This window comes from Mesorhizobium sp. B2-4-12 (assembly GCF_006441575.1).
GTDB lineage: Bacteria > Pseudomonadota > Alphaproteobacteria > Rhizobiales > Rhizobiaceae > Mesorhizobium.
Genome location: NZ_VFVC01000031.1, coordinates 1 through 54,466, shown reverse-complemented (window position 1 = coordinate 54,466; position 54,466 = coordinate 1). Strand labels below are relative to the sequence as shown.

At 62.7% G+C, this 54,466-nt stretch carries 59 protein-coding genes and 4 pseudogenes (1 of these 63 cut by a window edge); 28 read left to right on the top strand and 35 right to left on the bottom strand.

All coding sequences use genetic code 11. From position 1 onward, the window contains the following. The 4 genes from FJ934_RS18585 to FJ934_RS18570 form a co-directional block, all read right to left on the bottom strand. Positions 1 to 566, bottom strand: the 5' portion of a protein-coding gene (locus tag FJ934_RS18585) for a histidine phosphatase family protein (protein WP_140611100.1). 22 nt of this gene lie to the left of the window's left edge; the window shows 566 of its 588 coding nt (coding positions 1–566); it begins with the start codon at positions 564 to 566; its stop codon lies beyond the left edge, outside the window. A 51-nt stretch (positions 567 to 617) separates the two neighbouring features. Further along, positions 618 to 1,436: an enoyl-ACP reductase FabI gene (fabI, locus tag FJ934_RS18580; RefSeq protein WP_140611098.1), complete on the bottom strand. Its 819-nt coding sequence runs from the start codon at positions 1,434 to 1,436 to the stop codon at positions 618 to 620. 106 nt (positions 1,437 to 1,542) lie between these two features. Then, positions 1,543 to 2,475 (bottom strand): DnaJ C-terminal domain-containing protein, encoded by a 933-nt coding sequence (locus tag FJ934_RS18575; protein ID WP_140611096.1) that lies wholly within the window; start codon positions 2,473 to 2,475, stop codon positions 1,543 to 1,545. 100 nt (positions 2,476 to 2,575) lie between these two features. Beyond that, the gene (locus tag FJ934_RS18570; RefSeq protein WP_140611094.1) at positions 2,576 to 3,037 is read right to left on the bottom strand and encodes an RT0821/Lpp0805 family surface protein; all 462 of its coding nucleotides are present in this window, start codon (positions 3,035 to 3,037) and stop codon (positions 2,576 to 2,578) included. 40 nt (positions 3,038 to 3,077) lie between these two features. On the opposite strand from FJ934_RS18570, the gene pdxH reads away from it, so the two are divergent. Further along, on the top strand, positions 3,078 to 3,695 hold the full coding sequence (pdxH, locus tag FJ934_RS18565) for a pyridoxamine 5'-phosphate oxidase (RefSeq protein WP_140611092.1): 618 nt from the start codon (positions 3,078 to 3,080) through the stop codon (positions 3,693 to 3,695). 9 nt (positions 3,696 to 3,704) lie between these two features. Here pdxH and FJ934_RS18560 read toward each other — a convergent pair whose 3' ends face one another. Together FJ934_RS18560 and FJ934_RS18555 are read right to left on the bottom strand one after the other, a co-directional pair. After that, positions 3,705 to 4,457, bottom strand: coding sequence for a crotonase/enoyl-CoA hydratase family protein (locus FJ934_RS18560; RefSeq protein WP_140611090.1), 753 nt, complete (start codon positions 4,455 to 4,457; stop codon positions 3,705 to 3,707). A 27-nt stretch (positions 4,458 to 4,484) separates the two neighbouring features. Next, positions 4,485 to 6,254, bottom strand: coding sequence for an acyl-CoA dehydrogenase (locus tag FJ934_RS18555; protein ID WP_140611088.1), 1,770 nt, complete (start codon positions 6,252 to 6,254; stop codon positions 4,485 to 4,487). A 201-nt stretch (positions 6,255 to 6,455) separates the two neighbouring features. Between FJ934_RS18555 and FJ934_RS28465 the strand changes: the two are divergent. Next, positions 6,456 to 6,688: pseudogene (locus FJ934_RS28465) on the top strand (hypothetical protein). A 66-nt stretch (positions 6,689 to 6,754) separates the two neighbouring features. On the opposite strand, the gene FJ934_RS18545 reads toward FJ934_RS28465, so the two are convergent. Next, positions 6,755 to 7,855, bottom strand: coding sequence for an autotransporter domain-containing protein (locus FJ934_RS18545; protein ID WP_246671558.1), 1,101 nt, complete (start codon positions 7,853 to 7,855; stop codon positions 6,755 to 6,757). Between the two features lie 426 nt (positions 7,856 to 8,281). On the opposite strand from FJ934_RS18545, the gene FJ934_RS18540 reads away from it, so the two are divergent. Further along, a complete protein-coding gene (locus tag FJ934_RS18540) occupies positions 8,282 to 9,724 on the top strand; it encodes a caspase family protein (RefSeq protein ID WP_140611084.1) in 1,443 nt (480 codons plus the stop codon). Positions 9,725 to 9,934: 210 nt separating this feature from the next. Further along, positions 9,935 to 11,068, top strand: coding sequence for a glycoside hydrolase family 25 protein (locus FJ934_RS18535; protein WP_181165672.1), 1,134 nt, complete (start codon positions 9,935 to 9,937; stop codon positions 11,066 to 11,068). A 15-nt stretch (positions 11,069 to 11,083) separates the two neighbouring features. On the opposite strand, the gene purD is transcribed toward FJ934_RS18535, so the two are convergent. Together purD and FJ934_RS18525 are read right to left on the bottom strand one after the other, a co-directional pair. Beyond that, positions 11,084 to 12,361 (bottom strand): phosphoribosylamine--glycine ligase, encoded by a 1,278-nt coding sequence (purD, locus tag FJ934_RS18530; RefSeq protein WP_140611080.1) that lies wholly within the window; start codon positions 12,359 to 12,361, stop codon positions 11,084 to 11,086. A 156-nt stretch (positions 12,362 to 12,517) separates the two neighbouring features. Continuing rightward, positions 12,518 to 12,685, bottom strand: a pseudogene (locus FJ934_RS18525) (phytanoyl-CoA dioxygenase); the annotation flags it as partial. Between the two features lie 37 nt (positions 12,686 to 12,722). On the opposite strand from FJ934_RS18525, the gene ubiA reads away from it, so the two are divergent. Continuing rightward, positions 12,723 to 13,706, top strand: coding sequence for a 4-hydroxybenzoate octaprenyltransferase (gene ubiA, locus FJ934_RS18520; RefSeq protein ID WP_181165675.1), 984 nt, complete (start codon positions 12,723 to 12,725; stop codon positions 13,704 to 13,706). A gap of 242 nt (positions 13,707 to 13,948) precedes the next feature. On the opposite strand, the gene FJ934_RS18515 is transcribed toward ubiA, so the two are convergent. From FJ934_RS18515 to FJ934_RS18505, 3 genes are all read right to left on the bottom strand, one after another. After that, the gene (locus tag FJ934_RS18515) at positions 13,949 to 14,515 is read right to left on the bottom strand and encodes a DUF6101 family protein (protein ID WP_140611076.1); all 567 of its coding nucleotides are present in this window, start codon (positions 14,513 to 14,515) and stop codon (positions 13,949 to 13,951) included. A gap of 184 nt (positions 14,516 to 14,699) precedes the next feature. Continuing rightward, positions 14,700 to 16,130, bottom strand: a complete 1,431-nt coding sequence (locus FJ934_RS18510; RefSeq protein WP_140611074.1) for an FAD-binding oxidoreductase — start codon at positions 16,128 to 16,130, stop codon at positions 14,700 to 14,702. A 9-nt stretch (positions 16,131 to 16,139) separates the two neighbouring features. Then, on the bottom strand, positions 16,140 to 17,114 hold the full coding sequence (locus tag FJ934_RS18505; RefSeq protein WP_181165671.1) for an L-threonylcarbamoyladenylate synthase: 975 nt from the start codon (positions 17,112 to 17,114) through the stop codon (positions 16,140 to 16,142). Between the two features lie 186 nt (positions 17,115 to 17,300). Here FJ934_RS18505 and FJ934_RS18500 point away from each other — a divergent pair, with 186 nt between their 5' ends. Together FJ934_RS18500 and FJ934_RS18495 are read left to right on the top strand one after the other, a co-directional pair. After that, on the top strand, positions 17,301 to 17,735 hold the full coding sequence (locus tag FJ934_RS18500; RefSeq protein WP_246671560.1) for a hypothetical protein: 435 nt from the start codon (positions 17,301 to 17,303) through the stop codon (positions 17,733 to 17,735). A 126-nt stretch (positions 17,736 to 17,861) separates the two neighbouring features. Further along, positions 17,862 to 18,251: a hypothetical protein gene (locus FJ934_RS18495; RefSeq protein WP_140611068.1), complete on the top strand. Its 390-nt coding sequence runs from the start codon at positions 17,862 to 17,864 to the stop codon at positions 18,249 to 18,251. Between the two features lie 75 nt (positions 18,252 to 18,326). Here the strand turns inward: FJ934_RS18495 and FJ934_RS18490 are convergent, their stop codons facing one another. The 3 genes from FJ934_RS18490 to FJ934_RS18480 form a co-directional block, all read right to left on the bottom strand. Then, positions 18,327 to 18,650, bottom strand: a complete 324-nt coding sequence (locus tag FJ934_RS18490; protein ID WP_140611066.1) for an ATPase — start codon at positions 18,648 to 18,650, stop codon at positions 18,327 to 18,329. A gap of 107 nt (positions 18,651 to 18,757) precedes the next feature. Next, a complete protein-coding gene (gene glyS / locus FJ934_RS18485) occupies positions 18,758 to 21,067 on the bottom strand; it encodes a glycine--tRNA ligase subunit beta (RefSeq protein WP_140611064.1) in 2,310 nt (769 codons plus the stop codon). Between the two features lie 196 nt (positions 21,068 to 21,263). Next, positions 21,264 to 21,602: a DUF559 domain-containing protein gene (locus FJ934_RS18480; RefSeq protein WP_140611062.1), complete on the bottom strand. Its 339-nt coding sequence runs from the start codon at positions 21,600 to 21,602 to the stop codon at positions 21,264 to 21,266. A gap of 276 nt (positions 21,603 to 21,878) precedes the next feature. Between FJ934_RS18480 and FJ934_RS18475 the strand changes: the two genes are divergently transcribed. After that, positions 21,879 to 22,058 (top strand): hypothetical protein, encoded by a 180-nt coding sequence (locus FJ934_RS18475; protein ID WP_140611060.1) that lies wholly within the window; start codon positions 21,879 to 21,881, stop codon positions 22,056 to 22,058. On the opposite strand, the gene FJ934_RS18470 is transcribed toward FJ934_RS18475, so the two are convergent. Continuing rightward, positions 22,055 to 23,035 (bottom strand): glycine--tRNA ligase subunit alpha, encoded by a 981-nt coding sequence (locus FJ934_RS18470; protein ID WP_181165674.1) that lies wholly within the window; start codon positions 23,033 to 23,035, stop codon positions 22,055 to 22,057. The two genes, FJ934_RS18475 and FJ934_RS18470, sit on opposite strands and share 4 nt — an antisense overlap. A 257-nt stretch (positions 23,036 to 23,292) precedes the next feature. Here FJ934_RS18470 and FJ934_RS18465 point away from each other — a divergent pair, with 257 nt between their 5' ends. Further along, a complete protein-coding gene (locus FJ934_RS18465) occupies positions 23,293 to 23,754 on the top strand; it encodes a GNAT family N-acetyltransferase (RefSeq protein WP_140611058.1) in 462 nt (153 codons plus the stop codon). Between the two features lie 76 nt (positions 23,755 to 23,830). Here FJ934_RS18465 and FJ934_RS18460 read toward each other — a convergent pair whose 3' ends face one another. The 5 genes from FJ934_RS18460 to FJ934_RS18440 form a co-directional block, all read right to left on the bottom strand. Next, a complete protein-coding gene (locus FJ934_RS18460) occupies positions 23,831 to 25,606 on the bottom strand; it encodes a tetratricopeptide repeat protein (protein WP_140611130.1) in 1,776 nt (591 codons plus the stop codon). Between the two features lie 143 nt (positions 25,607 to 25,749). Then, the gene (locus FJ934_RS18455; protein ID WP_140611056.1) at positions 25,750 to 26,199 is read right to left on the bottom strand and encodes a DUF1284 domain-containing protein; all 450 of its coding nucleotides are present in this window, start codon (positions 26,197 to 26,199) and stop codon (positions 25,750 to 25,752) included. A 9-nt stretch (positions 26,200 to 26,208) separates the two neighbouring features. Continuing rightward, positions 26,209 to 26,802: a biotin transporter BioY gene (locus tag FJ934_RS18450; protein ID WP_140611054.1), complete on the bottom strand. Its 594-nt coding sequence runs from the start codon at positions 26,800 to 26,802 to the stop codon at positions 26,209 to 26,211. A 190-nt stretch (positions 26,803 to 26,992) separates the two neighbouring features. Beyond that, positions 26,993 to 27,661 (bottom strand): GntR family transcriptional regulator, encoded by a 669-nt coding sequence (locus tag FJ934_RS18445; RefSeq protein ID WP_140611052.1) that lies wholly within the window; start codon positions 27,659 to 27,661, stop codon positions 26,993 to 26,995. 102 nt (positions 27,662 to 27,763) lie between these two features. Next, entirely contained in the window at positions 27,764 to 28,780 is a 1,017-nt protein-coding gene (locus tag FJ934_RS18440; protein WP_140611050.1) for a polyprenyl synthetase family protein, read from the bottom strand. Positions 28,781 to 29,071: 291 nt separating this feature from the next. Between FJ934_RS18440 and FJ934_RS18435 the strand changes: the two genes are divergently transcribed. The 6 genes from FJ934_RS18435 (at position 29,072) to moaB (ending at position 32,838) form a co-directional block, all read left to right on the top strand. Continuing rightward, entirely contained in the window at positions 29,072 to 29,296 is a 225-nt protein-coding gene (locus tag FJ934_RS18435) for a DUF2007 domain-containing protein (RefSeq protein ID WP_140611048.1), read from the top strand. Continuing rightward, on the top strand, positions 29,297 to 30,100 hold the full coding sequence (locus tag FJ934_RS18430) for a methyltransferase (protein WP_140611046.1): 804 nt from the start codon (positions 29,297 to 29,299) through the stop codon (positions 30,098 to 30,100). Between the two features lie 78 nt (positions 30,101 to 30,178). Beyond that, entirely contained in the window at positions 30,179 to 31,042 is an 864-nt protein-coding gene (locus FJ934_RS18425; protein ID WP_140611044.1) for a S49 family peptidase, read from the top strand. Between the two features lie 140 nt (positions 31,043 to 31,182). Then, a complete protein-coding gene (locus tag FJ934_RS18420; RefSeq protein WP_013896713.1) occupies positions 31,183 to 31,368 on the top strand; it encodes a membrane protein in 186 nt (61 codons plus the stop codon). A gap of 26 nt (positions 31,369 to 31,394) precedes the next feature. Further along, positions 31,395 to 32,282, top strand: coding sequence for a 4-(cytidine 5'-diphospho)-2-C-methyl-D-erythritol kinase (locus FJ934_RS18415; protein WP_140611042.1), 888 nt, complete (start codon positions 31,395 to 31,397; stop codon positions 32,280 to 32,282). 1 nt (position 32,283) lies between these two features. Beyond that, on the top strand, positions 32,284 to 32,838 hold the full coding sequence (gene moaB, locus FJ934_RS18410; RefSeq protein ID WP_140611040.1) for a molybdenum cofactor biosynthesis protein B: 555 nt from the start codon (positions 32,284 to 32,286) through the stop codon (positions 32,836 to 32,838). A gap of 112 nt (positions 32,839 to 32,950) precedes the next feature. On the opposite strand, the gene FJ934_RS18405 is transcribed toward moaB, so the two are convergent. Then, entirely contained in the window at positions 32,951 to 33,478 is a 528-nt protein-coding gene (locus FJ934_RS18405) for a glycosyltransferase (RefSeq protein ID WP_140611128.1), read from the bottom strand. A gap of 147 nt (positions 33,479 to 33,625) precedes the next feature. Here FJ934_RS18405 and FJ934_RS18400 point away from each other — a divergent pair, with 147 nt between their 5' ends. Together FJ934_RS18400 and FJ934_RS18395 are read left to right on the top strand one after the other, a co-directional pair. Then, complete coding sequence (locus tag FJ934_RS18400) at positions 33,626 to 34,780, top strand: PA0069 family radical SAM protein (protein WP_140611126.1); 1,155 nt, start codon at positions 33,626 to 33,628, stop codon at positions 34,778 to 34,780. Positions 34,781 to 34,934: 154 nt separating this feature from the next. Further along, positions 34,935 to 35,630, top strand: a complete 696-nt coding sequence (locus FJ934_RS18395) for a ribonuclease HII (RefSeq protein WP_140611038.1) — start codon at positions 34,935 to 34,937, stop codon at positions 35,628 to 35,630. A gap of 214 nt (positions 35,631 to 35,844) precedes the next feature. Here FJ934_RS18395 and FJ934_RS18390 read toward each other — a convergent pair whose 3' ends face one another. Both FJ934_RS18390 and FJ934_RS18385 read right to left on the bottom strand, forming a co-directional pair. Then, complete coding sequence (locus FJ934_RS18390; RefSeq protein ID WP_140611036.1) at positions 35,845 to 36,231, bottom strand: hypothetical protein; 387 nt, start codon at positions 36,229 to 36,231, stop codon at positions 35,845 to 35,847. 78 nt (positions 36,232 to 36,309) lie between these two features. After that, entirely contained in the window at positions 36,310 to 36,861 is a 552-nt protein-coding gene (locus tag FJ934_RS18385; RefSeq protein ID WP_140611034.1) for a carboxymuconolactone decarboxylase family protein, read from the bottom strand. On the opposite strand from FJ934_RS18385, the gene FJ934_RS18380 reads away from it, so the two are divergent. Then, on the top strand, positions 36,860 to 37,759 hold the full coding sequence (locus FJ934_RS18380) for an AraC family transcriptional regulator (protein ID WP_246671557.1): 900 nt from the start codon (positions 36,860 to 36,862) through the stop codon (positions 37,757 to 37,759). The two genes, FJ934_RS18385 and FJ934_RS18380, sit on opposite strands and share 2 nt — an antisense overlap. A 144-nt stretch (positions 37,760 to 37,903) precedes the next feature. On the opposite strand, the gene FJ934_RS18375 is transcribed toward FJ934_RS18380, so the two are convergent. From FJ934_RS18375 to FJ934_RS18350, 6 genes are all read right to left on the bottom strand, one after another. Further along, positions 37,904 to 38,395 carry a F0F1 ATP synthase subunit B gene (locus FJ934_RS18375; RefSeq protein WP_140611032.1) on the bottom strand — a complete coding sequence of 164 codons (492 nt, stop codon included), beginning with the start codon at positions 38,393 to 38,395 and terminating at the stop codon, positions 37,904 to 37,906. Positions 38,396 to 38,405: 10 nt separating this feature from the next. Next, on the bottom strand, positions 38,406 to 38,987 hold the full coding sequence (locus FJ934_RS18370; protein WP_140611030.1) for a F0F1 ATP synthase subunit B: 582 nt from the start codon (positions 38,985 to 38,987) through the stop codon (positions 38,406 to 38,408). A gap of 59 nt (positions 38,988 to 39,046) precedes the next feature. Further along, positions 39,047 to 39,271, bottom strand: a complete 225-nt coding sequence (locus FJ934_RS18365; RefSeq protein WP_140611028.1) for a F0F1 ATP synthase subunit C — start codon at positions 39,269 to 39,271, stop codon at positions 39,047 to 39,049. 67 nt (positions 39,272 to 39,338) lie between these two features. Beyond that, a complete protein-coding gene (locus FJ934_RS18360) occupies positions 39,339 to 40,097 on the bottom strand; it encodes a F0F1 ATP synthase subunit A (protein WP_140611026.1) in 759 nt (252 codons plus the stop codon). Between the two features lie 54 nt (positions 40,098 to 40,151). Then, positions 40,152 to 40,559: an AtpZ/AtpI family protein gene (locus tag FJ934_RS18355; RefSeq protein WP_140611024.1), complete on the bottom strand. Its 408-nt coding sequence runs from the start codon at positions 40,557 to 40,559 to the stop codon at positions 40,152 to 40,154. A 256-nt stretch (positions 40,560 to 40,815) separates the two neighbouring features. Beyond that, positions 40,816 to 41,997, bottom strand: a complete 1,182-nt coding sequence (locus FJ934_RS18350; RefSeq protein WP_140611022.1) for a cell wall hydrolase — start codon at positions 41,995 to 41,997, stop codon at positions 40,816 to 40,818. Positions 41,998 to 42,255: 258 nt separating this feature from the next. On the opposite strand from FJ934_RS18350, the gene FJ934_RS18345 reads away from it, so the two are divergent. Continuing rightward, positions 42,256 to 43,251: an acyltransferase gene (locus tag FJ934_RS18345; RefSeq protein WP_181165670.1), complete on the top strand. Its 996-nt coding sequence runs from the start codon at positions 42,256 to 42,258 to the stop codon at positions 43,249 to 43,251. 200 nt (positions 43,252 to 43,451) lie between these two features. Further along, positions 43,452 to 44,085: pseudogene (locus FJ934_RS18340) on the top strand (LysR substrate-binding domain-containing protein); the annotation flags it as partial. Positions 44,086 to 44,098: 13 nt separating this feature from the next. Here FJ934_RS18340 and der read toward each other — a convergent pair. Beyond that, the gene (gene der / locus FJ934_RS18335) at positions 44,099 to 45,535 is read right to left on the bottom strand and encodes a ribosome biogenesis GTPase Der (RefSeq protein ID WP_140611018.1); all 1,437 of its coding nucleotides are present in this window, start codon (positions 45,533 to 45,535) and stop codon (positions 44,099 to 44,101) included. Between the two features lie 6 nt (positions 45,536 to 45,541). Beyond that, on the bottom strand, positions 45,542 to 46,207 hold the full coding sequence (locus FJ934_RS18330; protein ID WP_140611016.1) for a tetratricopeptide repeat protein: 666 nt from the start codon (positions 46,205 to 46,207) through the stop codon (positions 45,542 to 45,544). Positions 46,208 to 46,421: 214 nt separating this feature from the next. Here FJ934_RS18330 and FJ934_RS18325 point away from each other — a divergent pair, with 214 nt between their 5' ends. Then, entirely contained in the window at positions 46,422 to 47,420 is a 999-nt protein-coding gene (locus tag FJ934_RS18325) for a polysaccharide deacetylase (RefSeq protein WP_140611014.1), read from the top strand. 34 nt (positions 47,421 to 47,454) lie between these two features. Here the strand turns inward: FJ934_RS18325 and sbmA are convergent, their stop codons facing one another. After that, positions 47,455 to 48,714 (bottom strand): peptide antibiotic transporter SbmA, encoded by a 1,260-nt coding sequence (gene sbmA, locus FJ934_RS18320; RefSeq protein WP_140611012.1) that lies wholly within the window; start codon positions 48,712 to 48,714, stop codon positions 47,455 to 47,457. A 223-nt stretch (positions 48,715 to 48,937) separates the two neighbouring features. Here sbmA and FJ934_RS18315 point away from each other — a divergent pair, with 223 nt between their 5' ends. The 4 genes and pseudogenes from FJ934_RS18315 (at position 48,938) to FJ934_RS18300 (ending at position 50,175) form a co-directional block, all read left to right on the top strand. Then, positions 48,938 to 49,123 carry a hypothetical protein gene (locus FJ934_RS18315; protein ID WP_140611010.1) on the top strand — a complete coding sequence of 62 codons (186 nt, stop codon included), beginning with the start codon at positions 48,938 to 48,940 and terminating at the stop codon, positions 49,121 to 49,123. Between the two features lie 3 nt (positions 49,124 to 49,126). Next, a complete protein-coding gene (locus FJ934_RS18310) occupies positions 49,127 to 49,357 on the top strand; it encodes an RNA-binding protein (protein WP_140611008.1) in 231 nt (76 codons plus the stop codon). Positions 49,358 to 49,420: 63 nt separating this feature from the next. Then, positions 49,421 to 49,807, top strand: a pseudogene (locus tag FJ934_RS18305) (IS1 family transposase); the annotation flags it as partial. After that, the gene (locus FJ934_RS18300; protein ID WP_140611004.1) at positions 49,804 to 50,175 is read left to right on the top strand and encodes an Imm8 family immunity protein; all 372 of its coding nucleotides are present in this window, start codon (positions 49,804 to 49,806) and stop codon (positions 50,173 to 50,175) included. The pseudogene FJ934_RS18305 and the gene FJ934_RS18300, both read left to right, overlap by 4 nt. Here FJ934_RS18300 and FJ934_RS18295 read toward each other — a convergent pair. After that, complete coding sequence (locus FJ934_RS18295) at positions 50,167 to 51,339, bottom strand: YbfB/YjiJ family MFS transporter (RefSeq protein ID WP_140611002.1); 1,173 nt, start codon at positions 51,337 to 51,339, stop codon at positions 50,167 to 50,169. The genes FJ934_RS18300 and FJ934_RS18295 overlap by 9 nt on opposite strands. A 118-nt stretch (positions 51,340 to 51,457) precedes the next feature. After that, on the bottom strand, positions 51,458 to 51,682 hold the full coding sequence (locus tag FJ934_RS18290) for a hypothetical protein (protein ID WP_140611000.1): 225 nt from the start codon (positions 51,680 to 51,682) through the stop codon (positions 51,458 to 51,460). Positions 51,683 to 51,778: 96 nt separating this feature from the next. On the opposite strand from FJ934_RS18290, the gene FJ934_RS18285 reads away from it, so the two are divergent. The 3 genes from FJ934_RS18285 to FJ934_RS18275 are packed head-to-tail and all read left to right on the top strand — an operon-like array spanning position 51,779 to position 54,396. Further along, the gene (locus FJ934_RS18285) at positions 51,779 to 52,771 is read left to right on the top strand and encodes a LysR substrate-binding domain-containing protein (protein ID WP_140610998.1); all 993 of its coding nucleotides are present in this window, start codon (positions 51,779 to 51,781) and stop codon (positions 52,769 to 52,771) included. Then, on the top strand, positions 52,768 to 54,024 hold the full coding sequence (locus tag FJ934_RS18280; protein WP_140610996.1) for an aminopeptidase: 1,257 nt from the start codon (positions 52,768 to 52,770) through the stop codon (positions 54,022 to 54,024). Before FJ934_RS18285 ends, FJ934_RS18280 begins: the two co-directional genes overlap by 4 nt. Positions 54,025 to 54,042: 18 nt before the next feature. Further along, positions 54,043 to 54,396, top strand: coding sequence for a DUF488 domain-containing protein (locus tag FJ934_RS18275; RefSeq protein WP_140610994.1), 354 nt, complete (start codon positions 54,043 to 54,045; stop codon positions 54,394 to 54,396). Positions 54,397 to 54,466: the final 70 nt, after the last annotated feature.

Genomic DNA, 54,466 nt, shown 5'->3' with positions numbered 1-54,466 from the left:
CCCTGCAGCCGGAGCACGCGATCGTGCGGTATCTCCAGGTTCGCGGCCTCGTCCTCGGGCATCTCAAGCACGAAGCGAAACAAGGTCCGCATGACGCCGCCATGCGTCACGCAGATCGTGTTGTGGTCGAGCGCGTCGAATCGGGGCTTCACCCGTTCAAGCAGCATCTGGTAGCTCTCGGCACCTTCGCCGGGCGGCTGGAAGTTCCATTTATCCAAAGCGCGAGTCTTCTTCGCACGGGGATAGCGTGTCTCGAGCTCGGCAAAGGTGAACCCCTGCCAATCGCCGAAATTGACTTCAACGAGATCGGGATCGGTTCGATAGGCGAGCGGATCGAGCTTCATCGCGACGCGGATGCGCTCCATCGTTTCGCGCGTCCGCCTCATCGGGCTGGCGATGAAATCGAAATCCTCCGGCTTGTGGACGAGGCCGGCCAACCGATTCCCGTTTCCGGTGGCCTGTTGGCGGCCGAGCTCATTGAGATCGGTGTCGGCCTGACCCTGAAGCCGGGCCTCGGCATTCCACGCGGTCTGGCCGTGGCGCACGATGTAAACCAGCGGGTACATCAGGTCTTCCGGAGGTGAGGCCTGGGCCTAGGCGGAGGATTGGCGGGAAAGCTATTCCTTGACCGTCGAAATATCAGGCGCGTCGACCGCCTTCATGCCGACCACGTGATAGCCGGAATCGACGTGATGCACTTCGCCGGTCACGCCACGCGACAGGTCGGACAGGAAATAGACGCCGGAATCGCCGACCTCTTCCTGCGTGACCGTCTGCTTCAGTGGTGAATTGTATTCGTTCCACTTCAGGATGTAGCGGAAGTCGCCGATGCCGGATGCGGCCAGCGTCTTGATCGGGCCGGCCGAGATTGCGTTGACGCGGATCTTCTTGGCGCCGAGATCGACGGCAAGGTAACGCACGCTGGCCTCGAGCGCGGCCTTGGCAACACCCATGACATTGTAGTGCGGCATCACCTTCTCGGCGCCATAATAGGTGAGCGTCAGCAGTGAACCGCCCTCGGTCATCAGCGCCTCGGCGCGCTTGGCGATGGTGGTGAAGGAAAACACCGAAATGTCCATGGTGCGCAGGAAGTTGTCGCGCGTCGTCTCGACATAGCGGCCGGTCAGTTCGTCCTTGTCGGAAAATGCGATCGCATGGACGAGGAAGTCGAGCTTGCCCCAATGCTTGGCGACATTGGCGAAGACCTCGTCGAGGCTCGCCGGATCGGTGACATCGCAATGGCCGGCGACATAGGCGCCCAGTTCCGCCGCCAACGGTTCGACACGCTTTTTGAACGCCTCGCCCTGATAGGTCAGCGCGATCTCGGCGCCATGGTCGGCGCATGCCTTGGCGATGCCGAAAGCGATCGACCTGTTGTTCGCGACGCCCAGAATCAGGCCGCGCTTGCCGGCCATCAGGCCCTGTCCACCCGCCATGTGCGTGCTCTCCGCAAGAGTATCTGCTTTGTGGAGAGCCCTATCGCACAGGCACAGGGCCCCTTCAAGCGCTCAAACAGGACAGTTCGGGGGACAAAAGTCGCGATCAGCCTTTTTGGCCACGCAGCATCGCTTCGAGAGCGCTGTCACCACCCTCCGGCAGCATGATGCGCACATGGGCGTAGAGATCGCCGTGACCGCCGGCTTTTTCCGGCAGGCCCCTGCCCTTGAGGCGCAGCACCTTGTCCGAACTCGACCAGGCGGGAACGTTGACCGCGAGCCTGCCTGTTGGCGTCTCGACCGGCACCTTGGCGCCCAGCACCGCATCCGCCAGCGACACCGGCAGATCGGCATGCAGGTCGCGGCCCTCGATACGGTAACGCGGATGCCGGCGGATATGGATCTTGACCAGCGCGTCGCCGGGCTGGCCCGGCCCCTGCTCGCCTTGCCCCTTCAACCGAATGGTCTGGCCATCCTCGACGAAGACCGGCAGTTTGACCGCCACCTTGCGGCCATCCGGGAACATCGCCGTCACCTTTTCGGCGTTCGCCGCTTCCTCGATGGTGATGTCGAGCGTGACGTTCAGATCGGCAGCGGTGGCCGGCTGGCGGCGGTCGCCCATGCCGGCGCCGCGCGCGCCCGAAAAGGCGTCGCCGAAAATCTGGCTGAAGATGTCGCTGTTGCCGTCGAACGGATCACCGCCTGGCCGCCCGGAGCGGAACTCGAATCGCGAACCGCCGGGCCCCTGCTGCTGGCGACGGAACCCGGCAAAGGGGTCGCCGCCACCTGCGGCGCCTTCAAAGCCCTGGAAGCGCGGCTTGCCGTCGGCATCGATCTCGCCGCGATCGAAAGCGGCGCGTGTCTTCTCGTCGCCGACGATCTCATAGGCCTGATTGGCCGCGGCAAAACGGTCCTTTGCCTTGGGATCATTCGGATTCTGGTCCGGATGATGTTTCTTGGCGAGTTTCCGGTACGCCGATTTTATGTCCTTGGCCGATGCGTTCTTTGCAACGCCCAGCACCTCATACGGGTCGCGCATGCTTTCTGCCCTGGGGAAGGAGTGAGTCCATACTTGCCCCCTATATGCGCTTGCATAGGAAGAAATTCCAGTAGCGGACTGTCACACCAAAGGCGGAAAATCAGAGCGCCTTGAAGCCCTGCATGCGCCAGCCGCCGGCGCCGGCGAGGCAGAGTTCGCCCTCGAACATGGCAACGCCATCAAAGCTTTCGCGCGAAGCCTTGAAGCGACGGCAGGTCTGGCCCCTGTCCTTCAATTCCGCCAGCTCAATGATGGAGCCGCGCGACCCGGTGCCGGCATTCGCCCATGGCACGGCCTGGCCGCCGAGCTGTACGATGTCGGCGGAAGACACCGCATTGCCGATCGTCGTCTGGTCGGAGTCGCGATCCGAATCGGCCGGCTTGGCCAAAGTCGATGTGCCGCTGGTCAGGATCGAGCGGTCGACCTCGGCTTTCTCCAGGCTGAAGCCACCCGCGCCACAGCCGGCAAGCGGCAGGGCGATTGAGACGATCGCGGCTTTCGCGCTGGCCGAAGCGATAACGCCCCATTGCCTGCTGTCAAAAGCTTGCGCGATACGCGACAATCGGCAACCTCCCCGGCTTAGTGACAATTTGAGAAAAACTATGAGTGACACAGAGTTAACAACCAGTGACTTTACCGATGCGGCCGAGCCGTTTCGCCTCTTTGCCGCATGGCTGGAGGACGCCACGAAAAGCGAAGTCAACGATGCCAACGGCGTAGCGCTGGCAACCGTCGATACCGAGGGCATGCCGGATGTGCGGATGGTGCTGCTCAAGGGGTTCGATGAAAGCGGCTTTGTGTTCTACACGAATTTCGAAAGCGCCAAGGGCCAGGAAATTCTGGGCAGCATGAAGGCGGCGATGTGTTTCCATTGGAAATCGCTGCGCCGCCAGGTGCGCGTGCGCGGTCCGGTGGAGATCGTCACCGATGCCGAGGCCGACGCCTATTACGCGACGCGGCCGCGCGGCAGCCGCATCGGCGCCTGGGCCTCGAAACAGTCGCGGCCGCTGGAAAGCCGCTTCGCCTTGGAGAAAGCCGTCGCCGAATACACGGCCCGTTACGCCATCGGCGAGATCCCCCGCCCGAAGCACTGGTCGGGCTTCCGCATCGTGCCGAAGACCATCGAGTTCTGGCAGGACAAGCCGTTCAGGCTGCATGACCGGATGGTCTTTTCGCGCAACGCCAAGGGTGGTTGGGATAAGACGCGGCTTTATCCCTGAAAAGGGCTCTCAACCCTTCTTTCTGGTCATGAACGCGGTGAGCGCCTCGCGCGCCTCATCGGACTTCAGCCGCTCGCGAAAATGCGCGCTTTCCACGCCGATGCGGGCGACGAGGTCGTCGCGCGAGCCGCGCATCAGGTCACGCGCGATCTTCAGCGCCTGCGGCGGCTTGGCGGCGATCTGGCGAGCGGCAGCCAGGGCCGAGGCCTCCAGGGCGCTCTCCTCGACCACATCGTAGATCAACCCGGCAGCCTTCGCCCGCTCGGCCGAAAAACCCTCGCCGAGGCCGAGCAGGGCGAAAGCGCCTTGCTGCCCCAGGATGCGCGGCGCCAACAGGCTGGACCCAGCCTCGGGCACTAGGCCGAGATCGACGAAGGGCGTCCTGAACAGGGTGCGCGACGTGGCGAAGGTCAGGTCGCAATGCAGGTTGATCGTGGTGCCGATGCCAACCGCGATGCCGTCGACACCGGAAACGATGGGCTTCTCGACCCTGGCCAGCGCCATCAGGAAATCCCAGACTTCCGTGCCGCCGTCGCCGCCTGTGGCGACAATCATGAAATCGGCAAGGTCGTTGCCGGAAGAGAAAGCGCCGGGCACACCGAGAAAGACATGGACGCGGATCGCCGGATCGACGTCGCCTTCGGCAAGAGCCGCCGACATTTTCGCATACATGGCGCGCGTCAGCGCGTTCTTCTTGTCCGGGCGGTTCATGCGGATGATCTGGACGGCGCCCTGGCGCTCAACGAGGATATGGTCTGTCACGATGGTCCCTTCGAGCGTTGGAATGTTTCAGGTCGATATCAGCGACTTGCCGGCAGCGGCCAGGCTTTCGGCACCATTGATGACGCGCTCCTTCAAGGCGCGCGTTTCGCCAAGCAGGTTTTCGGCAAAGAAGCGGCAAAGGGCGATGCGGCCACGGTCGGCAAGCCCGCCTTGCGCCAGATAGGCGCCGCCGGCGGCGAATGAGATCAGCCTGAGATAGGGCGTGGCGCCGGCAAGCGCCGCGTCAGTTGAGCCGTTGGCCAACAGTTCCTGCAGGAAGCGCGTCGCCTCGTCGAGATCGGCAAGCGCCCGGTCGAGATTGTCCGCGGTGCGGCCAAAGCCCTCGATGTTGGAGGTGCGGACCGCATCGGCGACTGCTTTCAGCTCGCCGATGTAGAAATGCACATGTTCGCCCCCGCCGAGCGGCAGTTTTCGCGACACGAGGTCGATTGCCTGGATGCCGTTGGTGCCTTCGTAGATCGGCGCGATGCGCGCATCGCGATAGAGCGCTGCCGCGCCCGTCTCCTCGATGAAGCCCATGCCGCCATGCACCTGGACACCAAGCGAGGCGACCTCGACGCCGACATCGGTCGAAAAGGCTTTCGCAAGGGGCGTCAGTAGATTGGCGCGGTCGCGCCAGTTGGCGGCAGCCTCGCCCTCGGCGACGCGGGCGCGGTCGATGGCGTGCGCGCAGGAATAGCTGATGGCGCGCGCGACCTGGGTCAGCGCCCGCATCGTCAAGAGGTTGCGCTGCACGTCGGGGTGATGGACGATCGGCGCCATGCCGGACCCGGCATAATCTGATGCCTTGCCCTGGCGGCGCTCATTGGCATAGGCGATCGCCTTCTGGGTGGCGGCTTCCGCGACGGCTACCCCCTGCATGCCGACGGCCAGACGCGCATTGTTCATCATGGTGAACATGCAGGCCAGGCCCTTATCCTCTTCGCCGATCAGCCAGCCGATGGCGCCAGGTTTGGCGCCCTGGAAACCATCGCCATAGATCATGGTGCAGGTCGGCGAAGCATGGATGCCGAGCTTGTGCTCGAGGCCGGAACAGAAGACGTCGTTGCGGGCACCGAGCGAGCCATCCTCTTCGATCAGGAATTTCGGCACCAGGAACAGCGAGATGCCGCGCGTGCCGGCGGGAGCATCCGGCAACCGCGCCAGCACCAGATGGATGATGTTGTCGGTGAAGTCGTGCTCGCCATAGGTGATGAAGATCTTCTGGCCGAAGACGCGGTAGGTGCCGTCGCCGGCGGGCTCGGCGCGAGCGCGGAGCGCGTTGAGGTCCGAGCCGGCCTGCGGCTCGGTCAGGTTCATCGTGCCCATCCATTCGCCGGAGACGAGCTTTGCGAGATATTTCGCCTTGAGCTCTTCGGAGGCATGCTTGTCCAGCGCTTCGACGGCGCCCATGGTCAGCGTCGGGCCGATGCCAAAGGCCATGGCGGCGGAATTCCACATTTCGAGCGCGGCGACACCGAGCATGGTCGGCAGCGCCTGTCCGCCATATTCCTCAGGTCCGGACAGCGCGTTCCAACCGCCGTCGATCCAACGGCGATAGAGTTCCTTCCAGCCCGGCGGCATCGTGACGGCAGCGTCCTTCAGCACGGCACCTTGTTCGTCGCCGATCTTGTAGAGGGGTGCCACCTCCTCGGTGGCGAAACGGCCGGCCTCGCCAAGAACGGCATCGACCAGATCCTCGCCGAGATCGCCGAACGTGCCGGCATCGAGCGCTGGCTTCATGCCGGCCACGTGCTTCAGCGTGAACGCGATGTCCTCGACCGGTGCCCGATACATGCCGCTCGATCCTCCTGATGCATCGGCCTCGCCGACCCTAGAGCCAGTGCCGCCGCAAAACCATCCGCCTTTGGGCGGTCTCCCATCTTCTTTTTACGTAAACTTTGTCACGCGGATTTTGCAATCGCGCTGGCCTAAATTCCGTCGAAGCCGGACCAAGTCGACCGGCGACAGATCAGAACGAGCCGATCGGAACATCTCATGCTCGCCAGACCAGACGCTTACCGCTGCATCGAATGCGGCCTGCCCTATCGCGCACCGGGTTCTGGTACCATGAGAGCAGACTGGAACATGGTGCGGCCTACTGGTCGGATCGCGGCATATTGTGCTCGCCGCAACGCTCGTTGGCCCACCACCACAAGCGCGCCGCCGAACGCACGCTGCAGCAGGAGCCCGCGCCCGACCCGATTGAATTTCCCCGGGTCCGGCGCTAGCCAGATAATCGTCCGCCAAGCATCTTGCGTTGCCGGCCACGGAAATGACCATCCTGTCGTCTATGTTCAGAAGGCGATCTTTACGCCCAGCTTGCCACTGACGGTTGAACTGTCTTGGGACCACTTGCCCCGAATCTCACTGCTGACGGTGGTCGATTGGGACATTTTCAGATTGAAGCCTGCCGACACCGCCGCCGAGAAGTCCGCATCTTCGAAATTACTCTCGATACCGGATACGCTCGCGGTGTTTGAATAGCCGAAGCGCTGCTGCAGATCGGCTCGCGCGTAAGGGCTGATCACCATACCGTTCCCGAGTTGATAATCGGCATAAACTCCAGGTTCGAACTTGATTGCGCCAAAGGACAGGCGGCTTTTTCCGTACGAAACGCCAGAGCTGTCCGTGTATTCGTCGCCGGTGAAACTAACACCAAGCAATCCACCACGCAGATCGAAGCGCACCCGATCGGTCAAGTTGAAGATGTGGCCGATCGACCCCGTTACGGCGTAGCCTTGTGTGTCATACGTGCCGGAGCCGAGGCCTGTGCTTTCGACATCGGTGTTGCCGAGGAACGCCGATGCAGCCACAAGCATATAGCTGGTGCCGCGACGATAGAGCCCATAACCGCCGAACATACCGCTTCTGTTGGTGGCTTCGCCGTTAGGAGGAAAGAAACCGAGCGCATTGGCGTCTACCTTGGCCGATGCATAACCGCCAAACAGACCCAAGTTTAGTCCGTGCTCGTTGTTGAAACCGAAATGCTTTGCAGCGTTGAAGTCCACGCTGACCGCAGCGGAAAATTCGTCAACGTCGAAGTCTGGTCCGGTGGTCACGATCGGTCCCCGTGAAATCGTGAAGCCGTCGTGCTCCGTGTGCGCCAACTGGCCGGAAGCGAAGACGCCGAACGGCGTCGACAGAGCTTGCGGGGGCCCGTTCGCAAGGCCGACATCTGACTCGATTGCGTCATCGACAACACCCAGAAGCGCATCCAGGGACGTGTCGACAACCGCGCCGTTGGCTATGCCGTTGAGATAGCACTGCCCTGACAGAACAGTTCCCTCACCAACGAAAATGCAGGCGGCTGCCTTCGAAGGCAGGAGGACGAACATAGCACCGATCGAGAGCGCAATCGCGTTGACCGGGTCAAAATACCATTTCTTTGCTGTCATTGTCATTTCCCCTCTTTATTACAAGTAAGACAATAATAATCAGGGATGCAATTCGCCGACGATATTCAAAATACCCGTCAGGCTTCAGCGTGCGCGCTCAGCATACTGCGATCGCACTATGACGATTATGACAGGTTATGCCCTGGGAAGATATGGTTTCGCATCGAATCGGCTTCCGCATGCCGGCGCGGCTGGGGTCCTTGCCAAGCGAGCCTTTTGAAGCACGTGTAAGACGATGGTTCGCGCCGCCCCGCTCGGCCGATCAAACGCGGTCGCGAGACCCTCGCCCTTTCTTTGAGGCGGTTTGTGGTGTAAAATTCAGTGGTCTTCGGAGATATGGGTTTCCGCCGTCCGAGGGGACGGCGCATCAGCCGGACGGACACTTCGACGGCGCGAACGTTGTCGCAGCTGAAACGAGCCCGTGACATGACCTACAGTTTCTTCCGGCACTTTGCTGCAGTTCTGCTGGTCGTGTTTTTCGGCTCGATGGGTGCCCAAGCCGCGGTCGAGGAAGTGCTTGCGTCAAAGCCAAGCAAGCGGCTTGCCATCGTCATTGGCAATTCGCATTACCGAAGCACCCGCCTTCAACATTTGACCAATGCGGTAAACGACGCCACACAACTCTCCGAAAGTCTGAAAAGGCTGAATTTCGACGTGCTGACGGGGCTCGATCTTTCGTCGGACGGGTTTGCCAAGCTCTTTGACAGGGCCGACAGCAAACTCGCAACCGCCAGCGCTGTGGTGATCTTCTACGCCGGTCACGGCGTTCAGTTGCAGGGAGAGAACTATCTCCTGCCTGTCGATACACCCGATCCCGAAACCCTGGAAAAACTGACCGCGGGCGCGATCAGGCTAAACGACGTGATCGCAAAATTTTCCAACCGGGAGAGGCAGACATTTATTTTTCTTGACGCTTGCCGGAACAACCCGGTCGGCAAAGGCGCCAGCATCATGGATGGCCTTGCCCAGGTCGAAGTGGGCGAAAACACGTTTGTTGCCTTCGCGACCCAGCCAGGCAACATCACGGCCGATGGCTCGGGGGACAACAGCCCCTTTACCACAGCCCTGTTGAGGAACGTGGAGATTCCCGGGCTCAGCATCTCGGATATGATGATCCGCGTTCGCAACGAGACCGAGGCACTCACCGCAGGTCGTCAGGTTCCATGGGACCAGTCGAACCTTCGTGAGCAGTTCTATTTCACCGAGCAACAAGAGCTCGACCCGGCTCAGTTGAGCGCCAGCCTGTCTCGCATTCTCTCGGATCCGGCCGCCAAGAAAAAACTGCAGGTCGAGCTTGCTTCCAACGACCTACAGACCGCCGTGCTTATCGTGGGACAAACATTGCGATCGGCCGAAATTTCAGTCCCGCCCGGCGCTTCGCCGGAACCGGCAGGTACGCAGCTTGCCAGCCTTGAAGGAGCCCGGCAAAGCGTGGTTTCCGGTCTTGAAACGTTGATCGTCGGCACATCGGCAGGTGAGCCGGGCCCTGCGAAAGCGACCGACCTCGCACGCAACATCCAGACGGAATTGCGCCGCTTGGGCTGCTATCGCATGACAGTCGATGGGGACTGGGGCAAGCAGTCGGTCCAAGCTCTCAACAATTACTACAGGAACACCAAGCGGGCCGCGTCGGCGACCGAGCCAACGGTTGAACTTCTGGGCGATCTCTTCTTGCACTCCGGCCGTGTCTGCAAAGATCCGGTCATCGTGAAGGTCAAGCCGGCGAAGGTCGCGTCGGACGCCGCTCCGCTGCGCAAAAAGGGAGCGGCGAGCCGAAAGACCTCCACGCCCTCGCGTTCGCCATCGTCGCGTCCCGCCGCCCCCCCTCCCGACATCAGTGGCGGAATTGGTATTGGCGGTGTGTTCTAATCTGGCACGGGGTGTTCCCAGCATCGAGAAGCATTCCTTAACCATGACGGTTCAGGATTTGCCTTTGATCAACGGGGATTCCCTGTTTTGAAATTGCCAAGGCGTTTCCATCGCCATTCAAAGAGCGCTGTGCCAACGCTCGTCAAACCCTTTTTCCCTGGGCATGCCGCTTCTCTAAAACCTCTGTATATTTTCTGGCGACACGCACTGATGCCTCTGACTTTCGCGGCGACCGTGGCGCTGTCGATGGCGGCCAAGGCCTCGGACTTCTCCGAGCCGTGGAAGAACGCCGACCGCGCGCTGGTCGTCGACGCCTACGAATACAATTCCATCGACTGGGCACAACTTGCCACCGACAAGCGCATCGTCGCCTTCATCAACAAGGCTTCCGACGGCATGCCGCCGCCCTATTTCTGCTCCGGCGGCGATACCGAGGTGAAGCTGTGCAAAGCGTTGTGGAAACGCCACGCGGTGACACGCGAACTGTTCCAGACGCGCAGGGTCGTCGCCAAGGCGCTCGGACTGAAATGGGGTGCCTATCACCTCGCCCGCCCCGGCAATCCGGTCGAGCAGGCCAACAATTTCCTCGATTTCGCCGATCCTGCGCCCGACGATCTCATGGCTCTCGACCTCGAAGGCAACGATCCCTCGCAATGGATGTCGCTCGACGATGCCGAGGAATTCGTGCGCCAGGTGCATCGGCGCGTTGGACGATTCCCGGTGCTCTACACCAACGGCAAGACCGCCCAGTTCATCGCCGACAACCGCTACAAATACCGGCTCCTGTCGCGGCTGCCGCTCTGGTACGCGCGCTACAAGCCTGACATCGACGTGCATTTTCCGATGGGCAACTGGCGGGGCTACGCGCTCTGGCAGTTCTCGGCGCAGGCCAATTGCGGCCGCTTCCGTTGCCCCTACAGAGTTGCCGGCACGCCCGACGACATCGACGTCAACGTCGTGCCGACGGATGCCGTCACATTGCGCCAGCAGTGGCCCTTCGGCGGGCTGATCGACGTGCCGTCCGACTATCTTGCCAGCGTACCGGTGCCGCTCTCGAGGGAAGCGGCGTTGGCCGGCAAGGCCACCATCATTTATGCCGATGTGGCGACGCCGCCGACATTGGAGGAAATGGTCGCGGTGCTCGGCTCGCGCTGGTCAAAATTCCGCGACGGGTTCCGCATGCCTGTCGTGAAGACGGTGCCGCGACGGCCAGGCTTCGGCATCGTCGAATATGTCGCCTGGAAGCGGATCGGACAGCGCTCACCCGCGCAATTAGACGCCGCGTTTGCCGCCGCCGACCCGGTCAGCACCGCTTCGACCGAGCTCACTCACGGCCAGCAGTAAGCTGTCATCTGGACGTCAACCCGCCCGCTCGCGCGCCACCGCCTGCCAGCCGATGTCGCGGCGGCAGAATCCGTCCGGCCAGTCGATCCGGTCGAGCGCGGCATAGGCTCGCGTCTGCGCCTCACCGACCGTGGCGCCGGTCGCCGTGACATTGAGGACGCGGCCGCCATTGGCAACCAGCGCACCGCCGTTGATGGCCGTACCGGCATGGAATATCTGGACACCTTCGCCCGCGGCGTCCTCGACACCGCGGATGACGGAGCCTTTTTCCGGCGTGCCGGGATAGCCTCTCGCCGCCATCACCACGGTGAGCGCCGCCTCGTCGCGCCAGCGCACCGACATATGCGCAAGCTGGCCGTCGGTCGCGGCGTTGAGCAGCACCAGCAGATCGTCCTTCAGCCGCATCATCAGCACCTGGCATTCCGGATCGCCGAAGCGGGTGTTGTATTCGATCAGCTTCGGCCCGTTATCCGTGATCATCAGGCCGGCGAAGAGAATGCCGGTGAAGGGCGCGCCGAGTTCCGCCATGCCGCGCATGGTCGGTTCGATGATTTCGCGCATGGTGCGCTCCACCATCTCCGGCGTCATCACTTGGGCCGGCGAATAGGCGCCCATGCCGCCGGTGTTGGGGCCGACGTCGCCATCGCCGACGCGCTTGTGATCCTGCGCGGTGCCGAAGGGCAACGCGGTGGTGCCGTCGCAAAGGCAGAAGAAGCTCGCTTCCTCGCCGGTCATGAATTCCTCGATCACCACCTCGGCACCGGCTGCGCCGAAGGAACCCTCGAAACAGGCATCGAGGGCCGCCCGCGCCTCGTCCGGCGTCATGGCGACAGTGACACCCTTGCCGGCGGCCAGCCCGTCGGCCTTGATGACGATCGGCGCGCCAGTCTTTTCGACATAGGCCTTGGCGAAGGCGAGATCGCTGAAACGGCCATAGGAGGCGGTCGGGATGTTATATCGAGCGCAGAGATCCTTGGTAAAACCCTTCGAGCCTTCCAGCCGTGCGGCGGCCTTCGAAGGCCCGAAGACGCGGATATTTTCGGCGCGCAGATCGTCCGCGATGCCGGCGACAAGCGGCCCCTCCGGCCCGACCACGACAAGGTCGATGTTCTTGTCCTTGCAGAAAGCGGCAATGGCGGCGTGGTCCGCAATGTCCAGCTTCACCAGTTCGGCCTCACCGCCGATGCCCGGATTGCCGGGGGCCGCATAGAGCTTGGCCAGCAGAGGCGACGCGGCAATCTTCCAGGCGAGCGCATGTTCGCGGCCGCCGGAGCCGAGAAGAAGAACGTTCATGGCCACCTCTTGATACCGACTGTTCCAAGAGAACCCGCTATTGCTCTCTGGACGACGGGTCAAGGCATCCGGGCGCTTTGCCGGGAATTGCGCACGGGAACGTTACCCCGCCGACAACCGGCGGCGGGCAACGCCGCCGATCTTCTGGCGCTCGCTTCAGCCGGGAAAGACGACCGGAAACCAGTCCTCGCGCAGTTTTTGGCCTGGCTGCATGCCGTGGCCATAATAGGGCGGCGACATGCGGCTCGGCCGCTCGACATAATGGGCATCGTCGCCGACCCAGCGCAGCGACAGCGCCCGGCGCCGTGCCGCGGTCAGGTTGCCGCTTGACGGTTTCCGCGGCTGCTGCCACTCCATGGACATGGAACCTATCCAGTCGAAAGCGGCCCAGGGCCGTGTCGCCGATGCACCGAACGGCCATTGGGTCTACCGGGTGCTGCCGCGCCAAGTTTGGCCCTATGCGCAGCTTGCGCGATGGGACAGGCCGATCGGCTGGCAGCTGCTCTTATGGCCGTGCTGGTGGTCGGCGGCGCTGGCGGCCAGCGCCTATCCGCGGCCTGGCGACCCGCTGCTCTCGCTGCTGCCCGCGCCATTGTATCTCGTGCTGTTCCTGGTCGGCGCCATCGCGATGCGCGGCGCCGGCTGCACCTATAACGATATCGTCGACGAGGGTATCGACAACCAGGTCGAACGCACCCGTTCGCGCCCGTTGCCATCGGGCCAGACCACCCGCCGGCGGGCCTGGCTGTTTCTCGTGCTGCAGGCCCTGGTCGGCCTTGCCGTGCTCGTCCAGTTCAACAGCTTCGCCATCCTGCTCGGCGTCTGTTCGTTGGCCATCGTCGCCGTCTATCCATTCATGAAGCGGATAACCAACTGGCCGCAATTGTTTCTCGGCCTTGCCTTTTCCTGGGGCGCGCTGATGGGATGGGCGGTCGAGTTCGGCGATCTCGATGGACCCGCCATCATGCTCTATATCGGCTCGATCCTGTGGGTGATCGGCTACGACACGATCTATGCCCACCAGGACAAGGAAGACGACGCCATTGTCGGCGTGCGCTCGACGGCGCGGTTGTTCGGCGACAACACCAAAGCGTGGCTGGCGGGGCTCTACGGCGGCACGCTGATCTGCTTCGCCGTCGCCTTCGCGTCGGCGCAGGCACCGGTGGTGGCGCTGGCCGGGCTGATCGCCGCCGGCGCCCATATGGCCCGGCAGATCGCGGTCCTGGACATCAACGATCCGGACCAGTGCCTGCGGCTGTTCCGGTCTAACAACCAGGTCGGCTGGCTGATCTTCCTCGGCCTGATCGGCGGCGCGCTATGGGTGGCGCTCAAGCCGCTGGTCTAGCGGCTTCTGCCTTCTCCCCGTCACTATACGGGGAGAAGGTGGCGGCAGCCGGATGAGGGGCAGCGCCAACCTTGGAGCAAAATGAATTTAGCAGCGATATAGGGCGTCCGTCAGATCAGGTTTTGAGGTGGACAACGCCAAGTCAGCGCCGCCCCTCATCGCCCTGCCGGGCACTTCTCCCCGTATAGTGACGGGGAGAAGGAGGCTGTCATTGATGGTTTCGCCAACTGTGCAAGGCGAAGTTACTCCCGAGAAATGATCTCCTGGCCGTCGATGACCAGCCTGAGGCCAAGGTCGCCAGCCCTGCGGCGGGCGAGGAAGCGCGGGCGGCGCGTGTTGGAAACGCGACCCTTGCGGCGATCCTGCGGCGGCAGCGTCTTGATGGCGGCGCCGAGCGATTCTTCCAGGGTGCGGGCCACGCCGTCCGATTCGATCAGGAGCATCGGCAGGCGGTAGGCATCGGCCCAGGCGCGCCAGTCGGCCGCGACATCGTCGAGGTCGTCGGCCACCAGCAGCGGCACCGACAACATCGGATCGTTGTGCAGGAGTTCCAGGGTCACCGTGACATTGCCATCCGGATCCTCCATCGCGCGGGCGGCCACGCCGCGGAACGCGTTGGCAGGCAGAGCGATGATCGCCGGCACGCCGCTCATCTCGAGCATGCGGCGGATCACGGCGCCACGATGGTCGATGGTGAACGTCACGTCGCCATAGTCATCGCGCGTCGCGTAGCTGACCACCTGCGGCAGTCGGAATGGGTCGAGGCGCATGTTGCGTCCCGCCCAGACTGGCTTCAGTCCAGTGTTCATAGAGTGCCTTCCTGTCTGTCTCCTGAGAGCCGGTGTCCGGTTCTCTCCGGGCCAGTTTTCCCGGCCTCGTTATGGGGAAACAGTAGCGTGGGCTCCTTACCGCCGCGCTTAAGAAAGTCGGTTAAATTTTGCTGATCTCAGGGATGGTTATCGGAATGCCACCGACCACAAGATGTTGAAAGGATCAGATAACCTTACCGGGATTCATGATGCCGACCGGATCGAAGGCCGCCTTTACCCGGCGCATCAGATCGATCGCCACCGGCGGTGCGGTGGCGATCAGTTCGTCGCGCTTCAACTGGCCGATGCCGTGTTCGGCCGAGATCGAACCGTGCAGGCTGCGCACGACGTCATGCACTGCCTTGTTCATGGGATGGTAGAGGGCGAGAAACGCCTCGTCGTCGCCGTCGACGGGCCGCGAGATGTTATAGTGGAGATTGCCGTCGCCCATATGGCCGAAGCAGACGACGCGGGCACCGGCACTCACCAACGCCACCGCGCCGGCGGCCTCCTCGATGAAGCGCGGGATGGATGCGATCGGCACGGAGATGTCGTGCTTGATCGAGGCGCCTTCCGGCTTCTGCGCTTCAGGCAGCAGCTCGCGGAAATTCCAGAAGGCGTCGCCTTGCCCAAGGCTCGCCGCGATGACGGCATCACCGACGAAGTTCTGATCGAGGCCCGCCGAGAGCACATCCTCGATCAGCGCCCGCGCATCTTCCGACGAACGGCCCGATGAAATCTGCATCAGCACATACCAGGGCCAATCCTCCATCAGCGGCCGCGTCACATCCTGTGCATGCGCCAGCGTGAAGTCGTATGGCCGCTTGCCGATCAGTTCGAAAGCGGTGAGCGCGGCCCCGGCGCGGTCCATGGCCAGGCTGAACAGGGAAAGCGCTGCTTGCGGCGACGACAGGCCGACGAACGCGACCTCGCGTCCCTTCGGCTTGGGAAACAGTTTAAGCACGGCGGCGGTGATGACACCGAGCGTGCCTTCGGCGCCGACGAACAGGTTCTTCAGGTCGTAGCCGGTGTTGTCCTTCTTGAGCTTGCGCAAATCGTCGAACACCTCGCCGGTCGGCAGCACCACCTCGACGCCGAGGCAGAGTTCGCGCGCATTGCCATAGGCAAGCACGCCGGTACCGCCGGCATTGGAAGAGAGGTTGCCGCCGATCTGGCAGGAGCCCTGCGCGGCTAGCGACAGCGGAAACAGCCTGTCGGCGGCATCCGCCGCCTCCTGCAATGTCTGCAGGATGACACCGGCCTCGACCGTCACGGTGTTGGACAGGACATCGATCTCGCGGATGCGGTTCAACCGCGATAGCGACAGGATGACCTCGCGGCCGGAACTGTCCGGCACCTGGGCGCCGACCAGCCCGGTGTTGCCGCTTTGCGGCACGATGGGCGTTCCTGTCTCGGTCGCCAGCCGCATGATCCGGCTGACCTCGTCGACGCTGCCCGGCCGCAGCACAAGCGCCGTCGCGCCATGCCAGAGCCCGCGCCGCTCGATGAGATAAGGCGCGATGTCCTGCTGGTCGCGCAGCGCATATTTGGCATCGACGATCGCCGCGAAGCGATCGATGAGAGCGGGATCAAGTGTCTTTGCGGTTTCGGTCATGTGGGAAAATTATGGTGTGGGCTCTGTGTTGTCACGAGGGGCGGCGGCACGAGACAGCCGGTCGTTGATGGCTTCACCGAGCCCATCGAAGGGCACCTTCTCGACCGCGATGATGCGTGCGCCGCTGCGGTCGAGGTCCTGCATGTAGGCGAAAAGATTGCTCGCTGCTTCGCGCAGGTCAGCCGTTTCGGAGAGGTTTCGGAATGCGGCGGCATGGTGCCAGCCTTCTGCCCGTTGGCGACCGAAGGCAAGCAACGCTTCGTCCTTGCCAACTTTGCCGGCATTGAGCCTAACAGCCGCACCCGGCGCATAGTGCGAGGCAAGCATGCCCGGTGCCTCGACGCCGGCGGCGCCGCCACGCAACAGCTCCATGCCGATCTCCGTCTCGATCTCCCCGGCGGCAATGCCGCCGGGACGAAGTAGTCGCAATCTCCCGTCTTCGGGCTTGAGGATGGTCGATTCCAACCCGACTGGCGTCGCGCCGCCATCGACGACCAGCTTGATGCGCGCGCCGAGGTCCGCCGCCACTGCTTGCGCAGTCGTGGCGCTGATCTTGCCGGATGAATTGGCGCTGGGTGCGGCGAGCGGCCGGCCGAGTTTTGCGATGAGATCGCCGCCAAAGCCCCTCGGCATGCGCAAGGCGATCGTATCGAGCCCGGCCGTGACCAGCGGATGAATGCCATTGCCAGGCCGCTGCGGCAGCACCAGGGTCAGCGGGCCCGGCCAGAAGGCAAGCGCCAATTTCCTGGACAGCGGATCGAATACGGCGATGCGCTCGGCCATCGCCATGTCGGCGACATGGGCGATCAGCGGATTGAAACGCGGCCGCCCCTTGGCCTCGAAGATGCGCGCCACGCCGATGCCATTGGTGGCGTCGCCGGCGAGCCCGTAGACGGTTTCGGTCGGGATGGCGACGACATCGCCGCCCTGAAGCAAAGCCAGCGCCCGCTCCAACGCTTCGCCGGCGGCAAGTATTTCAGCCACTCTCGTCACCTCACAGTTGAGGGGTGCGTAGTACGATGGCGGGTGTTGGGCAAGCCGGCTGTCAGGCAAGAATGGGTCTTGGCGAATTATCAATCCCTAAAATTCTATGTTTCCACGAAAGCCGGCATCAATTCCGGCGCGCTATCATCGCGGCTACTGGGGCAAAGGGAGCGATCCATCGTGTCTATGCGTATCCTGCTGGGGATCACCCTGGCGGCGTTGAGCTGCGAGGCTCAGGCCTCCTCACTGGTTTTTCCCGGCGCGCCGACTTCGACGCCGTCCATCCTTACCCTGAAGGCGACCGACACCAAGGCGAGCGATGTGGTGTCCGTCGTTGCGCTCGGCGAGCCCGACGTCACCTATGAGAAGGTAGCCGCGATTCCCAACGAGCCCGAAGCGCCGCACGGTTTCAAGCAAAGTCCGATGATCATTCGTGGCGGGGTCGCCGGCAGTGCGTTCTCGACGCCCGCACAGGGCAAAGCACCGGCTGCGGCCACTCCTGCGCCCACGCCTGCCAAGGCAACCGCCTCGGCCGCTCCGGCATCGGGCACGCAGAAGAAGCCAATCGCACCGGCGGCCGCACCGACGCCACCCGCCTCGAGGGTCGGCAAGGTCAAGTAGCCGCCACCGGCCAGCGGACGTGCCAAGACGTTGACAGTTTGATGACGCTTCGGGGCCCGCTGCCGACTGCGCTTTGGCCAGGCGGGTCTGGCGGGCGGGATTTCTTCGTTTCAAAGGGGGTTGATCATGAGAAAGTCCAGAACCATCACCGCGGCAGGGCTTTTGTTCGCGTCACTTCTGAGCGCCGGCGCGGCCCATGCGGATGAGATGCTCGGATCCTATGTGGCGCGCATCTCCGATCGCGATCATCAGGCAAGCGACGGCTATGCATTGGATGAGGCGGCGCAGATGGTGCGACAGGACCGCGCCAACTGGCACAAATTCCATCGTCGCGACAGCGGCGATGAGAGTGACGCCTGGTTCAGGACCAACGATCAACGCGCGGATCTGCAGCGCATGCTGGAGCGTCCCGGCGCGATGAGTTCCTCGACCAAGCGCGCCATCGTCGATGGCGAACCGCTGGTCCAGGTCGACGTCTACGAAAACAGCGTGCGCGTTAGCATCCTGGAAAACTGATCAAACCGGCGTTTGGGAGACAAAAGGACGACGCCGATGCGCCGCCCTTTCTTCCCGACAGGCCGTACTGGAATCTCAGGCGGCTTCTTCCTTGTCGTCGTCTTCCGACTCGCCGTCTTCGGATTCTTCTTCGCTCTCGTCGTCGCCGCCTTCGGCCTTCACCGCGCCCTCGGTGTCGTCTTCGTCCTCGTCCTCTTCTTCGTCGTCACCCGACGGTGTGGCGGCTTCGGCGTCGTCAGACTCTTCGTCGTCGCCATCTTCCTCGTCGCCGTCCTCGTCAGAATGATCGGCGGCTTCGATCGCAGCGGCGGCGGCGCGATCGGTTTCGGAAGCGGATTCAAGCGCCTCGGCGGGAGCCGAGGTTTCTTCTGTCACTTCGATGTCGTGATCGGAATTCATGGAAGCCTCCGTTGGGTTGGGAACATGTCCCTTTTGCCACGGAGAGATCATCGTCATGTGACTGTAAGCCGGCTCGAACGGCCGGCCGGAAGATATTTTCCGGGCTCTTAACCAGCGATTTTCGAGAAATCCGCGACTTTGCCGGTGGCCTCGCGGATGCGAGCGAGCAGCGCCAGGCGGTTGGCGCGCACCGCCTGATCCTCATCATTCACGAGAACATGCTCGAAGAATGAATCAATGGGTTCGCGTAACGCGCTAAGCGCCAGCATGGCAGCCGAAAAATCTTCATTTTGAATCGCTTCGCCGGCTTGCTTCTCAGCTTGATTCACCGCCGCAAACAGCGATTTCTCGGCCTCTTCCCTGAACAGGGCCGGCTCAACGATTTCGGCTACGAGCGTTTTCTTCTTCTCCTCGGCGGCCAGGATGTTGGCCGCACGCTTGGTGCCGGCGAGCAGATTCCTGCCGTCCTCGCTGTCGAGGAACGAACCCAACGCTTCGACGCGGCGGACGATCTGCAGGAGGTCGTCGGACTGCGGGGTGATCACCGCGTCGATGAGGTCGTGGCGGGCGCCCTGGTCGCGAAGATAAACCTTCAGGCGATCGTGGAAGAAGGCGAGGAGGTCGCTTATCTGATCCGCCCCACTTCCTGAATAACGTGCGCCAGCGCTCGCGAAAAGGGAAGCCAGCCGCAATTGAATTCGGTTTTCGACCAAAATCCTGACCACGCCCAGTGCAGCGCGACGCAAGGCATAGGGGTCCTTCGACCCCGTCGGCTTTTCATCGATGGCCCAGAAGCCGACCAACGTATCCAGCTTGTCGGCCAGCGCGACAGCCACCGACACCGGATCGCTCGGCACATAATCAGACGGGCCTTGCGGCTTGTAATGTTCCTCGATGGCAGCAGCCACGGATGGATGCTCGCCTTGTAGCAGCGCGTATTTGCGGCCCATGGCGCCCTGCAGTTCGGGGAATTCGCCAACCACTTCGGTGGTGAGATCGGCTTTGGCGAGGACGGCAGCGCGGCGTGCGAGCGCGGACATCTCCCCCCTCGAGGGCGAGATGTCGCCGAAGGCGACAGAGGAGGTCGGTCCGACGGGGAGCGACGCCTTATCGCCGACAGAGGACGCTGGCGCTTCATGCGAAGCGACCCCCTCTGGCCTGCCGGCCATCTCCCCCTCAAGGAGGGAGATCGACTTCGCCACCATCGGCGCCAGTTCTTCCGCCAGCCGCATGATGCGTCCCACCCGTTCGCCCTGCGTGCCGAGCTTGGCGTGGAAGGTGACGCCGAGATGGTCGAGCCGGGCCATGCGCTGGTCGAGCGGCTTTTTCAGGTCGAGGCCGAACTTCTTCGCCGATGCGTCGAGCTCGCCGAGATCAGGCAGATCGCCCTGGTCGGTCGTCCAGAAATAGAGCGCGTCCGAGAGACGGGCGCGCACCACCTTGCCGTTGCCGTGGGCAATCTCCTTGCCACCGTCCTTGGCCTCGATGTTGGCGGTGAGGATGAAGCGGTTGGATAGCGCATCGCCGGCGCCTTGCGGCCGCGTCACAAAGCATTTCTGGTTGGCGCGGATAGTCAGCCGGATCACCTCGGCCGGAATGGCCAGGAAAGCCTCCTCGAACTCGCCCATCAGCACGACGGGCCATTCGACCAGCCCGGACACCTCTTCAAGCAAGCCTTCGTCCTCGACAAGGTCGAGCCCGTTGGCGAAGGCGAGATTGCGGGCGTCGGCGAGGATGATCTCCTTGCGCCGGTCGGCATCGAGAACGACCTTCGCGGCTTCCAGCTTGCTCACATAGTCATCGAAGCGACGCACGGTGATTTGGCCCGGCGCGAGGAAGCGATGGCCGTAGGTGACATTGCCGGAGCGGATGCCGTCGATTTCGAAATCGACCACGACCGGTTCCTCGGTCTCCGGGCCGAAGGTGCACAGGATGGATTGCAGCGGTCGCACCCAACGCAGCGAGCCGGGCTTGGCCGAGGCCGGGCCCCAGCGCATCGATTTCGGCCAGGGGAAATTGCGGATGATACCCGGCATCAGTTCGGCGATGATCTCTTCGGCCGCCCTGCCCGGCTTCGAAATGTGGGCGACATAGAAATCGCCCTTCTTCGGATCGGAATGGACATGCGCCTCGGCGATCGAAGCCAGCCCGGCCTTGCGCAGGAATCCCTGCACCGCCTGTTCAGGCGCCGTCGTCGACGGCCCCTTGATCTCCTCGTGAATATCTTTCGAGCGCGCGGTGAGGCCACGGATGTCGAGGGTCAGCCGCCGCGGCGTCCAATACTCGCGCGCCGCCTCATAGGTCAGACCCGCCTCGACCAGACCGTCGGTCAGCATCTTCCTGAGATCCCCCGCCGCCTTGCGCTGCATGCGGGCAGGAATTTCCTCGGAACGAAGTTCGAGCAAAAGATCCGGCATCACAGTCTCTCCACCCGCATGCCGTTTTCCTGTTTGCGCGTCCTCGCGCCTTCGGCGCTGCGGGCGCGCGGCTGGGCAGGAATTTCCTCGGAACGAAGTTCTAGAAGCAGGTCGGGCATCGGGGTGGCTCCTCACCCTCCCCTTGATGGGGAGGGTCGGCGCGTTAGCGCCGGGGTGGGGTGGCGGCGTCTCAGCCTCAAGCGCCTTCGGCGTCTCGCGGGCCAAGGTGTGATTTTCGTTCTTCCACCGCCGCATAAATCGTATCGAGCACGGAATCCAGTTCGTTTTTGATTTCGTGGTTCCAGAAGCGGATGACGCGATAACCCTGACTCTCGAACCATTTTGTTCGATGCTCGTCATGGCGCTGCTGATCATCGAAGCTGTGGTGGGCGCCGTCCACTTCGACGATCAGCTTCAGCTGGTGTGAGATGAAATCGGGGAAGTAGATACCGACCGACGCCTGTCTTCGGAAATGGGTGCCTTCGACTGGAATGCGCCATAGATTTCGCCACAGGATGCGTTCCTCGTCGGTCATTGCCGCACGAAGCCGTTGAGCAGCTTGAACCGATCGAGTTTTGGCATGGGAAGTCGCGCTGTCACCCCCACCCGCCGCTTCGCGGCGACCTCCCCCATCCAGGGGGAGGTAAAGAGCGCATAGCAACTCGGCTGCCCGCTGTCACCCTCTCCAGAAATTTTGACCGCACTGTCGGAGCAAGATGGTTCGACCCGTCCTTGGATCAAAGATTTCCATGAACCGAACGCAGCGCTGAAGCGACCCACGCTCAGGCAGGAAACTATTGGCTGAACGACCATGAAAACGGCATCCAGACTTCTGCAGATCCTCGCGCTCAGCGCCTGTTTCGGCGCGCAGGTCCATGGCGCTTTCTCGATGCCGGGCGTGCGGCAAGCATTGCGGACGATCGACAGCGCAAGCGGTCAGAACGCGGCGCCGATCAGGATCTCCGCCGTATTCCCGAAAGCAGTTGGCTAAGCCGCCAACCCACCTGCCTGCGTCCTCAAAAATGCCTCGCCGCAGGCCTTCGCCAGGTTGCGCACCCGCAGGATGTAGCTCTGCCGCTCGGTGACCGAGATCACGCCACGCGCATCGAGCAGGTTGAAGACGTGGCTGGCCTTGATGCACTGGTCGTAGGCGGGGAAGACCATCCTGTGCATCGGCAGATTGTCGTTCGAGGCCGGGGCGCCGGCATCGAGCAGCGCCTTGCACTCGGCCTCGGCATCCTCGAAATGCCTGAGCAGCATCGCCGTATTGGCGTATTCGAAATTGTGGCGGGAATATTCCTGCTCGGCTTGCAGGAAGACGTCGCCATAGGTCACCTTGTCGGCGCCTTCACGGCCGTTGAAGTTGAGATCGTAGACATTGTCTACACCCTGCACATACATGGCCAGGCGCTCGAGCCCGTAGGTCAGTTCGCCCGCCACCGGCGCACATTCGATGCCGCAGACCTGCTGGAAATAGGTGAACTGCGACACTTCCATGCCGTCGCACCAGCATTCCCAGCCGAGCCCCCAGGCGCCCAGTGTCGGGCTTTCCCAGTCGTCCTCGACGAAGCGGATGTCGTGCAGCAGCGGGTCAACGCCGATCGCCGCCAGCGAGCCGAGATAGAGTTCCTGCAGGTTCGGCGGGTTCGGCTTCAGGATCACCTGATACTGATAATAATGCTGCAGCCGGTTCGGGTTCTCGCCATAGCGGCCATCCTTGGGACGGCGCGAGGGCTGGACATAGGCCGCGTTCCAGCGCCGGGGGCCAAGCGCGCGCAGCGTCGTTGCCGGATGAAACGTGCCAGCGCCCACTTCCATGTCGTAAGGCTGGAGGATGACGCAACCATAGGCGGCCCAGTAGTTGTGCAGGGTCAGGATCAGCCCCTGGAACGAACGGCTGGGGTGCATGTGGGCGGGGATTTCAATGGTCACGGTGGCCTCGACAGCAACGGCTAGAGCCTGTTCCATCCCGACGCAATCGGGACGGGCTCTATCTATTTGTTCGAGCATGATCTTTCCCAAAAACCGGTACCCACTTTTTGGGATCATGCTCTTGCCGGCCCGTCCTAGAGACATGGCGGCGAAGCGTCAAGCAAGGCGTTTCGGATGCAGGCCGGCGTGAGTGTACCGCATGATAGTGAAGGTTTTGCAGGGGACTGGCCCATTGCCGGCTCGGAGAGCCTGAGGTCTGTTCGATCCCTCACAACAGCGACACAGGTTCAGCCATGCCCAGTTCCATCATCGTCCGCCCCGTCACACGGCGGGATTTCGACCGATGGCTGCCGCTGTGGGATGGCTACAATGCCTTTTATGGCCGCTCGGCCGAGACGGCGCTGGCAAGCGAGATCACGGCGATGACATGGTCGCGCTTCTTCGATGCCTATGAGCCGGTCCATGCCCTGGTTGCCGAAAGCGACGGACGGCTTCTCGGCCTCGTGCACTATCTCCTCCACCGCAGCACGACGGCGATCGCGCCGAACTGTTATCTGCAAGACCTTTTCACCTCGAAAGCCTCGCGTGGAAAGGGCATCGGCCGCGCCCTGATCGAAGGCGTCTATGAGCGCGCCCAAGCCGCCGGTTCGGGCCGGGTATACTGGCTTACGCAAGAAACCAACAACACGGCAATGAAGCTCTATGACAAGGTCGGCGAACGGTCCGGCTTTGTTGTCTATCGCAAGCTGTTCTGAGACAGCAGCGTATCGACACCTTTCCAGACGAAAACGGGGCCCTGAAAAGAGCCCCGTCCGCATTCAAAAGACGATCTCAGCCCTTCGGGGCGGGCACCGGCTCGGGCTTGACCTTCGGGGTTTCCTGCGCCGTGTTGGACTCGATCGGCGGCAAGCCCTTCATCAATTTCTGCTGCAGGGCGGCCAGCACATCGGGATCGGGCTTCAGGGCGCGGGCCTGGTTCCACTGGAAGGTGGCCTCCAGCTTGCGGCCGACGCGCCAGTAGGCGTCACCGAGATGGTCGTTCAGCACCGGATCTTCCGGTTTCAGCGATACGGCGCGCTCCATCTCGCGCACCGCGTCATCGAACCTGCCGAGCCGGAAATAAGCCCAGCCCAGCGAATCCACGATATAACCGTCGCTCGGCCTGAGATCGACGGCCTTCTGGATCATCGCCAGGCCTTCCTTCAGGTTCGTATTCATGTCGACCCAGGAATAGCCGAGATAGTTGAGCACCTGCGGCTGATCCGGCTGCAACTCCAGCGCCTTGCGGAAATTCGGCTCGGCCTTCGGCCATTCCTTCAGGCGCTCATAGGCGATGCCGCGCTGGTAGAAGATGTTCCAGTTGGCCGCCGTCGGCGTCTTCAGCACCTCGACAGCCTTGTCGTAGAGATTGGCGGCCGAGCGGAAATCATCCTTCGAGGAATAGACCCCGCCAAGCGCCAGATAGGCGCGCATGTCGGTGGGATGGGCATCGACGAATGCCTTGAGATGCGTGATCGCCTCGTCATGGCGGCCGAGATCGGCAAGGTTGAGGCCGAGTTGCAGGTCCGAAAGCTCCTTCAGCGGCGAAGAATCGGGGATCCGCCGATAAAGCGCGATGGCGCCCTCGCCGTCCTTCAATTGCTCGGCGACCGCGGCAAGCTGCACAAGCGCCGCATCGCTGTCGGGCTTCAAGGCGAGAGCATATTGCAGGTAGAGACGAACGAACGGCTCGCCGCCGCCACGATTGAGCGCGGTGGCGAGATCGAGCAGGATCTCGGAGGCACCGTCGGACGGGCCGGAAACGAAGGGCGCAATCTTGTCGCCCTTGGCAATCCTGTCACGCAAGGCGACGATTTCCAGCTTGCCCGGCGAAAACGCCTCGGCCTGATTGAGCACCGAGATCGCCTTGGCCTTGTCGCCCTTGCGGGCCAGGAACGAGGCATAGGCCTGCGAATTGCGCATCCAGGTTTCGGGAGCCGCACCGCCGGCGGCGGTATCCTGCAACGTCGCGGCATAGATCGCCTCGGCCTTTTCGGGCATGTTGGAGGCATCGGCGATCAGCGCGCGGTGGAAGGACTTGAACAGGCCGAACCAGTCCGGTCCCTGCAGCTTGTCGATCGATGCCATCGCGTCGGCGGCCTCACCGGCACCTTGCTGTGCCCAGCCAGACATAACGCCTGAAATCAGGCGGTCCAGATCGGATTCCAGCGATAGCTTGAGCCAGTACTGCGCTTTGGTGAAATCCTTCTTGTGGAAGGAATCGACGGCCAGCGCCAGGCGCGAGAAGCGCTCGACATCGGGCACTTCCTTGAGCTTGTCGGCATAGACCAGGGATTCGTCGAAGCGTCCTTGGGCGACCAGCGACAGCATCAGGCTTTGCTGCAGGCCGGTATCGCCTGGATTAAAGGCCAGAGCCTGCTTGTAATAGGCGATGGCGCTATCGAGGTCGTTGTCGCCTTCGGCGATCCTGGCAGCCAGATAGGCGCCGGAGAACGACGAGATCTTGACCGGTTCGGTGGATTGCTTGGCATAGGCCGGCAAAGCCGAAATCGCCATGCCGGTCACAATTGCCAGCCTTGTCAGCCAGCGCGCACGTCCTTGCTGCATCATATCCCTTTCAGCCAGGCGCCATCTCCGCGTCAGCGGGATCGACGTAGACTCGATCTTTCCAGGCAAAGCATGGCCTTTTTGGGGTCGCGCTTCAATCCACATGAAATTCACAATCGGGTCACCCGATTAACAAACCATGGCTAGAAGGGACAATCTTGCGCGTCAACGGGCCGCTGCAGCCGCGTATCGGGATAACCGCCGGCGGCGATGGTGCCGCACAGCCCGCTCCATTCGCAGCCGCCGCACGCCGTGCGCACGAGGCCGGTCGAAAATGCCTGCCGCATCCGTATCAGCATGGTGGCATCGAGATCGAGGCGGATGCCGCCATGGATTGACCGGGCCAGCAGTTCCTCCACGTCCTGCGCGGCCAGCTGGTCGCGTGCGGCCGCGCCCTCGCGCAGGCAGTGCGGCTCGGGCTCGTCAAGCAATGGGGCGCAGATGTCGTCCGGTCCGGAAACGAGGAGGATGCCCTCGGCCCGGCTCAAGCGCTCCGCGATCCCGTCATAATTGGCGGTGAAGGCGGGACTATACCCCTTGCCCACATAGGTGAGCAGGCAAAGGAGGTGATGGGCGCGCAGCCTGATCGTCACGGCCGATAATCACATATTGGCCGGCTTCGCCTTGCCGCCGCGAAGCGCCATGAGCGTCGCCGCACCGAGCGCCGACTTCAACAACCCGCCGACAATGAACGGCAGGAAGCCGAAAGTGATGGCCTTCCCGGCACCAATCATGACGGCAAGCCAGGCCGTGCCGAGCGCCAGGCAGACAAGATTGCCGAGCAGCATGGCGGCGAAGGCAAGCACCACCCTGTTGCCGTTCCAGCCACGCTCGGCCAGCCAGCCGACCAGCGCGCCGGTGACCGGGAACGCGAAGAGATAGCCGCCGGTCGGCCCGACGAAATGCTGCAAACCGGCAGCGCCTCCGGCCAGGACGGGAAAGCCGGCCGCGCCTTCGACCAGCCATGCCGCTATGGTGAGCGCGCCAAGCCGCCAGCCATAGAGCGCGCCAATGAGCGTCACGGCGAAGGTCTGCATGGTCACGGGGACAGGCACCATCGGCACCTCGATGTAGGAGGACAGCGCCAGAAACAGCGTGCCGAGCACCACGGCGCCGGCCTGCCAGCCAAGGGAGCGGTCCTGGAGCCCGAGTGGGCTGAAGGATGGCTTACGGGACGTGAATGCGATGTTTGTCACAGGAATTCCTTCGACCAAGAGAAATTATAGATAATTTCGGCTTTCGATCTATTATCGAATCCACATTTCTCCGGAGATAGCAAGTCTCCCTACGGCAAAGACTGTTTGAAGCACGTCACGACGCGCTTCAGGTTCTTGTTTCATGGATGTCGCTCGGCCAAAAACCGACGCCCCTTGCGGGCGACATGCATCAACCCACGATCGCGAAAGCTTCGCGCGTCGCTCCCGAGGCCGTCCTGACCGGCTTGCGGCCAATCCACTGGACATGCCGCCCCAGCGTCGCAGCGGCCGATTCGGTGTTTCCCTGCCGTAAGGCCGTCAGTATTGCCCGGTGATCCTGATCGGTGCGCGTCTCCCACTCCGATCGCCATGCCGCGAACAGAAAGCGGGCGCTGGCGGCGTGCAGGTCGTCGATGGTGGCGAGCAGCCGCGGCATGGCGCATGGCGCCAGGATCAGCCGGTGAAAGGCGCGGTTGGCTTCCTCCCATGACCTGACGTCGCGGGATTTGTCACCAGCCTTGGTGGCTTCCTCGGCAAGATCGAGAATGGCCGACGTCAGATGCGGCGCGGCATGGCGCAGCGCCAGCACTTCGAGTGCTGCCCGCATTTCAGCGACCTCCTTGACCTCGCCGAGATCGAAGGCGGCGACGCGCACCCCGCGGCGCGGCTCGCTGACGGCGAGCCCCTGCGCCTCCAGGCGGCGAAAGGCCTCGCGTACCGGAACATGGCTGGTGTGGAATTCCTCGGCGACATGATCCTGGCGCAGCCGGGCACCAGGCTCGATCGCGCCCGAGATGATGCGGTCCGCGAGCGCCTTGCTGATGCGCACCGCTATGGTGTCGTCCGTGCCCTTTGCCATGTTTTAGAGATAATTTGCAATATGGCAGCTTGTCGAGACGGCGAGACCGTGGTTGCCGACGTTCCCCAACACAATGCCGGGGAAATTCCGGAGAAACGCCGCTCAGTTCACCCGGCTGATGCAGAAATCGATGACGTCGATCAGCGCCGATTTCTGCGGCGTCTCTTCCAGCGGCGCCAGCGCGTCGCGGGCGATCTCGCCGAAATGGCGGGCGCGCCCGATCGTGTCGGCGATGGCGCCATGGCGGGTCATCAGGCCGATCGCCTTTTCCAGGCCGGCGTCATCGACGATATTGTCCTCGATGGCGCGTTTCCAGAAGGTGCGCTCGGCCTTGGTGCCGCGCCGGTAAGCGAGGATGACCGGCAAGGTCACCTTGCCCTCGCGGAAATCGTCGCCGACATTCTTGCCGAGGTCCTTGCTGGTGCCACCATAGTCCAGCGCATCGTCGATGAGTTGGAAAGCGAGCCCGAGATTCATGCCATAGGAGCGAAGTGCGGCGCGATCATTGCGGGTCGCCAGGGCAATGACCGGTCCAACCTCGGCAGCGGCCGAAAACAGCGCGGCGGTCTTGGCCTTGATCACGGCGAAGTGCTCGTCCTCGGTCGTCTCCAGATTCTTGGCCGCCGCCAACTGCATGACCTCGCCCTCGGCGATGATCGAGGCGGCGCTCGACAGGATGTCGAGCGCCTCGAGCGAGCCGACATCGACCATCATGCGGAAGGCCTGGCCGAGCAGGAAGTCGCCGACCAGAACGCTCGCCTGATTGCCCCAGATCATGCGGGCGGTCTTCTTGCCGCGCCGCATGCCGCTCTCGTCGACGACGTCGTCGTGCAGAAGCGTGGCCGTGTGCATGAACTCGACCGAGGTGGCGAGCTTGACGTGGCCTTCGCCGCCATAGCCGAACATCTGGGCGGCGGCCAGCGTCAGCATCGGCCGCAGCCGCTTGCCGCCGGACGAGATCAGGTGGTTGGCGACCTCCGGGATCATCTCGACGTCGGAGCCGGCCTTGGACAGGATCAATTCGTTGACGCGCCCCATATCGCCCGCCGTTAGATCGATCAGATCCTTGATGGAGGCGGGTTCCCGCTTCCCATTTTCCATGTTGAGAACGACACCCACGACAACTCTCCCGCCTTGGTATAACGCGTGCGACGGCACCCTTGGTCCCAGTGTGACTCTAGGGCGGCGGACATGGCCACGGCAAGTGGCGAATTGGCGCGGCGGCGATGACAGCGTGTCAACCGGTACCGCAGGGAGCGAGGCTCTGCCGAGGATGCGAGGTTGGACAGCAAGCGGTCGATAGGGTGGGGCCGCGACCATGCCGTCGCTCAGAGGTAAGTCAGGGTGCTGGAGATGCCGGGAATCCACGTCCCCGTTTACATCAGCGCCGTAAACTGAGAGTTTCACCCGATGATAGAGCTCATCCGCACCAACGACGCCGTCATCATCTCCTTTGTCGAATCGCTGATGCGCGATGCCGGCATCGGCTGCTTCGTCGCCGACCAGAACATGAGCGTGCTGGACGGTTCTCTGGGCATCCTGCCGCGGCGCGTCATGGTCGACGCCGAGCAGGCCGACGCCGCGCGGCGCATCCTGAGGGACGCCGGCATCGCCAACGAGATTCGCGGAAAATAGATGTCGGCCGCGCCAGCCGCCCTCGCCCCGGACACACCGGCCCATACGGTCGACGCCTTCCATCGCGGCCGGTTCTGGCTCGTGCAGCCCAAGCATGGCGGCCACCGCGCCGGCATGGATGCGATGATGCTGGCGGCCTCCGTGCCATCCGCCTTTGGCGGACGCCTCGCCGATTTCGGCGCCGGCGCCGGAGCCGCCGGCCTCGCGGTGCTGTCGCGCTGCCCGGGTGCGGCGGCGGCCGTGCTTGTCGAACGTGCGCCGGAAATGGCGGCATTCGCCTCAGCCACGCTTGCCCATCCCGGCAATGCGCATCTCAGCGATCGCGCAGCCGTGCTTGTCGCCGATGTCACGGTGTCGGGCCGCGCCCGGGCCGCCGCCGGCCTCGCCGACAATGATTTCGACTTCGTCATCATGAACCCGCCCTTCAACGCCGCACGGGACCGCGCCACGCCAGAGCGCCTGCGGAAGGAAGCCCATGTCATGGAAGACGGGTTGTTCGAAAGCTGGATCCGCAGCGCGGCGGCGGTGGTCAGGCCGCGCGGCGGGCTTGCCGTCATCGCGCGACCCGAACAGCTCGCCGCCATTCTCGACGCGATCGCCGGCCGTTTCGGCGACGCTGAGATGCTGGCCGTGCACCCTCGCCCCGACGCGACTGCGATCCGCATCGTCGTGCGCGCATCGCTTGGCGCGCGCGGAAAACTCGCCATCCGGCCGCCGCTGATGCTTCATCCGCAGTCGGGCAACGGCCCTGACGAGCGCAGCGAAATGATCACCAATGGTCTCGCTTCGCTGTTTGGAGATTGAGCTATTCCTGGCCGCCACATTGCCGTTGGCCGGGAAATCCCTACATGCCTGCAACCATCGACCGGAGACCGTCCTCTCGTGAAACGTCTTTTCAACCGATTGCTGCCGAAATCCTGGCGCTCCACCGTCGTCACCATTCCGGTCATCCGGCTGCATGGCACCATCATGGCCGGTGGCGGTCCGTTCCGGCCGAGCCTGTCGCTGGCCTCCACCGCTGGCCTCATCGAGAAGGCCTTTTCGTTCGACGCGCCGGCAGTCGCCATCTCGATCAATTCGCCCGGCGGCTCGCCAGTGCAGTCGCGGCTGATCTTCAAGCGCATTCGCGACCTGGCGAACGAAAAGAACAAGAAGGTGCTGGTCTTCGTCGAGGACGTCGCGGCCTCGGGCGGCTATATGATCGCGGTTGCCGGCGACGAGATCTTCGCCGATCCGTCCTCCATCGTCGGCTCCATCGGGGTCGTCTCAGCCTCGTTCGGCTTTCCGGAACTGATGAAGAAGATCGGCGTCGAGCGCCGTGTCTACACCGCCGGCCAGAACAAGGCGGTGCTCGATCCGTTCAAGCCCGAGAAGAAGGAAGACGTCGAGCGGCTGAAGGCACTGCAACTCGAGGTGCACGGCACGTTCATCGATCTCGTCAAGGAGCGGCGCGGTACCAGGCTGAAGGACGATCCGGACCTGTTCACCGGCCTGTTCTGGACCGGCAAAAGGGGTCTTGAGCTTGGCCTCGTCGACGCGCTCGGCGACATGCGCACGGTGCTGAAGACCCGGTTCGGGACGAAGACGCAACTCAGACTGGTGTCGGCGCCGCATGGTTTCCTCGGCCGCTTCGGCCTGTTCGGCTCAAGCAAGGGCTTTTCGGCGCCTGACATCGCCGCCGCGGCCGCCAGCGGCGTCATCGATGCGGCGGAAGAGCGCGCATTGTGGGCTCGCTTCGGGCTTTGAAAAGCCGGTAAAACCGTCTAGCATGAAGGCTTGAAGTCTAATGCATTGTTGTCTTCCCGAAACCGAACACACTTTTGGACAACATGCATAACCGACCCGACCGGTCGCATTCGCCGGCCCAGCGTGGGAGGAGTTTTGACATGCCGCAGATCATTTTCTTCACCGTCGTTGGCGTCGCCGCCTATTTCGGCTACCGCACTTTCGTCAGGGAAGCCGAACGCGTGACGGCCAAGGTGCGGCGCACCGAAAAGCAGGCGGCCAACGGCGCGATGGGAACGCTGGTCAAGGATCCGAAGACCGGCGAATACCGGCTGGCCAAGGACTGAACATCATCCCCCATACGACTGACGCCGTGGACACCGACATCGGTTCGCGCACCTGGCATGCGCATGCCAAGATCAATCTGGCGCTGCATATCACCGGCAGGCGCCCCGACGGTTATCACCTGATAGAAAGCCTGGCGGTGTTCACGCGTTTTGGCGACCGGGTCGAGATCGCGCTCGCCGACAGCGACGATTTCATCGTGTCCGGCCGTTATGCGCCGGCAGTTCCCCTGGACGATAGCAACCTCGTACTCAAGGCGCGCGATGCCTTGCGGAAATCGGCTGCATCCGAAAGAACTCCGCCCGTCGTCATCAGGCTCGAGAAAAACCTGCCGGTCGCCTCCGGCGTCGGCGGCGGATCGAGCGACGCGGCGGCGGCCCTGCGCGGGCTGGCACGGACATGGAGCCTGGACATCGATGGCGCCGAACTGGCGCGGATCGGCCTCTCGCTTGGCGCCGACATACCGATGTGCCTGGCGGCAAAGCCGCTGGTGGCGCGCGGCATTGGGGACGAACTGTCGATGGTGCCGGACTTTTCAGCGCTGGGACTGGTGCTGGTCAATCCTGGAATGCCGCTCCCGACAGCGGACGTCTTCGCGGCGCTTTCCCATCGCGACAACCAGCCATTGCCGCCGTTGCCGCGCAGCATCGATTTTCACAGCCTGCGCAATTGGCTGGAGGTCACCCGTAACGATCTCGAGCCGGCGGCCGTTGCCATGCAGCCCGCCATAGGCAGGGCGCTTTCATGGCTGAACAAGGCCGGATCAGGATTTTCGCGCATGTCCGGATCGGGCGCGACATGTTTCGGCCTGTTCGAGACCGGCAATGTCGCCAAGCGCGCGGCCGCCGAGATCCGAAGCCGCCAGCCCGACTGGTTCGTCGCGGCAACGCGCAGCATGACATCGGAGGCTGAGTGAGATGGCCACGACTGACGAGGGCCGCTCTTTCATTCCCGTGCGCATCGCGGTGCTGACCGTTTCGGACACGCGCGGCCTCGCCGACGACAAATCCGGCCAGACGCTGGCAGACCGCATCACCGAGGCCGGCCACATCCTGGCCGCCCGCGATATCGTTACCGACGACCGTGACAAAATCCGTGACAAGGTGCTTGGCTGGTCGAAGGACACGGGGATCGACGTCGTCATCACCACCGGCGGCACCGGCTTCACCGGCCGAGACGTGACGCCGGAGGCGCTGGAGCCGATCTTCGAAAAGCGTATGGACGGCTTTTCGGAAGTGTTCCACCGCATCTCCTACGACAAGATCGGCACCTCGACGATCCAGAGCCGGGCGACCGGCGGCGTCGTCAACGCCACCTTCGTCTTCGTGCTGCCGGGCTCGCCCGGCGCCTGCAAGGACGCCTGGGACGGCATCCTCAAGGCGCAACTCGACTATCGGCACATGCCCTGCAACTTCGTTGAGATCATGCCGCGCCTGGACGAGCATCTGCGGCGCGGAAAAGCCGCTCCATGAAAACCAAAGGCTGAATGGCTTTCCAAGCGCCATTTCCAAAAACGGAACGGCACCGGCGCCTCCGCTAACCCGCGTCACATTTTCTGCAATGCGAAACAGCCGTTGCAAAAGTTCACTTCGAAGAGCGGTGTTCCTGCTTGGCCGGGGCGACCCAGATCTCGGCGTCGAGTTTCTTTGTCGCCAGGCCGCGCGCAAGAGCCTCGGCGCTGCCGGCGTTCTTCGACAGGGACGCGGCCTGACGCTTGCTGATCACCAGCCCTTCGGCGAGCGCCCGGTTTCCCGAAAAGACGCGGGCCAGGAACGGCGCGCGGCTACCCCGCGCGCGTGAGAATCGCGCCGCCATGGTTTGCCTGGCCGTGTGGGCGATGACCGCCTCGATCCAGCCCTCCACCAGCCGTGAGCCCGGTTCCAGCAGCAACAGCCAATCACCCTTGGCCTGCCGGATGCCGGCGGCGATACCGCCGCTCGCCACATACTGGCAACCGGCGTGCTCGGCGACATAATGCGTCTGGTCGGTGGAACCGGTGTCGCAGATGATGACCTCGCGCACCACGCCCTCGACCGCCCCGCCAATCAGCGAGCCGAGCGTGCGGGCAAGAGCCTCCTCGTTATTGCGGGTTTCGATGAGAACACTGAGCATGTCAGCCGAATAGCGGAAACCCGCGCACAGTGCCAGTTTGCAACGCAACATAGAAAGTTCTTGCTTTGTTCTCATCGGCGAAATAGGAATAATTTCATGAGCAGAGCGATTCGACACAACATGGACACACCCTGGGAGCGGGCAAAGATGGAACCGATCATGCGTGCCGACATTGCCGCCTTTGGGGCAGGAAGAGCCGAGATGGCCAATGCGGTGATCGAGCAGAGCGGCATGCGCATCCGTCCGGACCGCAACCGCGGCCGGTCGGCGGGCATCAATCCGTCCGGCCGGTTCGAACCTGTCAGCCGGCATGTTTTCGATGATGGCTGGAGTTCCCTGGAGGAGCTGCCCCCGTTCAAGACCGAGGTGCAGGTGGAAAAACCGCGCACCATCATCACCCGCAATGAATCGCCCGATATCTCCTTCGACCGGTCAATCAACCCTTATCGCGGCTGCGAGCATGGCTGCGTCTATTGCTTCGCGCGGCCGACACACGCGTTCATGGGCCTGTCGCCTGGCCTGGATTTCGAATCCAAGCTGTTCGCCAAGCCGGATGCGGCACGCTTGCTCGACAAGGAACTGTCTAAGGGTGGCTACCAGCCGCGCACCATCGCCATCGGCACCAACACCGACCCCTACCAGCCGATCGAGAAGCAATACCGGATCATGCGCGAGATCCTCGAAGTGCTGGAAGCGCGCGGCCATCCGGTCGGCATCGTCACCAAGTCCGCTCTGGTGACGCGCGACATCGATATCTTGTCGCGCATGGCCGAACGTGGGCTCGCCAAGGTGGCGCTGTCGGTGACGACAATGGATCGCATGCTGGCCAGGACCATGGAGCCGCGGGCGTCAACGCCGACCAAGCGGCTAGAAGCGATCAGGCAGCTTTCGGATGCCGGCATTCCAACTTCGGTGATGGTGGCGCCGATCATCCCCGGCCTTACCGACCAGGAAATGGAACGGATCCTCGATTCGGCGCGTGCCGCCGGCGCGCGCGAGGCGGGCTATGTCGTGCTGCGCCTGCCGCTGGAAGTCAGCCCGATCTTCAAGGACTGGCTGCTGCGCCATTATCCCGACCGCTATCGCCACGTGATGTCGCTGATCCGCTCGATGCGCGACGGCAAGGACTACGATTCGGAATGGGGCAAGCGCATGAAGGGCGCCGGACCCTATGCCTGGCAGATCGGCCGCCGCTTCGAGATCACCGCCAAACGACTCGGACTCAACGCCGAACGGCGCACCCTGCGGACCGACCAGTTCGTCGCGGCCGGAAAGGACCAGGAGCAGTTGATGCTGCTCTGAAGACCCTAAAGCGCTGCGGCAGTTTCATTGCTGCCAAGCAAAAAAATCCCGTCCGGCCTGCCCCGGCCTGCAGACGGTGCCCTCCCGGTCCGGCGCCTCACCCGACCCGGAGGGACTTGCGGAGAATCGGAGCCGATGCGAACCTCGCCGCAACATGGCTCGCGCGCGTTCCGATTCTCCGCTTCTCTTCGAAATCGTCGAGAAGCCCGATTTCTCCTTCGAGACGAAGGCGATGGCCGACGGCCTGTGGCCGGTCGCGGGGATGGATGAGGCCGGCCGCGGCCCGCTGGCCGGGCCGGTCGTCGCCGCCGCGGTGGTGCTCGATCCCGCCAATATCCCCGAAGGGCTAGACGATTCCAAACGGCTGGGCCATTTGCAGCGCGAAGCGCTTTTCCAGCGTATCATCGGTTCGGCGCTTGGGGTTTCGATGGCGTCGATCAGCGCGGAAGGCATCGACAACAGCAACATCCTCAAGGCGAGCCTGGAAGCGATGCGCCGTGCCCTGGTCGGCCTGCCGGTAAAACCCAAGCTCGCGCTCGCCGACGGTCGCGATGTGCCGCCGGGACTGCCTTGCGACGGGCGCGCGCTGATCAAGGGCGACCAGCGCTCGCAGTCGATCGCGGCCGCTTCCATCGTTGCCAAGGTGATGCGCGACCGCATGATGTGCGGCTGCGGCGGCCACCACGAACGATACGGCTTCGAGGTCCATATGGGCTACGCCACGGCCCGGCATCGCACGGCGATCGAGGCGCATGGCCCGGTCGCGCGGCTTCACCGCGTATCCTTCGCGCCATTCAGGCTGGGCGGTGCCGAGGTCATTGAAGAAGAGGTCCTCGCTGGGTTGGATTAAACACTTAGTCCGCTATCGGTCACTTCCCGCATAACGCACAGCCGAATGGCTGCTTCTGGTTTCGCTTAGCCAATAACGGGATCGACCGGCGCTGACCGCCAGGGGTCGCGATTTCATAGGAGGTACCGCCAAGGCTTAGGCTTAGCGCCGACCTTGTCACAGCAGCAACGGCCCAAGACAACTCGGCCGCTGTCCAGTGATTTCCCACCAGCTTTCAGGTGTGCACCGTCCCCATCGCGCGATTCTCACCCTTGGGAGCGTTGAATACGAGGGTGACCAGGAGAACCGCAGCGCCGTTTGCCCAGTAGTAGAAGGCGTCCAGACCCTGGAGGCCGAGCGCGAAGGGCACTGCGACGAAGACAATTCCGACGAGACGGTCAACCGCCAAATGCAGCCAATATGGCAGCACACGGAACACGCCGGTCCTGTGATCGGTGAACAGGGTCAGGATGAACGCGGCCACGCCGGCTGCGACCGACACCCAGAGCGCCGGCGGATTGCCGCGGCCAAGTCCGAGCAGGAACGGCGTGGCCGCCAGGCTCAGCGCAACGGGATAGTCGAGGAAGGCATGAACGGTCTTTGTGACGAAACGAAAATTCATGACACTCTCCGATTGCGTTTGAAGGTTTTGGGGCAAACGGGCGCGGCGCCGGACCGATTGTGCGCCGCGCCCATCGGGTCAGGCGGCAGAGCGCAGTTCGACGTCGACCTTGGGGAAATCGATCTCCGTCAATGCGACGTTGTTGGTGTAGTTGGTCAACACATTGATGGCGACATTTGCGACGATCTCGACGATGTGCGCATCGCCGAGACCGGCCGAACGCGCTGCGACAAGATCCGCATCCAGGACCTGCCCCCGCACGTCGATGAGACGACGCGCCAATGAGGCAACGGCCGCGTCCAGCGCGGTTTCAGCGCTGCCCTCGCGGGCTTTGCGAATAGCTTCCGGAGACAAGCCTGCGCCCTTGCCCATCAGCGTATGGGCTGAGAGACAATAAGAGCATTCATTCGCCTGCCCGACAGCGAGCGAAATGATCTCGCGTTGCTTCGCCGTGAGCACACCCTTGCCAAGGGCATCGGACAAAGCGAGGTAGCCGTTCAGTACGGCGGGCGATTGGGCGAAGGTGGAAAAAAGATTCGGCACCATGCCGATTTTGGCTTTGACGCCCGCCAATGTGGTCTGGACGGCAGCGTCGGCATGGGCAGTGTCGATAGGAGCGATACGGGGCATGTCAGAGTTCCTTGTGTTGATTGCACGCCACTCCTATATGCAGCACTCCAGGTACTCTTCGGTGCCAATAACTTTGCTGATCGTCCCAATGGACCCGTTGGCCGCCCTCTTTACCCATGTCACGCCAACCGCTCAGACGTTCTTCACCGGGACGCTCTGCCAGGCGCTGCAATTCACTGGTGTGGGTCATCTGCACATGCTCAAGGCTGGCGAGCTCAGGGTCAGCCGGAGCGGAGAGGCCGATCTCGAATTCCTTGAGCCAACCCTGCTGTTTTTTCCGCGTGGGCGGACCCATGACTTCGCGGTTGATTCCAGGCGCGGGGCCGACCTCGTCTGCGCAACCGTCGAACTCGGGGGTGCGGAGGGCAATCCCATTGCACTGGGCCTGCCAGACTGCGTGGTCCTACCGCTCGCAGAGCATCCGGCGCTGCGGCCGGTTTGTGACCTGCTGGTCGGCGAAGCGTTCGCGGAAGGTGGTGGCCGCCAGACGGCGCTCGACCGGCTCTTCGAGTATCTCCTGATCCTGATCGTGCGACACGTCATCGAATGCGGCGTTGTCTCAACCGGCGTTCTCGCCGGGCTCGCCGACCCACGTCTCGTCAAAGCGCTGACGGCCATACACGAAGCGCCGAAGAAGCACTGGAAGCTCGAGGAGCTCGCCGAAGTCGCAGGCATGTCACGCACGCGTTTCGCCGAGCATTTTCGGAAGCTGATCGGTCGGCCACCGATTGAATACCTGACGGTCTGGCGCATCACGATCGCGCGCCAGCTTCTTGGTAAGGGCAAACCTGTCAAGACCGTCGCAGCACAGGTCGGCTACGACAGCGCGGCCGCCTTCTCGCGGGTGTTCAGCCGAGTCACCGGGCACCCGCCGCGCGATATTAGCCAACCACAGTAGGACGCTCGCCGAAACCTTCGAAGGCGGCGACTCCATTGCCTCCTCGCAGTCGATCTCGCGGTCGGAACGGGGGAGATTATCCGCGCACAACAAAAAAGCCGCCAGGTTGCCCGGGCGGCTTCATGTCTGCGGTTCAAGAACCGCTCAGTTCAGCTTGGCCTTCACATCCGCGAGCGAGGCCTTGAACAGGTCGGCCCCGGCCTTGATGTCGACCTTGGCGGCGAGCAGCGCACGGGCGGCCTCGACGGCGATGTCGACGGCGCTGGCACGCACTTCGCCGATCGCCTCACGCTCGGCCTGACCGATCTTCTGTTCGGCCAGCGCAGTGCGCCGGGCGACATAGTCCTCGGTCTTCTTGTGCGCCTCGGCGGCGAGCAGTTCGGCTTCGCGCTTGGCGGCCGCGACGATGGCGGCAGCCTCCTGCTCGGCTTCCTTGCGCTTCTTCTGGTACTGGCCGAGCAATTGCTGGGCCTCGTCACGCAGCTTGCGTGCCTCGTCGAGCTCGCTGCTGATCCTGGCGGCGCGCGCATCAAGTGCCTTGGCGATCAGCCCGGGCACCTTGATGTAGATGGCGATACCCAGAAAGATGATCAGGGCAATCGTGGCCCAGAGCGTTGCTAGAGATGTGGCGTCCATGATGCGCTCCTCACCTGGCCACGGATTTGACCGCGGCCGCGATCTCGGCCTTGCTGGCCTTGCCGCCGACAAGTGCCTCGACAATCGCCGAAGCGGTGTCCTCGGCAATGGTGCCGACTTCCTTCATGGCGTTGGCCTTGATGGAAGAAATGCGCGCCTCGGCCTCGCCAAGCTTCGCATCGAGGGCGGCCTCGATTTTCTTGCGAGCGGTCTCGGCTTCCGCCTTGGCCGCATCGTTGGCCTGCTGGCCGATCGAGTTGGCGTTCTTCTTGGCTTCCGCCAGTTCCTGCTCGTAAGCAGCGACGGCAGCGTCGGCCTCGCCCTTCAACCTGGCCGCATGGTCGAGATCCTGACTGATGCGGTCGTTGCGGACGTCGATGATGCCGCCAACACGCGGCATCACCACCCTCTTCAGGAAGAGGTAGAACAGCCCGAACGTGATCGCCAGCCACAGAAGCTGCGACGGGAACGTCGCAGGATCGAATGGCGGGAACGCGCCGTGTGCTTCCGCAGGCACGCCGGTACCGGAATGCGTGTCGCCTTCCGTGGTGGCAGGCGCGGACTCTTGCGCAAAGGCAGATGTCACGAACATGGACTATCCCCGAAATTCAAGCCCCGAACGCCGTGACGTTGGGCCAGATGGCGCAAGGCTTACTTGAACAGGGCCAGAAGCGCGATGAGAAGGGAGAAAATGCCCAGAGCTTCGGTCACGGCAAAACCGAAGATCAGACGGCCGAACTGGCCATCGGCTGCCGACGGATTGCGCAGCGCGCCCGAGAGATAGCTGCCGAAGATGTTGCCCAGGCCAATACCCGCGCCACCCATGCCCAAGCAAGCGATGCCGGCGCCGATGTACTTTGCTGCTTCCACGTCCATTTGTTCAACTCCTTTGGATCTAAAATTCCGTTGCGATTCCATCCGGCAGCCATGCCGGAAACTCGAATTAGTGCGAAGGATGCAGGGCGTCGTTCAGATACATGCAGGTCAGCACCGCAAAGACATAGGCCTGCAAGAGCGCCACGAGCAGTTCCAGCGCCGTCAACGCCACCGCCATGGCCAGCGGCAAGATCGAACCCGCAACGCCGAGCGCACCCAGCGCGCTCAGGCTGACGACAAATCCCGAAAACACTTTCAGCGTGATGTGACCGGCCAGCATGTTCGCGAACAGACGAACCGAGAGGCTGACCGGGCGCGATACGAAGGAAATCACCTCGATCGGAACAACAAGCACCATCATCACGAGGGGCACGCCCTTCGGCACGAACAGCTTCAGGAAGCCAAGGCCATGCTTCATGAAGCCGTAGACGATGACGGTGCCAATCACCAGGATGGCCAGGCCGAAGGTCACGATGATATGGCTGGTAACGGTGAAGAAATAGGGGAACAGGCCGAGCAGATTGGCGACCAGCACGAACATGAACAGCGAGAACACGAACGGGAAGAACTTCATGCCCTGCGTGCCGGCGGCATCGCGCAACATGTTGCCGACGAATTCATAGGCCATTTCGGAGACCGACTGCAGTCGGCCGGGAACCAGGCTCCTGCTCGACGTCGTCAGGAACAAGAACGCCGCCGCCACAAACACGGTCGCGACCATGAACAGCGCCGAATTGGTGAAGGACAGGTCGTAGCCGCCGATATTAATCGGAATCAGCTTGATGATATGGAACTGGTGGATCGGATCGACCTTGTCAGCTGCCACGTTCTAACCCCGTCAATGCCGCGTACGGCCAAATTACCATTGCCGCGAGAGCGGCTATTTGCTGTCGTCCCGGTCAGAGCGCGATTTGTCGCCCTGTCCGAATTCCGCCACAACGCCCGCTGAACGCATGACATTGAGCACGCCGGCGCCAAAACCCAGCAGCAGGAAAACGATCAGACCCCACGGCGATGTCCCCGCCATACGGTCGATGATCCAGCCGATGCCGGCGCCCACCACCACGCCAGCGATAAATTCACTGGAGAGTTTGACCGCCTGGCCATAACCGGCCGCACTGCCCGCTTTCGCGTCGTCTTTCCCCTCGCGCCGGTTCGGCAGCCTTGTCGCAAGCGATGCTTCAAGTTCACGCCGACGTCGCTCAAGATCGTCATCGCGGATGCCGGCTTCATGCTGCTTGCCGCGGCCGGTTTCTCCGGATCCGTCTGGCCCGCTTTTATCGGCCATCGTAACCCCCCTGCCCGGTCAGACCGTCACCGTCCGTCCGCTTCTAAAGTCGCCGGCAACATAGTTAGAGGGTTTGCGCCCGTCAAGCCACGGGCGGAAGTTCATTGTCATGTATTTTAGGCAATAAAATCAATCTGTTAGAGAGGTGCGACATCGTGCCCGCCACGAGGATGGGGATGCGTTGCACGAATCCCCCCTGCAACGGCTCCCCAATCAGCCGCACAAGCGCATGAAAAGATCGGCGACTGCCGGGGCCTCAGCTCCAGCCGCCGCCATAGGTGCGATAGAAGATATGCAGGCCGATCTTGGTCATCTTCTGCATCGTGTGCGCCCAGCCCGGATGGACGTACTGGGCGTAGTAATGCGTCGATGATCCGACCTCCGGGATGAAGATCTTGCCGGCGGTGACGGCCATGGCGATGTCCTGCGCGGTCTTGTAGGCGACGGGATTGTCGATGCGCTTCTTCCTGCCGTCGCAGGCGAAGGAAAACTGGCAACGGTTGAACCAGCTGTCGTTCTGGTAGACGACGCCGCAGATCGAGTTGGGATAGGCGGGGTTGCGGACGCGGTTGAGGATGACCTGGGCGACAGCGGCCTGACCGCGCACGGATTCGCCGCGCGCCTCGAAATAGATGCCATTGGCCAGGCATTTCTGCTCGGGCTTGGAGAAGACGCTGGCTGGAAGCGGGTTCTGGATCCACCAATGGTCACCCTTGGCCATCGGCGGAATGAAGCGGCCGCTGTTGGGCTGTTCGTCCTGAAGCAGGGCTTCGAAGGGCGAGGCCTTGGCGTAGTCCGGCGCGGATTGCGCATAGGCGGTCGCCAGCACATCCGGATGGGAGTTGTTGACCAGGGCGGCAAGCATGGCCGGCACGCCCGGATCCGGCTTCTTGTCCTCACGCGCATGGAATTCCGAGGCGATCTGGATTTCCTTGCCTTTGATCTGCGGCTTGGCGAACGCCATCTTCAGGCCGCTGTCCATGGTCGGCCGCATCAGAGAGGAGGTCCGCTGGAAGATCGACCCGGCGTTGAAGTTCTTCGGCGGGGCAACGGGAGACACCTGGACGATGCGGCCCTTCTTGTCGGCTCGCACGACGCGGTCCTCGTCTGGCGTCGCGCTGACCTTGCCGCCCTTGCCCCGGAACGAGACGGAGCCGACGCCGGGAAGGCGCACGCCGGAACCGGAGAGCGACGCGGTTTTATCAGAATCGACGAACGGCATCTCGGCGGCATGAACCGAGCCGGCAACGGATTTTTCGACATAGGAATTCCAGCGCGCGGTCGGTGCCTCAAGGCCGGACACCAGGCTCGTCATATCCTGGTAGGCGGCGACGGTCGGAAAGCCTATCCAGATGCCGAGACCAATGATGAGCGGGGATACGAAGCTGCGTTTCTCACCGGCGGCGGCAACAAGCCGCTTCAACATACGTCGATGCACGGAACTCTCTCCAGGAACGCTACTGACCCCACTGGAGAGCAAAATGATGCATTAACCTTGATGGGACGTTAACGGGATTGATCGGGTTTTCTCAGTCGGCTCAAGGTCGTGGTTTCGAAGTCGGGCGGTTTTGCGGCGGGTGTCGACGACAAGCGTTATGACAGAGCCTGCCTTAACCAGATATCCATACTACCAACCGCCAGATGGAACCGGTTTGGGATAGCTGCTCTGCAAAGCAGAGTTGGCGGGGAGCGATCCGTGGGAACTATCGTTGCGAACGGTCTCGAACTGGCGGGAGCGATCAAGCGTCCGCAGCTTCACAATTTGACGGCTTTGCGAGCCTTCGCGGCTCTATCGATATTCTTCCACCATCTGACGACATTCGGAATTGATTCGGCTCAGTCGATCTTGAGCACGAATCTCAATCTCGGCGTTTCGTTTTTCTTCGTCCTGTCGGGATTCGTCTTGTCGTACAGTTTCGACGGCGAATTCCAGACCCCGCGTGACGTCAGAAACTTTATCTTCCAAAGGTTTTTTCGACTTTGGCCGCTTCACATTCTATGTGCCTTCCTCGCCGCAGCGTCGCTTTGGAATCGCATGAGCCTCGTTACCGCATATTTGGTGACCACCCTCCAGAATGCCTGGGTCCCGACCTACGGGACTGCCTATGCGTATAACGGTGTCTCATGGTCGATATCAGTCGAGCTATTTTTCTATCTTGCGCTGCCATTCATCCTGAGCTTGAGGCCGCGCTTTATGATGCTGTTGATTAGCGGCTGGACACTTGCCGCCCTCGGTCTGCTTGCATTTACCGTTGTTTTGCCGCGGCCGGTGTTTCCTCTTCCTTCCGAACAATGGTGGCTGGACCTCTACATAACGGACGAATCGTTCGCGCAATTCTTTCCGCCCTTGCGAATGGTGGAGTTCCTTTCAGGGATGGCAGCCTACCAGCTGTTCAAGCGCAGGCGCATCCCTGACGCGTGGGTGGCGTTCTGTCAGATCGCGGCGATCGTTTGCCTTGTGGGCTACATGCGCGTGCATGCCGTTATCGTACAATTCTTCGCCGACCATTCGTCCGAGATGGCTCACGACGCCTACCGAGCATATGGGATGTATCCGTTGTTCGCGATTGCGATCTATGTTTTTTGGCCACCAATCCGGCGTGGTGGCGCGCGTTCTATCTTGCCGGCCTCTCGTTTTCTGCGGAGAGGTCAGTTTCGCCTTTTATATGATTCATCAGATCGTCATACGTAACCTGGCCGACAATTTCGAAGTCGACAAACAGTACGGCCCTCTCGTGGCCACCATTGCCGCGGCGATGATTAGCCTCTTGTTCTCGGTGCTTCTCCATCGAACTGTCGAGAGACCTTGTATCGATTGGGCGAAGCGACGGTTTCCTATGTCCAAACGGGCGCGCCCCCTCTCAGCAGCACCCGTTGCCGCTTTGGCCTGATATAGGCCTGCAGGAGGATTTCGGCGAAGCGGTGCTGCCCGACGTGCTCGGCCGTTTCGCCCGAGCCCACCCCAAGGTCAAGATCGAAGCCAGGATCGCGGGCAGCCGTGAACTTGCCGAGAGGGTGATGTCAGGCAGCCTCGACATCGCACTCGCCTGGCACAACGGCGACACACTGCCTTACAGCCAGCACGTCGCCGATGTTCAAATGCGCTGAATCGGCCCGGCAAGACGCATCGAGAACGGCCTGCGAGACGGCGAGCCCCTGCCGCTGGTCGCGTTTGAGGCGCCCTGCCTTCTGCGCACGGTGGCGACCGAAACGCTCGACCGCGCCGGGCTGCCCTGGCGCATGGCCTTCTCAAGCCCGAGCCTTGGCGGCATCTGGGCGGCAGTGGCCGCAGGGCTGGGATTGACGATCCGTCACCGACATCGGCTTGCCGGCCAGCATCAAGGCGATGATGCCGGAGATCGCGGCCCTGCCGGCGCTGCCGAAAATGACGTTGTTTCTGCATCGCCGGGATGCCGAAATCGAGCCGGTGGCGGCTCGGCTCGCAGACATATTGATGGAAGCGGCGCGACAGGCATTGCCGGAAAGCACGAGGGCCAGCGATGCCGGCCTGCGAGCCGTGGCCTGATCGGCGCCGAGGTTCAGCCGCGCTTCTTGGCCCGGCCGGCGAACGGATTGTCCGAGGTGCGCAGCGCCATGCGGATCGGCACGCCGGGCATGTCGAAGGCTTCGCGCAGGCTGTTGGAGAGATAGCGGACGTAGGATTGCGGCATCGCGTCCGGCCTCGAACACTGGACCACGAAGCCCGGCGGCCGCGTCTTGGCCTGGGTGACATATTTGACCTTCAGCCGGCGCCCGGCAACGGCGGGCGGCGGGTGATGCGCCAGGATGGCTTCCAGCCAGCGGTTGAGCTTGCCGGTCGAGACGCGGCTGTTCCAGACCTTGTGGGTCTTCAATACTGCGTCCATAAGCTTGTCGAGGCCGCGTCCGGTCTCGGCCGAAACCGGCACAGCCTGAATGCCGCGCACCTGCGGCAGCAGCCGCTCGGTCTTCTCGCGCAGTTCCGCCAGCAGTTCCTGGGGCTTGTCGATCAAGTCCCATTTGTTGAAGGCGATCACCGGCGCCCGGCCCTCGCGGATGATCAGGTCGGCGATCTGCAGATCCTGCTTCTCGAAAGGGATGGTGGCGTCCAGTACGATGATGACGATCTCGGCGAAACGGATGGCGCGCAAGCCATCCTGCACCGACATCACTTCCAGCTTTTCGTGAATCCTGGCCTTGCGGCGCATGCCTGCCGTATCGAACAGTTTTATCCGCCGCCCGCGCCAGTCCCAATCGACGGAGATGGAATCGCGGGTGATGCCGGCTTCCGGCCCGGTCAGCAGCCGCTCCTCGCCGATCAGCGCGTTGATCAGCGTCGACTTGCCGGCGTTCGGACGCCCGACGACGGCGATGCGCATCGGCTTGGTGTCGTCATAGGCAGGCGCATCCTCGGCGTCTGGATCGGCGATGTCCTCGCCGATCAGCACTTCGCTGGCGGCGACCTCTTCGTCATCCTCATCGTCCTCGCCGAAGGCGCGCTCCTCGCCGAGCGCGGCGATCACCGCGTCGCGCAGATCGGGCATGCCCTGGCCGTGTTCGGCCGAGACCGGGATCGGCTCGCCGAGGCCGAGTTCCCAGGCCTCCAGCATGCCGCCCTGCGCGCCTTTCGCCTCGGCCTTGTTGGCAACCAGCACGACCGGCTTGCCGGATTTGCGCACGATCTCGGCAAAGGTCCTGTCGTCCGGCAGTAGGCCGGATTTAGCGTCGATGGTGAAGAAGATCAGGTCGGCCTCGCGGATGGCGATCTCGGTCTGCGCGCGCATGCGTCCGGGCAAGGTCGAGGCGCCGGCGTCCTCGAAACCGGCGGTGTCGATGACGTCGAAATGCAGGTCGTAAAGCTTGGCGGCATGGACACGGCGATCGCGTGTCACGCCCGGCGTGTCGTCGACAAGCGCCAGCTTCTTTCCGACCAGCCGATTGAAAAGAGTCGATTTGCCGACGTTAGGCCGGCCGATGATGGCTACCTTGAACGTCATCCGAAATCACGACGCGTTGCCCGAGCCGCGGATCAGCTCGGACATCAAGGTCGCCCGCTCGCGCGTGTTACGGGGGGCGCCGTCATCGGCGGCGATCTGGTCGAACAGCTTCAGCGCATCCTGGGTCTTGCCTTCCTTCCAGGCGGCAAGGCCGAGCGCCTCGCGCGCGGTATGACGCAGCGTGTTGGTGTCCGATGTCAGCGCCTCGACGCGGCTGGAGACATCGGCGAAAGAGCCGTGATCGACAAGCAGAAGTGCTGCCCTCAGCCGGGCCATGTCGCGAATGCCCTGGGGGATGGCGGTGTCGGCCGCGACCTCGTCGAAATCCTTGACGGCGGCATCGACGTGGCCCTTGTTCGCCTTGACGGTCGCGGCGCGCATGCGGGCAAGCAGCGGATAGGCGCCGTAGCCATCCTTCTCCAACTGATCGAGCGCAGCCAGTGCCTCGTCGTTCTTGCCGTCGTTCGCAAGCTTCAAGGCCTGCGAGAAGGCGTCGCCGGATCGGTTGGCGCGTGTCTCGTCCCAATAGCGATAGCCGACGAAGGCGGCGGTGCCGAGCACCACGAGCACGGCAACGGCAAGCAAGGCCGGGCCGAAACGGTCCCACAGCGCCTGCGCCTGTTCGCGACGGATCTCGTCGTTGACTTCACGGATAAAACTGTCGTCGGACATCAATCAAACCATTCCTGCCCCGGGCCGGGGCGGTTCATGAGCCCGCGTTTTAGCGAAATTTTGTCGGCATGGAAGGGGTTCGACCGGAAAATCGCCTATTGCCATGGCAAACGGATGTTTGCCCCGGGGCAAACGGACGAAAAGGCCAATCGCACCCGCGCCACATTTGGGCGATAGCCGGCTTTCTGACCGACCGGAGCCTGTAAATTTGCCTATGTCTTGTTTGTGTCGCGTTGTCGCGTTCTCGCTCGCCACTGTCGGCGGGGCTCTGGCCGATCCTCCCGCGCCGCCACTGCCGGCAAAACCGAAGCAGATCGTCATCATCTCCTTCGACAGCGCCCGCGACATCTCGCAGTGGAAGCGCAGCCGGGCGCTGGCGCAACGCACAGGCGCGCACTTCACCTATTTTCTGTCGTGCGTCTTCCTGCTGTCGCCAGAGACGCGCAAGGAATACACCGCACCAGGCAAGTCGGGCGGCAAATCCAACATTGGCTTTGCCGTCTCCAAGCAGGAAGTGGCCGAGCGGCTCGAACAGATCGGCCTTGCCGCCCGTGAGGGCCATGACATCGCCAGCCACGCCTGTGGCCATTTCGATGGCAAGGACTGGAGCAAAGCCGACTGGCTGAAAGAGTTCGCCTCGTTCGAGCATATTCTCGAGAACGCCTACACGATCAACGGCATCACGCCCGAACCGGAAGGCTGGCAAAACTTCGCGCGGCATGCGGTGGTTGGCTTCCGTGCCCCCTATTTGTCGACCAGCAAGGCGCTTTACGAAGCGTTGCCCGCCGCCGGCTACCAGTTCGATGCCAGCGGCGTCTCACAGGGCCCTGCCCGGCCACCGACCGTCGGCGGCATCACCCGCTTTTCACTGCCGCAGATCCCGGAAGGGCCGAAATCGCGGCCAGTGATCGCCATGGACTACAACCTCTATGTCCGCCACTCGGGCGGCTTCGAACGGCCAAGCCAGGCGGACGAGTTCGCCAACCGGACCTATGACGCTTTCCGCGCGGCCTTCGACGCGCAATACCAGGGCAAGCGCATTCCGTTTGAGCTCGGCTTCCACTTCACGCTGATGAATGACGGCGCCTACTGGAATGCGCTGGAGCGCTTTGCAGGCGAGGTCTGCGTCAAGTCCGATGTCGAGTGCATCAGCTTCCGCGACTATGTCGAGCGGCAGGGCGGAGGCCGAAAAAAGGGCTCGGTTGGCGGCTGAACCGCCAACGCTTCGCACCAATATCCAATCTTTTTCAAGCCGGGTCCTCGGCGCCCTGTCTTGCGAGATAGCGCTGGTCGATGTCAGGTAGCGGCGCGCCTTCCAGCGTCGCCTCGAAGGCGCGCAGGCGCTTGTGGACCGACTGCAGCTCGACGATGGTCGACCAGGAGGTGAGCAGGAACTGCAGCGAGCCCGTCACCTTGCCGAACGCATTCGATATCTGGTTCAGCGCGCCGAACGTTATCTTGTGCGCGACCAGCGAAGGGCCCAGGATCAGCAGGGAGAAAATGTTGTCGGCCTGCAAGTAGGTGTACCGGACGACGTTGAAATAGATGTAGTGGAAATAGAGCCTGAAATAGTTGTGTCGGACATTGGCGAACAGCTCGGCCGTGGTGGCGGGTTGCGCCCGGTCCGCGTGATCCTCGCCATAAACAAGCTCCTTGCGGTAAGCGGCTTCGACACGCTGGTTGCGGAACTGCAGCCCCGGAAGCTTCAGGCCGGCAATCATCACCGAGATCGTTCCGAACAGACACCAGGCAAGGGCCGCGACCACCAGGGGCTGCGGGATCGCGCCGACGATCGGCAATTCGCTGATGTGGGCCTGCAACTGGATCATGACCGGCAAGAAGGCGATCAAGGTCATGATCGACTGGACGAAGCTGGAACCGAGATCTTCCATAATCTGCGAGAACCGCATCGTGTCTTCCTGGATGCGCTGCGAGGCGCCCTCGATATGGCGCAGTCTGGTCCAGTTCTCGATGAAATAGTTGTTCATCGCCGTGCGCCAGCGGAAGATCCAGTGGCTGACGATGAAGGCATTGACGACCTGCACGTTCATGCCCACCAGCGCAAGCCACGAGAAGTCGGCCAGTCCGGTGTAGAACTCGCCATTGGTAGACTTTCCCGTCCCCGACATCAGCCCTTGCACATAATCAAAGAAAGGTCCGTACCAGGCGTTGACGGCGACACTGACCTGCACATTGAAATAGATGAAGAACAGGATGACCGCGGTCATCAGGATCGACCAATTCTGCCATGGATGCGGCGAGTACCAGGTCCAAAACGCGTAGAAGATGGCCACGCATGCCACGAAATAAATATAGAACCAGAGGAACGGCTTCGACACCAGAACGGCGATGCCGATGATTGGTGGTGTCCCCGCAGCGGCTGGCGGCAGGCCAAACACAGCTCCCAGTTGCTCACCACCAAAAAACCAGAACAGGATCGCCGCAAGGCTCCAGACGGCGGCCGAAGAAAAGAAGAGCTTCGGCTGCGGGAAGAAGGATACGAACACTGGGGCGAATTCCTCGATCGATGCGCAAATCAGCTGATGACGGCGGGCATAAAGTCACACATTAGGGGGAAAGAAAATGCCTGCCCGATACCCGGCACAGAGCAAGACCACAAATCATGGCGATTTTGGGTAGTGTCTCAGTTTGAAATCCCGCGATACCGCTTTTAGGTTTGGCATTAAAGCGGTAAGCCCCATATGCTTAGCGGAAAGCATGGGAGCTTCAGTGGCCTACACTGTCATCTGGTATGGAAGACGGGGCGTCATCGACAAGGTGACCTTTGACGCTGAGAAGACGGCCAAAGATCATGCAATCGCCATGTTCCAGACCCGAAGGGGTGACGATGGCGTCGTATGCGTTGAAGTTCGCAAGGACAACGGCGCTGTCGTCTTTAGCCACGCGGAGAACTAGAGAATGCCAACCGGACCTAAAGGCCAGAAGCGGCCCGCCGACGTGATCGGCAACGCCGTCCGCGTCATGCGCATTGCAACAGGCGAGGAAGCCGACGAAATCGTTGAAGACGGCAAAGACCCTGCCGCCAAGGCGCTCGGCGCGAGGGGCGGAAAGAAGCGCGCTGAGAACATGACGCCAGAGCGGCGCGCAGAGATCGCCAAGAAGGCGGCTGCGAAGCGTTGGTCTAAGTAGGGTTTTTGTTGTCCTTGCCGCCAGTCAACGGTAGCTGAATTGTATGGCGAGCCGGAAGGCAAGGCGGTGCCACAGGAACGCCGCTACAGCCCCGCCGTATGCACTGGCGCGAAGAAGACCCGCATCGAAGGCCAGCCCGACCTGACGCACGTCAGCACGTCGCACGTCGAGCGCCAGAACCTCACCATGCGGATGCAGGTGCGCCGCTTCACTCGCTTGACCAACGCGTTTTCGAAGAAGTTCGATAACCACGTCCATATGGTCGCGCTGTACACGGTTTGGTACAACTTCATCCGCGTTCACAAGACGCTGAAAATGTCGCCGGCAATGGCCGCTGGCGTGTCGGCAACGTTGTGGTCGATGGACGATCTCTGCGGAATGATGGACGCCGTCGCGCCGAAACCGGGCAAGCGCGGACCGTACAAGAAACTCAAGGTGCCTGTCTCATGAAGGCCGAGTACAGAGGCTACCGTTTTACAAACTCCGCCATATTGGGGGAAGACCCGGCCACTTGGCTTCCAGACGATCCCGCTGACTTCTTGGTTGAAATAGACTTCTACGCTGGCGAAGCAGGCAAGGAAGGGTCAGACGCGTTCACGGCAACGGTTTGCTCGACAAATAGGTTTCTGCGGTCCCAGACAGAAAAGGTCTTTTCAGGCGGCGGCGTAATCTTCATGCCTAGGTTCGATCATCTAGAGCTGGAGAGTTTCCTGAGCGAACGTTGTGCGGTTGAGGGCGAGACGTGGAACGATATCGCCTTCCAGCTTTCCCGCTTAGGCGAATGGGAGTTTGAGTACCTGCTTGGAAATTCAAACTGAGACACTACCCGATTTTGGCGCGGCCGACCAGGTGATGACGCCGGAAACGATCAGCATGGCCGCGGCGACGATCGAAGCGAGAAAGAAATCGCCTGACATCTGGGCCAGAAACCCGGCGGCGATGGGGCCGATGATCTGGCCAAGGCCGAACGACGCCGTCATCAAGGCAAAGATGCGCCGGGGCGCCCTTGGCGCCTGCTGCCGCGCTGCCTGCAGGCCGAGCGCGGTGATGGCAATGAAGGTGCCGCCGAGCAGCAGGCCGCCAAGCAATGGCCCCGAATATCCGCCAAGCGCCACGCTGGCGGTGACGCCGATCACCTCGATGAAGCACGCCAGCGCATAGGCGCCATAGAGCCCGATCCGCGTGGCGATCTTCTGCCAGAGCCAGGTCGAGGGAAAGCCGGCGAGGCCGGCGACCATCCATACCATGGCCTCGAAAACGCGGCTGCCACCGCCTTGGCGCACGATGGCGACCAGGAATGTCGCGGTCACCACATAGCCAAACCCAAACAGGCCGTAGGCGACGATGACCTTCATCAGCGACCGGTCTTTCGGCAGTGCCGACTCGCGGGTGGTTTCGCCATTGGCGAGCGGGCCCTCGTTTGCCAGGAGCGCGACGACCACGAAACCACATGCCGAAATGGCCGCAGACCAGAGCCAGCCGGCCGCCCAGCCGGCATGCCCGGTGACCAGCACCGCCATCATCGCCGCCGATATCGCGATACCAAGGCCGACGCCGCCAAAATGCCAGGCCTGCAGGTCGCCACGACCGGCGGCGGCAATATGGCTGAAAACGATGCTGGCCATGAACACCATGACAAAGGCGCTGGCGAGACCCGCCAGAAAACGGATGACGAGAAAGGCGACCATTGTGTCGGTCAGCCCCATCAGCGCGGCAAGCACGGTGCTGGCGCCAAGACCTGTCAGCATCAGCAAACGCTCGCGCCCATGCGCCCAGCCGCCAGCCGCGGCAAGCGCCCCGACAAGGTAGCCGAGGTAATTGGCGGAAGCGATCCACCCGGCATCGGCCGGCGACAGATGCAGTTCTTCCATCATGCCGGGCAGGATCGGCGTGTAAACGAAACGGCCGATGCCCATGGCGACGGCCATGGCAATCATGCCTGCGAAGGCGAAGCGCAGCGCTGTGGAGTTGGCCGATTTCATTGCAGCGCACAATAAATGCAGCGACCGCCGAAACAATCCGCCTTTCATTGGGCCAGCGGGGCCTCAGCGCGCCATGCTCCGCTTGACTTTTGCATGATCCCGAACGCGCGACGTCCGCTCAGCAGCGCCCACGGAAACCGACGCGAAATGAAGCGGTCTCATGCACGGTCCGCCGCGCCGTCAGCCTGAACGGCACGTCAGCGAGTTCACGCTGCGACATGGCGTTCAGCACTGGATGCGACAGCGGGTCGGTCAGCCACCTCTGCGTATCGCGGTCGCAGAGTGGCTCATGCGACGCATTCGCGGCGAACATCACCTTCAGCGACGACAGCATCCTCAGCATTTCCGGCTCCGCGGGTCTGTCTCTCCTCAACAAGGTCTGTCGTTTCGGTCTGTCTTTCAATTGAGATTCCGGTCGGATCGGTTTAGAAAAACTCAAATGGCCATGCTCAACCGCGTCCATCTCAATGGGCTTCGCGCCGTCGAAACCGTCGCCCGTCTCGGATCGCTGGCGGCGGCCGCCGGCGAGCTCAACGTTTCCGTCAGCGCCGTCAGCCAGCAGATAAGCCGCACCGAAAAGCAACTCGGCCAGGCGCTGTTCGAGCGTACGGCGAGCGGTCTGGTCCTGACCGAATTCGGCGCCATCTTCGCCACCCGCCTCGGCGCGGGGTTTCGCGAGCTTGCCCACGCGGTGGCGATGGCGGACGAAGCGACCCAATGCACGCTGGTGGTTTCGGTGGCACCGGCCTTCGCCTCGAAATGGCTGCTGCCGCGGCTGTCGCGCCACTTCGCCCGGCATCCCGACGTGCTGCTGCGCATCGACGCCTCGGTGCGGCTCACCGATCTCGATCACTCGGACATCGACATCGCCATCCGGCTTGGCGACGGCAAATGGCCGGGCGGGCGAGCAGAACTGCTTTTGGCGCAGGAGATCTTCCCGGTCTGCGCGCCATCGATCGCTGGCAAATTGCAATCGATCGAAGATTTGGCGCTGACCTGCGCCATCACCGACGAACGGGCGATGATCAACTGGGAAAGCTGGTTCGCCGCCGCCGGCGTTCCGCCCGTCACCTTCCAGAAAGGCGCGCGCTTTACCGATCCGATGCTGTGTCTGGAATCGGCGATCGCCGGCCATGGCGTGATGCTGGGCTGGCAGTTGCTGACGGCCGATGCACTGGCCGACGGGCGGCTGGTGGCGCCGTTCGGGGTCCGCGCCCAGAGCGGGCTCGGCTATTGGCTGGTCACCTCGTCAGCCAAGACCGAAAGCCGCAAGGTCCGGGACTTCAAGGTCTGGATCAAGGAAGAGATCGAGGCGACGATGGCGCAGTTCGGATCGGCGACTGCAGGACCCGCTGGCACGAACGCGGTGGAAAGCGGCGTGGCACCGGTCTATGTTGAACGAGACATCCCACTACGACAGGCAGGATCATGACCACACATTCGCGCGGCGTTTCCGCAACGATCGACCCGGTGAAGCTCGACAGGCTGGCGGAAGTCGCCATCAAGGTGGGATTGCAATTGCAGCCCGGCCAAGATCTGGTGCTGACCTCGTCGATCGCGGCGCTGCCGCTGACCAGGCGCATCGTCGAGCATGCCTACAAGGCCGGCGCCGGATTGGTGACGCCGATCTTCAACGATGACGAGATAACGCTGGCGCGCTACCGCTTCGGCGCCGATGCCGGCTTCGACCGCGCCGCCGGCTGGTTGTATGAGGGCATGGCGAAGGCCTTCTCCAACAATGCGGCCCGGCTTGCCGTGCGCGGCGAGGATCCCTCGCTGCTGTCGGCGCAGGACCCGGCCAAGGTGGCGCGCGCCAACAAGGCCAATTCGGTGGCCTACCAGCCGGCGCTGGAAAAGATCACCGGCTTCGACATCAACTGGAACATTATCGCTTATCCCGATCTGGCCTGGGCCAGGCAAGTCTTCCCGGACGACGCCGACGATGTCGCCGTGGCGAAGCTCGCCGACGCTATCTTCGCCGCCTCGCGGGTCGATGTCGAGGATCCGATTGGCAACTGGAAGGCGCATAACGTAGCGCTGCGCGGCCGCACTGAATGGCTCAACGGCCATAATTTCCACGCCCTGCACTTCACCGGACCGGGCACCGACCTGACGGTCGGGTTGGCAGACGGCCATGAGTGGATGGGCGGCGCCTCGACGGCCAAGAACGGCATCACCTGCAACCCCAACATCCCGACCGAGGAAGTCTTCACCACGCCGCATGCAAGGCGTGTCGAAGGCCATGTCTCCTCAACGAAGCCGCTGTCCTACCAGGGCACGCTGATCGACGAGATCTCGGTGCGTTTTGAGGCAGGCAGGATCGTCGAGGCCAAGGCGTCCAAGGGCGAGGACGTCTTGAAGAAAGTGCTCGACACCGACGAAGGCGCACGCCGCCTCGGCGAAGTGGCGCTGGTGCCGCATTCCTCGCCGATCTCGGCCAGCGGCCTGCTGTTCTTCAACACGCTGTTCGACGAGAACGCCGCCTGCCACATCGCGCTCGGTCAGTGCTATTCGAAATGCTTCGTCAATGGCGCCTCGCTCAGCCAGGACGAGATCGCGGCGCGCGGCGGCAACAAGAGCTTCATCCACATCGACTGGATGATCGGTTCGGACAAGATCGACATTGACGGCGTCAACAAGGATGGCAGCCGCGTGCCGGTGATGCGCAAAGGTGAGTGGGCCTGAGCGAGCCGCAGAGGGGTGATGGCCTTCGACATCAAGCTAAAGCGCGTCTATGAAACGCCGGAACCCGGCGATGGCCAACGCGTCCTGGTCGACCGCATCTGGCCGCGCGGCGTCAGCAAGGAGGACGCCGCGCTGACGCTATGGCTGAAGGACATCGCACCGAGCGACGACCTGCGCAAATGGTTCGGCCATGAGCCGGCGCGTTGGGAAGAGTTTCAGCGGCGGTATCGAGCCGAGCTGGATAACAATGACGATGCGGTGACGGTGCTGCGCACTCTGCTTGATAAAGGCCGGGTGACGTTGCTCTACGGAGCGCATGACGAGGCGCACAACAATGCAGTGGCGCTGGCGGGGTACCTGCGGGGGGATTGAAGCGGTTTTCGAAAGCTGGCGGGACAGCGCCCCCCTCTGTCCTGCCGGACATCTCCCCCACAAGGAGGGA

Coding starts and splice junctions, on each gene's coding strand:
- FJ934_RS18375 (WP_140611032.1), bottom strand. CDS start 38,395: ATGGACGCCACATCTCTAGCAACGCTCTGGGCCACGATTGCCCTGATC.
- FJ934_RS18495 (WP_140611068.1), top strand. CDS start 17,862: ATGAGAAAGTCCAGAACCATCACCGCGGCAGGGCTTTTGTTCGCGTCA.
- FJ934_RS18445 (WP_140611052.1), bottom strand. CDS start 27,661: ATGGCAAAGGGCACGGACGACACCATAGCGGTGCGCATCAGCAAGGCG.
- FJ934_RS18500 (WP_246671560.1), top strand. CDS start 17,301: ATGCGTATCCTGCTGGGGATCACCCTGGCGGCGTTGAGCTGCGAGGCT.
- FJ934_RS18325 (WP_140611014.1), top strand. CDS start 46,422: ATGTCTTGTTTGTGTCGCGTTGTCGCGTTCTCGCTCGCCACTGTCGGC.
- FJ934_RS18365 (WP_140611028.1), bottom strand. CDS start 39,271: ATGGACGTGGAAGCAGCAAAGTACATCGGCGCCGGCATCGCTTGCTTG.
- FJ934_RS18490 (WP_140611066.1), bottom strand. CDS start 18,650: ATGAATTCCGATCACGACATCGAAGTGACAGAAGAAACCTCGGCTCCC.
- FJ934_RS18310 (WP_140611008.1), top strand. CDS start 49,127: ATGCCAACCGGACCTAAAGGCCAGAAGCGGCCCGCCGACGTGATCGGC.
- FJ934_RS18420 (WP_013896713.1), top strand. CDS start 31,183: ATGCCGCAGATCATTTTCTTCACCGTCGTTGGCGTCGCCGCCTATTTC.
- FJ934_RS18300 (WP_140611004.1), top strand. CDS start 49,804: ATGAAGGCCGAGTACAGAGGCTACCGTTTTACAAACTCCGCCATATTG.
- FJ934_RS18575 (WP_140611096.1), bottom strand. CDS start 2,475: ATGCGCGACCCGTATGAGGTGCTGGGCGTTGCAAAGAACGCATCGGCC.
- FJ934_RS18280 (WP_140610996.1), top strand. CDS start 52,768: ATGACCACACATTCGCGCGGCGTTTCCGCAACGATCGACCCGGTGAAG.
- FJ934_RS18510 (WP_140611074.1), bottom strand. CDS start 16,130: ATGACCGAAACCGCAAAGACACTTGATCCCGCTCTCATCGATCGCTTC.
- FJ934_RS18395 (WP_140611038.1), top strand. CDS start 34,935: ATGGCTCGCGCGCGTTCCGATTCTCCGCTTCTCTTCGAAATCGTCGAG.
- FJ934_RS18275 (WP_140610994.1), top strand. CDS start 54,043: ATGGCCTTCGACATCAAGCTAAAGCGCGTCTATGAAACGCCGGAACCC.
- FJ934_RS18515 (WP_140611076.1), bottom strand. CDS start 14,515: ATGAACACTGGACTGAAGCCAGTCTGGGCGGGACGCAACATGCGCCTC.
- FJ934_RS18295 (WP_140611002.1), bottom strand. CDS start 51,339: ATGAAATCGGCCAACTCCACAGCGCTGCGCTTCGCCTTCGCAGGCATG.
- FJ934_RS18540 (WP_140611084.1), top strand. CDS start 8,282: ATGACCTACAGTTTCTTCCGGCACTTTGCTGCAGTTCTGCTGGTCGTG.
- purD (WP_140611080.1), bottom strand. CDS start 12,361: ATGAACGTTCTTCTTCTCGGCTCCGGCGGCCGCGAACATGCGCTCGCC.
- FJ934_RS18370 (WP_140611030.1), bottom strand. CDS start 38,987: ATGTTCGTGACATCTGCCTTTGCGCAAGAGTCCGCGCCTGCCACCACG.
- glyS (WP_140611064.1), bottom strand. CDS start 21,067: ATGCCGGATCTTTTGCTCGAACTTCGTTCCGAGGAAATTCCTGCCCGC.
- pdxH (WP_140611092.1), top strand. CDS start 3,078: ATGAGTGACACAGAGTTAACAACCAGTGACTTTACCGATGCGGCCGAG.
- FJ934_RS18475 (WP_140611060.1), top strand. CDS start 21,879: ATGAAAACGGCATCCAGACTTCTGCAGATCCTCGCGCTCAGCGCCTGT.
- FJ934_RS18535 (WP_181165672.1), top strand. CDS start 9,935: ATGCCTCTGACTTTCGCGGCGACCGTGGCGCTGTCGATGGCGGCCAAG.
- FJ934_RS18435 (WP_140611048.1), top strand. CDS start 29,072: ATGATAGAGCTCATCCGCACCAACGACGCCGTCATCATCTCCTTTGTC.
- fabI (WP_140611098.1), bottom strand. CDS start 1,436: ATGGCGGGTGGACAGGGCCTGATGGCCGGCAAGCGCGGCCTGATTCTG.
- FJ934_RS18555 (WP_140611088.1), bottom strand. CDS start 6,254: ATGTATCGGGCACCGGTCGAGGACATCGCGTTCACGCTGAAGCACGTG.
- FJ934_RS18430 (WP_140611046.1), top strand. CDS start 29,297: ATGTCGGCCGCGCCAGCCGCCCTCGCCCCGGACACACCGGCCCATACG.
- FJ934_RS18545 (WP_246671558.1), bottom strand. CDS start 7,855: ATGACAGCAAAGAAATGGTATTTTGACCCGGTCAACGCGATTGCGCTC.
- FJ934_RS18330 (WP_140611016.1), bottom strand. CDS start 46,207: ATGTCCGACGACAGTTTTATCCGTGAAGTCAACGACGAGATCCGTCGC.
- FJ934_RS18390 (WP_140611036.1), bottom strand. CDS start 36,231: ATGAATTTTCGTTTCGTCACAAAGACCGTTCATGCCTTCCTCGACTAT.
- moaB (WP_140611040.1), top strand. CDS start 32,284: ATGGCCACGACTGACGAGGGCCGCTCTTTCATTCCCGTGCGCATCGCG.
- ubiA (WP_181165675.1), top strand. CDS start 12,723: ATGGAACCTATCCAGTCGAAAGCGGCCCAGGGCCGTGTCGCCGATGCA.
- FJ934_RS18405 (WP_140611128.1), bottom strand. CDS start 33,478: ATGCTCAGTGTTCTCATCGAAACCCGCAATAACGAGGAGGCTCTTGCC.
- FJ934_RS18465 (WP_140611058.1), top strand. CDS start 23,293: ATGCCCAGTTCCATCATCGTCCGCCCCGTCACACGGCGGGATTTCGAC.
- FJ934_RS18470 (WP_181165674.1), bottom strand. CDS start 23,035: ATGGAACAGGCTCTAGCCGTTGCTGTCGAGGCCACCGTGACCATTGAA.
- FJ934_RS18385 (WP_140611034.1), bottom strand. CDS start 36,861: ATGCCCCGTATCGCTCCTATCGACACTGCCCATGCCGACGCTGCCGTC.
- FJ934_RS18285 (WP_140610998.1), top strand. CDS start 51,779: ATGGCCATGCTCAACCGCGTCCATCTCAATGGGCTTCGCGCCGTCGAA.
- FJ934_RS18380 (WP_246671557.1), top strand. CDS start 36,860: ATGTCAGAGTTCCTTGTGTTGATTGCACGCCACTCCTATATGCAGCAC.
- FJ934_RS18355 (WP_140611024.1), bottom strand. CDS start 40,559: ATGGCCGATAAAAGCGGGCCAGACGGATCCGGAGAAACCGGCCGCGGC.
- FJ934_RS18480 (WP_140611062.1), bottom strand. CDS start 21,602: ATGACCGACGAGGAACGCATCCTGTGGCGAAATCTATGGCGCATTCCA.
- der (WP_140611018.1), bottom strand. CDS start 45,535: ATGACGTTCAAGGTAGCCATCATCGGCCGGCCTAACGTCGGCAAATCG.
- FJ934_RS18400 (WP_140611126.1), top strand. CDS start 33,626: ATGGAACCGATCATGCGTGCCGACATTGCCGCCTTTGGGGCAGGAAGA.
- FJ934_RS18460 (WP_140611130.1), bottom strand. CDS start 25,606: ATGCAGCAAGGACGTGCGCGCTGGCTGACAAGGCTGGCAATTGTGACC.
- FJ934_RS18290 (WP_140611000.1), bottom strand. CDS start 51,682: ATGCTGAGGATGCTGTCGTCGCTGAAGGTGATGTTCGCCGCGAATGCG.